The organism is Streptomyces sp. NPDC050164, assembly GCF_044459945.1.
Lineage (GTDB): Bacteria > Actinomycetota > Actinomycetes > Streptomycetales > Streptomycetaceae > Streptomyces > Streptomyces coeruleorubidus_A.
Window position 1 is genome coordinate 56673 of record NZ_JBITJK010000008.1, and the last position, 55314, is coordinate 111986.

Consider the following 55314-nt stretch of genomic DNA (forward strand, 5'->3'; position numbering starts at 1 on the left):
CATTCGCGCCCGCGGGAATTCACGCTAGCCGAATTCATCCCTGGAATTCACTGATTGAATTCCTTGCTCACGTCGCACTCGAACCAGACGGTCTTGCCGGGCCGGTCGGGCAGTGGATCCCACCCCCACCGGTCCGTGACGGCGTCGACGATCAGCACGCCGCGTCCGTCCTCGGCGAGTTCGTCCACAGCTGTGGACAGCGGCGGCCGCGGGCACGTGTCCGTGACCTCCACGCGCACCCCGCGCCCGTCCGGCCGCCGCGCCAACAGCACGGCGGCGCGCCGGTCGGGCGTGTGGCGTACGACGTTGGCGACCAGCTCGGTGAGGGCGAGACAGGCCGGCTCGCACAGTTCGGCCATCTCCCAGGCGGTGAGATAGACCCTCAGGATGCGGCGCAGATGCCGGGCGGAGTGCTCACCCAGGGTGAAGTCCGTGCCATGCCTGGTGCCAAGTCCGCCCCCATGGTGGGCAGTTACGTGATTCATGCCACCAGCGTGAAGTGGTGTGGTTACTCTCGGCTACAGACCGAAATGAACGCCGTGCGGCGTTCGGACCTGGGGGTGACCGCTTCATGCCCAACATCCGCCGACTCGACCCCACCGCCTCGCCGTTGGACTACTTCGGCTCGGAGCTCCGCCGCTACCGCGAGAGTGCGGGGCTGTCCCAGAAGGAACTGGGGGACTGCATCTTCTGCACGGGCTCGCTGGTAGGCCAGATCGAGACCGCGCACAAGGTCCCGACCAGGGAGTTCGCCGAACGGGCGGATGCGGCGCTGATGACGGACGGTTGTTTCTCGCGGTTGGTGGGGTTGGTTCTGCGGAGCCAACTCCCTACGTGGTTTCAGGCGTATGCGGAGATGGAGGGCAACGCCTCGTACATCTCTACGTACCAGTGCCAGTTGGTGTACGGGCTTCTCCAGACGGCGGACTATGCCCGGGCTGTACTGGGTGTCGAGCAGAAGGAGAAGCTCGACGAGATGGTGGCGGCCCGGATGGAACGGCAGCGAGTCCTGGAGCGCGAGCAGCCGCCGGTGCTGTGGACGGTGCTGGACGAGTCTGCGCTCTACCGGCAGATCGGCAGTCGCGACATCATGCGAAACCAACTCGCCCACCTGTTGAGCTACGTCGGGAAGCCGTGGACGCACCTCCAGATCCTGCCGTTCTCAGCCGGACAGCACTCGGCGATGATGGGCTCCTTCACCCTCCTGCGGTTCGATGACGACCCGGACATCCACTACAGCGAGAGCTACGACCAGGGCCACATGACGGCCAATCCTCAGGTCATCAGGGAACGTTCGGTCGGTTACGCTCGCCTCCAGGCCGATGCCCTCTCCGAGAGGGAGTCGGCGGCTCTGATCGCCCGGGTGATGGAGGAACGCTATGGAGAGCAGCCTGGACCTGGCGCGTGCTCAGTGGCGTAAGTCGTCGTACAGCGGGAGCAGCGGCGGTGAATGCATAGAGGTCGCCGACCTCGGTGCTCCCGGCGTCGCCATGCGCGATTCCAAGCACCCCGAGGCCGGGACCCTCACCGTCTCTCCGGAGGCCTACGCCGCCTTCGTGACGTACGTCAGCGCGTGAAGACGAAGTACTTCCACGCGCCATACGTCGTCGTGTTGACGTTGTCGCCCGACGTGGGGTCGATGTAGGACGAGCGGATCCGGAAGCGCGGACCGACGGGCGGCGTGCCGGTGAGCGACTCCGCGTCCTTGCCGTAGCGGTCGAGGGCGAAGTACTCCGTGGCCGTGGTGCGCCACGCGCCGTCGGTGTAACGCTGGACCTGGAGCTGGTACTTGCGGCCCGGGTACATGGACATCGTCGTGTTGTGGACGGGGTCCTTGGACTGGCGGAAGTAGAAGTACTTCTGGTTCCAGGCGGTCGCCGACTTGTAGTAGCCGCTCAGGGTCGTCGAGACCTTGACCCTGGTGTAGACCGAGTTGGTGACCGTCTTCGCGGCGTAGCGCGTGTCGCCCGTGAACTTCGCGCTGACCTTCGTGTCACGGGTCAGGTGGATCGTCGCCGCGAGGTCGCCGGCCGAGTCGACCGTGCCCTTCTTCACCAGTGTGCTCGGCTTGTCGGAGCCGTACGGGTCGGCCCAGATCTCGACCGTGCGGTTCTTGTACGTCGTGCCGAGGTGCGCGGTGAAGCCGATGTCACGGCCGTAGTCGTACACCTTGCCGTTGTTGGTCAGTGTCAGCGTGGTCGCCGTCTTCGCCACGGTCGTCGATGCCGAGGCGGTGGCGCCCGCGTGGTCCGCGTCGCCCGCGTACGTGACCGTGTACGTCACCTTGCCGCCGGCGGGCGGCGTGTCCGTGAAGGAGTACGAGCCGTCCGCGTCGACCGTCGTCGTGCCGAGCGGCTTGCCGGACGGGGACTCGTCGTCGGTGCGGGTGACGGAGACCTTGGTGCCCGTCGGGAACGCCGCCGACGAGGACAGCGTGCCGGTGATGGTGAGGGACTTGGCGCGGGTGGCCGTAGCCGGGGCGTTCGCCGTGAGGGTGGTGGACGTCTTCGTCGGGGCGTCGAAGACGCGCAGCGCGTAGACGTCGCTGCCGTTCCTCGACACCGCGAACAGCCGGCTCTCGTCGGGCGCCCAGGCGAGGCCCGCCGGGGCCAGGTGGTCGGAGTCGCCGCTGGTGCCGGTGTTGGGGAAGTCGTACTGCTTGAGCGGCGTCGACACGCCCTGCTTGAAGACGTGCACATCCGGGTCGTACGAGGAGTCGGTGCCCGCCGCGACGTCGCCGTTCGGGGCGATGTCCACCGCGTTCGGGTAGGTGTTGGTGACGTACTTGCCGTCCGCGGACAGGTCCGCGAGCTTGTAGACCGCCTGGTAGTACGGGGCGCCGCTGGCCGTGACGACGTCCTTGCCGTCCGGCGTGACCGCGAGATCCTGGAGGTTGCCGCCGCCCGTGCTGCCCGGGTCGAAGGCGTACGCGGTACGGCTCGCCGTGCCGGAGGAGACGTCGTACACGGCGAGTTCGACCGGGCTCTGGCCGGGCGCGCCCGCGGCGAGCGTGCCCGGGGCGCCTGGGGAGGCGTCCAGGATCGGCGCCTGGTAGAAGGTGCGGCTGGTGTCCTGGCCCAGGGAGATGCCCGGTTCGGAAGCGTTCGGGTCGAGCGAGCCGATGTTGCCGTCGCCCGAGGCGCCGTAGCTGAACCACAGCCTGCCGCCGGCCAGGGCGACGTACGCCGGGCCGGCGCCCTGGCCCGTGGACCAGCGGCGGGCCTCGGTCGCCGTCGCCGTGTCGATCGCGACGACCGCGTCCGCGTCGTGCACGGCCGCGTACAGGGTGCCCGAGTCGGGCGACAGCTCCAGGCCGTGGACGCCGGGCAGCGAGCCGACGGTGCCGACGACCGTGCCGGCGTAGTTCGTGACGACGACCTGGCCGGCGGTCGGGTCGCTGATGAAGACCCGCTGGTGGACCCCGTCGACGACGATGTCGCCGGTCGACTTCAGGGGCAGGGTCGTACTGGAGTCGGCAGCCGCCGACCCGGCGCCGGTCGCGACCAGCGCGACCGAGCTGAAGAGGACCGCGAGCGCTGTCGCGGTAGGCAGAGTGCGTCTGCGCACGGTGTTTCGAACCCCCCGGAACGAAAGACGTGAGGGCCGGACGCGGAGGACTGGGCGCGCGTGCGGCCGTGAGTGATCGAAGGTTAGGGGATCGCACTGACAGCCGGGTGAACCGGTGTGGAAGAGGTGGGTGAGAGCACGTCGGAAGGTGTCGGGGCCGCTATCCGTCGCAGCCGGCCCGGACGGTGACCGGTTCTCCTGCGTGGATGATCGAGCTGAGCATGGAGTGGGCGGCTTTGAGCTGTTCGATGGAGCGGCTCAGGCGCTCGCGTTCGTGCTTGAGGTCCTGGGCCATTTCCTCGCAGGTCGGCGCCAGGATGGCTGCCTCGTCGGCCATGCAGGGCAGCACCTCCCGGATCAGGTCGGTGTTCAGCCCGGCCGCGAGCAGCATCCGGACCCGGCGCACGGTGGCCACGTCGGACTCGCGGTAGCCGCTGGCTCGCCGCTGTGGTCGCAGCAGCCCTTGCTGCTCGTAGTACCGCGGGCTCCTGGTGCTGACGGACGCCCTCAGCTGATCACCAGACCCGTCGGACGCGGCTCAGGGCGACTCCCCGCCTCTCCCGACCTCGAACTGGACACCGCGGAGTTCGGGCGGCTCCGCCGCTCTCGCCGGCCCCGCGTTCGCCGCCAGCAGCAGGGTCGCGACGGCGACGACGGCGGCGGCGAAGCCTCTGGCGTACCGCTCGGGGGTGCGTGGGCGTTCGAGCACGGCGACCTCGCAACAGGGGCGGCGAATACGACAGCAGCGTGTTAAGCACGCTTAACTCTCGGTTTAACCTAGGGGCTGTCCGAGCCGCACGGCAAGAGGGACAGGGGAGTTGGCGTGGGGGAGCGTGACGATCCGGGGACCATCGGGCGCCGGGTGCAGCGGTTGCGGGCCGAACGCGGGCTGACGCAGCGGCAGTTGGCAGAGCCCCTGTACACCCCCGCCTACGTCTCCACCCTGGAGTCGGGCCGGGTGCGGCCCTCCGACGACGCCCTGAGGCATCTCGCCGGACGGCTCGGCGTCGCCTTCGAGGAACTCGCCACCGGGCGTTCGGCGCGGCTCGTGACCGAGCTGCGGCTGCGGCTGACCGAGGCCCAGCGCGTCTTAGCCGTCGGTGAGGCCGAGGCGGCGGCGGAGCAGTACGCCGGGTTACTCGTCGAGGCCGAGACGCAGGGGCTGGCCGGGGAACAGGCCGCCGCGCTGCTCGGGCTCGGCGAGTGCGCCCTGGAGACGGGCGAACTGGTGGCGGGCCGGCAGTACTTCGAGCGTGCCGAGGCCTGCCTGGCGGGCGCGCCGCTGCCCGCACGGGTCCCGGCGCTGCGCGGGCGGGCCGTCGCGCACTATCTCGCCGGTGAACTCCGGTACGCCGTCTACCTGCTGGAGACCACTCTCGATGAGCTGAATCGTGGGGGCTTGCACGACCCGGACGCCCTGCTGCTGCTCTACGCAAGCGCCATCGGGCCGTACATGGACATGGGCGCGCACGCCCGCGCCGCCCAGGCCGCCGAGTTCGCCCTGGCGCTCGCCCCGCAGTCCGGCGACCCGGCCCTGGTCGCGCGCATGCACCGGTCGGTCGCCCGCACCCTGGTCGCCGAGGGCCGCCTCGCCGAGGCCGACGCATCCCTGGCCAAGGCGGCCGAGCTGTACCGCGGCCTGCAGATCCGTACCGAACTCGCCAACTGCCACTGGATGCGCGGCTACGTCTACGCCCAGGACGGTCAACTGGAGCTGTCCGAGGGCGAGTTGAGAGAGGCCCTCGGTATGCTGTCGGCCAAGCGCGCCGCCCTCTACAGCAGCCAGGTCGCCGTCGAACTGGCCGACGTGCTCCACCGGCGCGGCAAGTCCGACGAGGCGGCGGCCCTGCTGCACGAGGTGCTCGACGAGCTGTCCCCCGAGCGCGGCGCCGTCCACTCCGCCGCCGCGCACCGCCTCCTCGGCATCATCGCCGAGGACGCCCGCCGCACCGAGGACGCCGAGGAGCACTACGTCCGCGCCCTGAGCCTGCTGGAGCGGGCGGGCGCGGCCGGTGACCTGGCCGACCTGTGCCGCCTGCTGGGGGACCTGCTGTGGCGCACGGGCCGGGTGGAGGCGGCCCTGGACGCCTACCGGACGGGGCTCGGCCACCGTACGGCTCCCGGTACGACGACCCTCGGGCCCGCGCCCGCACAGCCTCCTCTGTGAGGAAGCTGCGCCGCCGACGCCACCACCGCCAAGGCCGAGCTGCGCGGCGCCGGCGCCCCGCCCGTCGACACCTGGGGCACGGTCACCGGCACCTGGCACCCGCAGGGCGAGCTGGGCTCGGCCGCCGCCTGGCCGCCGGTCCTGGACGCCACCTCCGTACGGCGGGTGCGGCAGCCGGACAGCCCGTACGACAAGCGCTGAGGGGCATGCCGCGGTGCCGGCCCGGCGCACGGGTTTCGCCCCACCTGCGACGGGTAGTCGGGGCACGATTCCGGAGGGCTCGGAGACCGCCGAACACCGGCCGGCCCGGGCGGGTGGCGCTCACCGGCCCACCACGCGTCCAGCGGGGCCGGAAGAGCGTCGACAACGAAGGCCGGTGATCGAAGGAGGCGGTGGTCGTGCGGCCCAGGGACGATCCCCGAGACGGCCCCGGCGGCGACCCCGGTCCCCGCCGCACAGGGGGCGGTGACCTGGACCTGGACGGGATCCGGGCCGCCGATGTGATCGCCAGGGGCATGCGGGGCGCCGAGCCCGGAGAGGTCCCGGGCCGGCTGTGCGAGGTGGCGGTCGAGCTGCTGCCGGTGGTCGGCGCGAGCGTGTCGCTGCGCAGCGAGGGGATGCCCGTCCAGCTGAGCGCCAGCAGTGCGGACGCCGCGCACCTGGCGCAGATCCAGGCGACGCTGGGCGACGGCCCCTGCCAGAGCGCGGTGGAGAGCCGGGCGCCCGTGCTCGCCTGTGACCTGACGACCGGCCGGGACGCGGGCCGCTGGCCGGTCTTCGCCCAGCAGGCGACGGAGGCCGGGGTACGGGCGGTGTACGCGGTGCCGCTGGGCAGCGACGCGGTGTGCGTGGGCACCCTCGACCTGTACCGCGACAGGCCCGGCGGGCTCACCGACCGCCAGCTGCACGTGGCCCGGCTCGTGGCCGGTGTCATGACGGTGGCCCTGATGGCACTGCCACGCGGGGCCGAGGCCGAGCCGCGGGACGCGGAACCCTGGCTCAGCGGGCTGGCCGCGGACCACGACGAGGTCTACCAGGCCGTCGGCATGATCATGGCGCAGCTCGGCGTCGGCACCGACGACGCGCTCGCGCGACTGCGGGCAGACGCCTTCGCCCGCGGCTGCACGGCCCTCGACGCGGCACGCGAGGTGATCGCCCACCGCAGGCGTTTCGAACGGTACTAGGGACGAACCGCGATCCGCGCCTCCAGCCCGCGGTTCTCGAGCGGGAAGCGGAACTCAACCTCGCCCTCGTGGAGGCTCTGCGCCGGGTCGCCGAGGCGAAGGGACGCACCGTCGCCCAGCCGGCCATCGCCTGGGTGGCCGCACAGGGCGAGGACATCGTGCCGCTGGTCGGCGCTCGCACCCGCGAGCGGCTGGCCGAGGCGCTGCCCGCGATGGAGCTGAACCTCACCGCGGACGGCCTCGCCGAGATCGAGAAGGCGGTGCCGCCGGGCGCGGCGCGCGGCGACCGATACCCGTCCGCGTTCATGTCCGGCCTCGGCGTGGGGAACTGAGACCGGCTCTCCGGGAGTCGTCACCGTGCCGGATGGCCAGCCGATCGCCGGCGCTTTTGCGGCCCGGACGGTATCCGTCAGATCTGTGCCCGTCCCTGCTTCCTGATCTCGGACAGGCGCTGCGCTCCGAGTTCCGCGGTCTGCTGCGTGACCTCCTCGTACACCTCGTCGAGGCCGGCGTTGGTGAGCGTGATCGTCTCCTGCCCGACCCGCACGGCCGCGAGGTCCATCGTGAGGTACGTCAGCTCACCCTCCTCGGTCTCGCCGGCCAGGGTGACGCGCAGGGCCTGCCGGGCGTCCCCCACCGGCGGCAGCGGCATGTCGCTGACCTGGACGGCCTGGATGCCGCCGCGCGTGGTCGCGGCGGTGAACTCGCCGCACCTCTCCGGCAGCGACTTCAGCCAGGCCAGGGTGCGGTCGACGTCCGCCGGCGGATGGGCGGCGACCTGGTAGCGCAACTGGGCGTCGGTGTCGGCGTCGTCGAACGCGGCCGTCGCCTTCGGGCCGGCCGGGGTGCCGAAGAGTTCCTCCGTGTAGAGGGCGTCCAGCAGCCGCTGGCAGTCACCGTCCTCCGTGGTCGCCTTGAGCAGCCCGTCCCGCCAGGTCCTGGCACCCCGTGTCGGCCCCCACGGCTCCCCCAGATCGACCGTGGTGATCAGTGCCGCCTGGGCCTGGGCCTCGGTGAGACCGGCCCCGGAGCTCGCGGGCCGTTCGCCGGCGGGCGACGCGCCGGTGGGGGTGGCGGAGGCGGAGAACCACCGCGGCCGCGGCTCGTCCCGGACGGAACAGGCGGCCGTGGCCAGCAGGGCGGTCACGGACAGCGCACAGGCGAGGAGGGCGCGGGCGCCTGGGCCACGTCGGCCGGCCGGAGGGTGGGGCATCGGAGGGCCTCCTGCGGGGAGTTCATGGAGGTGCCTCCTGACGGGGCGGGCTCTCCAAGATCGGGTACGTGCTCTTACGGCACCACCGCGACGGGCGGCACACCAGTGCGACGGGCTGTTCGGGTGAGGGCGGCGTACGCCTCGCGGGGCGACCGCGAAAAGCCGTCGCCCCGCGGGCCGCCCTCCTGTTACGGTCACGCCCATGAAGCGCGCCCAGCCGTTCCCGTCTCTCACGACGACGCCGGAGAGTGTCCCGGCGCGCTGACAGCTGACGCAGATGTCCGAAGCCCCGGGGCGAGTGCCCCGGGGCTTCGTCGTGGTGGGCGTACCGCCCGGCTCGAGCGAAGCCGAGAGCCGGGGGAGCTCGCCTCAGACCCGAGGAGCCCACCATGCACGACCACCGACGGCTCGGCCGTGAACTGAACCTCTTCGACACCGACCCGCTGATGGGCGCGGGCCTGCCGTACTGGCTGCCCGACGGCGCGATCGTGCGGCACACCCTGGAGGAGTACATCCGCGAGGCGGAACAGCGGGCCGGATACCGGCACGTGTACTCGCCCGTCCTCGGAAAACGCGAGCTGTACGAGATCTCCGGGCACTGGGACCACTACAGCGAGGACATGTTCCCGCCGATGGACCTCGGCTCGGAACAGGTCCTGCTGCGCCCGAGCCTGTGCCCCCACCACGCCCTGATCTACCGCTCCCGCCCCCACAGCTACCGCGAACTGCCCCTCCGTATCGCCGAGTTGGGCGGCATGTACCGCTCGGAGCTGTCCGGCGTCCTCGGCGGCCTGACCCGGGTACGGGCCATCACCCTCAACGACGCGCACATCTTCTGCACCCTGGAGCAGGCCGTCGAGGAGGCGCGCGGCGCACTGGAGCTGATCGGCCGTGCCTACGCGGACCTGGGCATCCGCGCCGTCCGCCACCGTCTCTCCCTGCCCGGCGAGGGCGGCAAGTACGTGGCGGACCCGGACCTGTGGCGGCGGGCCACCGCCCTGCTCAGGGAGGTCCTGGACGGCTCCGGCATCCCCTATGAGGCCGCCGAGGGCGAGGCGGCCTTCTACGGTCCGAAGATCGACGTGCAGATCGCCGACCCCGCCGGGCGGGAGGCCACCCTCTCCACCGTCCAGATCGACTTCCACCAGCCCGAACGCTTCGACCTGCACTACATCGGCCTCGACGGGGCGAAGCACCGCCCGGTCATGGTGCACCGCAGCATCATCGGCAGCGTGGAACGCGCGGTCGCCCATCTCGTCGAGACCCACGGCGGAGCGTTCCCGCCGTGGCTGGCCCCGGTACAGCTGGTGATCCTGCCGGTGGGGGACGAGCAGAGCGAGGACGCCCACGCCCTGGCCCGCCGCGCCCACGACCTCGGCCTGCGCGCCGAGGTCGCCGGCCCCGAGCACGGCACCCTCGCCGCCCGTGTCCGCGAGGCCCGGCTGGTCCCGTACCAGGCGGTGATCGGCGGGCGGGAGGCCGCCGCCGGCCTCGTGGCACCCCGTTTGCGCGACGGCCACCGCCCGGACCCCCTCCCCGCCACCGAGCTGCTGCGCCGTATCGGGGACCGGGTAGCGGCCCGCGCCACCGGCCTGTGGGCACCGGCAGCTGTCTGAGCAGGCTCAGAACGCCCAACTCGTGTGGCTGAAGACGCCGTTGTCGCGGCCGAAGCCGTACGCCGTCGCCGGTGCCACCGCGAACACCACGTCGTCCCCGCTGCGGAACGCGTCCCCCATGCCGTGGAAGGTGCCCTCGGGGGAGGTGATGTGCGGCCCGTACTTCGTCTCGAACGCCGTGATCACCTCCTCCAGCAGCGCCGGGTCGGCGACCGGCTCCGCCGTGCCCTCGACCACCAGGTCGAGACCCCGGGCGAGCGAGTTCGCGCCGGTGGTCAGCGCGCAGTGCGCGTCGTGCGCGAGGTTCTTCGCCTTCTGCTCCCCCCTGCCGGTGGAGAAGTACAGCGCTCCCTCGTGCCAGGCGGCGATGCAGGGCGTGACGTGCAGTCTGCCGTCGGGCCGCACCGTGGACACCCAGAAGATCTCGGCGGCCTCCAGATGCCGCTGGGCCTCGGCCCAGTCGACGGCGGTGACGTCCGAGGCACCCGGGCGCGGATTGAGCGCGGAACTGTAACGGGCGTCGAGCTCGGTCGTGGGCTGCTTCGCGGGTCCTGGTGCGGGCATGGCGGATCTCCTTCGTCGGCTCTCTCCGATAACGACCGGCGGCCCGCTTCGGAATCATCGCCGCCCCAGGCCGTAGGGTCGCGGGTGCCGCCCCGCCCGGGAGCGGCCGGAGCGGAAGGAGGCTCACACGTGACGGACGGTCAGCGTATTCCGGTGATCATCGACTGCGACACCGGCGTGGACGACGCCCTCGCCCTGCTGTTCGCCGTACGGCACCCGGCGCTCGACGTGCGGGCGATCACCTGCGTGGCCGGGAACACGGACGTGGACGGCGTGGTCCGCAACACCCTGACCGTGCTGGAGGTGGCCGGTGCCGGCGACATTCCCGTCGCCCGGGGCGCCGAGCGTCCGCTGATCGAACCCGTGCGGACGGCGCGGCATGTGCACGGGCAGGACGGGATGGGCGATCTGGGACTGCCCGCGCCGACCCGTGTGCCGGTCGACGTGGACGCGGTGACGCTGCTGCGTCGCGAGATCCTCGCCTCGCCCAGGCCGGTCACGCTGATTCCCACCGCGCCCCTGACGAACATCGCGCTGCTGCTGCGGACGCACCCCGAGGTGACCCGCAACATCGAGCGGATCGTGTTCATGGGCGGCGCGGTGGCGACCGGGAACGCCACGCCGGTCGCGGAGTTCAACGTGTGGCACGACCCGGAGGCGGCCGCGGTCCTGCTCACCGCGGGGGTGCCGATCACGATGTACGGGCTGGACGTGTTCAAGAAGGTCCTGGTGTCCGCGGGGGAGGTGGAGCGGCTGCGGGCGAGCTCGGAGCCGAGCCTGCGGATGGCCGGTGAGCTGCTTGCCCACCGGGACCCGGCCACGTCCGGTGATCCGACGCCCATGGGTGGGCTCGGAGACGCGGGTGCGGTCTGTGCGGTCGTCGATCCGAAGGGGCTGACCACCGAGTGCCTGCCGGTCGAGGTCGTTCTGGCCCCGGGGCCCGCGCGCGGCCAGACGATCGTCGACCGGCGGCCACGGCTCGGAGAGTCCGAGATCCACGAGGGTGTGCGTGAACAGCCCTTGGTGGACGTGGCGCTGGGCGTGGACGTGGAGCGGTACGTGGAGCTGTGGCTGAAAACGGTGGAGTAGGCCGGGGAGAGGCCGGCGGCCGTTCTGCCCTGGACAGATGGGGCCCGGGGTTCGAAAGCCCCGGGCCCCTCCGGCATCAACGCGTCGCGCGCTTCCTGCGGGTTGCGACCACCATGGCAGCGCCGCCCGCCAGCAGCGCCGCCGCGCCGATGGCGATCGGGCCCGTGCTGCTGTCGGCGCCCGTTTCGGCGAGGTCGCCGCCGCCGCCGTTCGGCTTGGGGGCCGGGGGCGTCGTCGACTCGGAGGCGGACGGGGTGGGGGTGTCCGTGTCCGTGGCGGGGGGCGTCGAGGGCTCGGCGGGTTCCGACGGGGTGGTCGGCGGCGTGCTCTCCTCGGCCGGCTCCGACGGGGTGGCCGGGGGCGTCGAGCTCGCCGGAGGCTCCGCCGGCGGGGGTGTCGTCGTGCAGTCCTTCGTGCCGCCGTTCCAGGCCGCGATCAGCTTGTCCTTGATGACCGGACGGTCGGGACCCTTGGGCAGCTCGCCGTGCTCGAAGCCGTCCTTCGCGTCGAGGTCGCCGTCGAACTTCACCGCGCCCCGGTAGAGGTCGATCTGCCCGAAGCAGCCGTTGTCCGGGATGGCGATGTCGAGCGAGTCGGTGCCGCCCGGCTTGACCGTCACCGTGTCGAAGTCGACGAACACCTGCTCGCCGGAGGTCGCGAAGGTCGCGCCGTGCGCGAGGTAGGAGGCCAGGGAGGCCGTGCACGTCGTCGCGTCACCGGCCGTGCGGACCTTGATGTGGACCTTGCCGTCCTCGGTCGGCTTCAGGTTCTGGTCGTCGACCTTCACCGAGTCGAAGAAGTTCGTGCCGTCGAGCGAGAACTGGCAGCGGTCGGTCCCGGTCTCCGTGCCCGCGCCGGTCCCGGGCTTGTAGGTACCGCCGGACGACCAGCCCTCGCCACCGGGCGTACCGGTGGCGAACGCGGTGGTGGCGGAGGCGGCGCAGAGGGCGAGGGCCGCGGCGCCCGTCCCCAGCAGGCGTCGCGCGGTGACACGTCTCGCTATGGACATGCGGATCCCATTTCTTGGCGTGTGCCGGAACCCGGGTGACGGCAGGTGGGCAGCGCGCAGCGCGCGGCTGCGGGGGCCGCACCGGGGTGAGTGGTCTGAGAAACACTGGGCTCATTGGTCACATGCGCCTCAGTGAGTCCCCATCGTGGCCGTGCCGCAGCAGGCTGTCAACCTGCGGGTATGCAAGAGGAGTTGCTCCGTCATCACACTTTCATCACAGCGGGAATGGATCACTCCGATCAACGCGACGGTTCCTCTTTCCGGCATTCTGGACAGATTCAATGCTGTCGCCCGTATGCCCTGCGAAGGAGACCGCGTGACCGATCGCTCCACCCTCGACCTGTCGTCCCGGGATCCCGACTGGTGGCGCCAGGCCGTCGTCTACCAGGTCTATCCCCGCAGCTTCGCCGACGCCGACGGTGACGGCCTCGGCGACCTGCGCGGCATCACCCGTCGCCTCACCCACCTCGCCGCCCTGGGCGTGGACGCCCTGTGGCTGAGCCCCTTCTACCCGTCCGAGCTCGCCGACGGCGGCTACGACGTCGCCGACCCCAGGGGCGTCGACCCGCGCCTGGGCACCCTCGACGACTTCGACGCCCTGGTCGCCGAGGCCCACCGGCTCGGTCTGAAGGTCATCGTCGACATCGTGCCCAACCACTCCTCGGACCAGCACGTGTGGTTCCAGGAGGCCCTGCGCTCGGGGCCCGGCTCGGCGGCCCGCGACCGGTACGTCTTCCGCGACGGCCGCGGCGAGCACGGCGAACTCCCGCCCACCGACTGGCAGTCCGTCTTCGGCGGCAGCGCGTGGAAACGGGTGCCCGACGGCCAGTGGTACCTGCACCTGTTCGCCCCCGAGCAGCCCGACCTCAACTGGGAGAACCAGGAGGTGCGCGCCGACTACCGCACCACCCTGCGTTTCTGGTCCGACCGCGGGGTCGACGGCTTCCGGGTCGACGTCGCCCACGCCCTCGTCAAGGACCTGAGCGAACCGCTGCGCGACCTCGGCGCGCCCGAGCTGAGCCGGGAGGAGGCCCTCATCGGCATGCCGCCCGGCTCCCACCCGTTCTACGACCGTGACGACGTGCACGAGATCTACCGCGACTGGCGCAAGATCCTGGACGCCTACCGCCCGCCCCGGATGGCCGTCGCGGAGGCGTGGGTGCCGGGCGCCCGGCGTGCGCTGTACGCCCGTCCGGACGAGCTGGGCCAGGCCTTCAACTTCGAGTACCTGGAGGCCGGCTGGGACGCGGACGAACTGCGGCAGGTCATCACCGACTCGCTCGCCACCGCCCGGGCGGCCGGGGCATCGGCCACCTGGGTGCTGTCCAACCACGACGTCGTCCGCCACGCCTCCCGCCTGATGCTCCCGCCCGGCACCGACCTCAACGCCTGGCTGCTCTCCGGCGGTCACGCCCCCGCGGTCGACGAGGCGGCCGGGCTGCGCCGGGCCCGGGCGGCCACCCTGCTGATGCTGGCGCTGCCCGGCTCGGCCTACGTCTACCAGGGCGAGGAGCTCGGCCTGCCCGAGGTCGCCGACCTGCCCACCGAGGTGCTCCAGGACCCGATCTGGGAGCAGACGGGCCACGTCCGCAAGGGCCGTGACGGCTGCCGGGTGCCGCTGCCGTGGACGACGACCGGACCGTCGTACGGCTTCGGGCCGGGCGGTGCCTGGCTGCCGCAGCCGTCCGGCTTCGCCGCCTACGCCGTCGAGGCCCAGGACGGCGTCGAGGGCTCGACCCTGGAGCTGTACCGAACGGCCCTGAAGCTGCGCCGCAAGCTGCTCGACGGCGAGGAGCTGACCTGGGCGGCGGACGCCCCGGACGGCGTCCTGCAGTTCGACCGCTGCGAGGGCTGGCGGTGCGTGACGAACCTGTCCGCGAGGGCGGTCTCGCTGCCGGCCGGTGAGGTGCTGCTGAGCAGCGCCCCACTGGAGGACGGCCGGCTCGGGCCGGACACGACGGTGTGGCTCGGGCGTTAGGCCCGGCCCTGGCCCGCCCCGCCGGCGACGGACGCGGGCGGGGCGAGCCCGTGCACCTCACCCCACGCCGGGCGTCCGCCACCCGCACGGCCCAGCAGCACGCGCCGCCTGCGGGTACGTCCCGCGAGAATCGCTGGCACAGTGCCGTCGACGTCCGCACAGGGAGCCCCGCCCGCCATGAACAGGTCCAGGAAGACAGCAGCCGTGGCGGGGGCCGTCGTCGCGGGGGTGCTCGCGTTCCCCGGCCCGCCGGCGGCGGCCCGGGACGGTGAGCTGTGGGGTGCCGCGACCATCGCGCCCGGCCGGGAGGGCATCGTCCAAGTCGCGGGTTCTCAGGGGGCGGCGCCGGGCGCCACGCTGACGCTGACGGCGCCCCGGGGCACCCGCGTGACGGCCACGCCGCTCGACGCGCCGGGCTACCTCGGCCGGGTCGCCGCCGACGGCCGCAGCGCGACGTACACCGTCACCGGCGACGCGGCCGGGCAGTCGTGGCGGGACCGTACGTTCCCCTTCGTGCTGGCGGTCCCCGCCGACGCCGTGCCCGGCACGCGGCTGCGCGACTGCGTCCTGCGGATCACCGACGCGCACGGCGTACGGCAGGCGGCCGGCCGGTGTGCCGTGACCGTGGGCCTGGCCGGGCCGACGCTGATCCGCCCGCTGTCCGGCGTGCCGCTGGACGTCCGGCCGCAGATCGCCGGTACGGCGCACCCGGGCGCCCGGGTCACCGTCCGTGACAAGGACGACCGCGAGGCCTGCGCGACCATCGCCGCCCCCGACGGCACCTGGACCTGCACCCCGGGTCCGGCGCTCCCGGCGGGCACCAACCGGCTGCAGGCGGTCGCCACCCTGAACGGGGTGAGCGCCATGAGCGAGCAGATCGACATCTCGGTGGCGGACGCCGGCGCCGGTCAGTAGCGCACGGACCGGGCCACCTCGGCCCGGACCTCGCCGGACAGGTCGTGGGTGCTGCGGGCGGTGGCCGTGGCGGAGTCGCCCGCCTGCACGTGCTCCACGGTGACGATGACCGTGTCGGTCAGCCGGCCCCCGGCGTCGGTGAAATCGACCTGGACGGCGAAGGACCTGGCTGAGTCGTCGGTGTTGTCGACGGTGACCTCGGCCCGGGCCCGGCCGTCGGCGCCGACGGTGGGCGCGCCGACCTTCACATCGCCCTTGACGTCGACGCCGCCCCGGATGTCGTCGAGCCGGCGCTCGGCCTCCGCCGCGGCCGACTCCGCCGCCTCGGAGGCCTGCGAGGCGATCGATCCGACTGCGGACTCCGCCTTGCGGGCGGTGTCCGCGGGGCTGTCGCCGCCGCAGCCGGTGAGCACGGCGGCCAGGGCGAGCGTCAGCGCCGCCCCGCCCGTCGCCCAGCGCGTCCGGTGGCGGGCAGCCATGTCGCCTCCCTGCCTCCCTTGTCCTACGGCGGCCTCACGGCATCACGTGTGTCCGAGGCCGCCGCCGCCGAAGGATCCGCTGGATCCGGGCAGCCAGCGGCGGGGCTTTTGGTCCTTGCCCGTCCTGGTGCTCGCGTGGTGCAGCTCATGGGGCAGCAGCCGCTCGCCGCCGCGCGGCACGACCGGCATCTCGTCGGGCTCCCGCATCTCCCGCATCTCACGGACCGGTCCGCCCTCCGGGAGGTGCGGCTGCTCCTCGGGGGAGGGGTGGTGCGTGTCCTTGTCCATGACCCGCATCCCGACCCGCACGGCCCAGATCAGCGCGAGGGCGATGACCGCCCCGCCGATGAAGGCGATGGTCACGGCGACCGCGTGATCCGAGGACGCCGCCAGCAGTCCATACGTTGCCGTAGTCATGCTCCGATTATCGCCGACGTAATGTGATAAAGCGCCCGCAATGTCCACACCTGGGCATACGCCCCGGACGCGCGGGCAACCTCCGCGGCGCCCGCGACGACCTGACGGTGATACCCCGTCCCCACACGAGGGAGATCACCATGCGCAGACACCTCGCACGGCTGCTCACCGTGCTCGCCGTCCTGGCGGCGGCGCTCGCCACCCCCGGCATGGCGAGCGGCAAGGCGCAGGCCGCCGCGTCCGCTGGGAGTCCGACGCCCCGGTCAGCGCCGCCCTGCGCGACCGGATCCACGCGGCGCTCAAGAAGCAGTTCGGCAAGTGGATGGCGGCCATGACCGAGAACGGCAAGGGCCACAACGCCTGGCCGTACACCGATGTCCCCGTCAACATCGTCGGCTGGGCGGTGAAGAACCGCTCCACCCTCCAGTGGACCGACAACTCCGTCGACATCCACACCGGCATCCTCGACAGCGGCGGCGCCCCGCAGTGAGCCCCGGACTGCGGCCGCTTCTTCCACCAGGACGGCGACTACTCGAAGTGCCCGGGCGGCGCCGCCCGCCACTACGACCAGTCGCTGTGGCTGACCAAGGGGTTCGGCGGCGGCGCGGGCGGCGACTGGGGGTCAGCGCATGGGCCAGGAGTACTGACCGACGCCGGGCGGCGTGGGCGGGCCCGGCACCCGTTCCGCCCTTCCGGGTACGGTGGAAGAACCGGGGGTATGCCGCAACCGGTGGCCTACGGTCCCCTGGCCACGCCCCCCCGTTCGCAGCAGGAGTCCTGATGACGTCCGCCTCCTCGCCCTCGCCGCCCTTCCCGGCACCCTCCGAGGTCCGGCTGAGACTCGCGGTCCAGCCGCGCCTCGGCCGCACGGCCCGCCGTATCGACGGCGCGTGGTGGCCCCGGTCCTACGACCTGGCCGCGGAACTGCCCGGGCTGCTGGCCGTGCTGCCGCGCGCCTGGGGCCGGATCAGCAGCGTCCTGGTCCACGGGAGCACCTGGCTCGACTGCCCGGAGCACCTGGACGTCGCCGGCCAGGAGGTCCACGTGGGCCGCAGGGACGCGCCGGCCACCCCGGACACCGTGTGCCTGCTCGCGCCCGGCCGGGGCCGCTGGGACCTGCTGGTGGTGCCGCCCGCGACGCCGGAGGCGGAGGCGGTCCGGCTCATGGACCGGGCCGTCACACAGGACGAGTGACGCCCTGCCCTAGTGCGCGAGCAGTACCAGCGCCAAGGCGACCAGCGCCGGGACGGTCTGGACGAAGAGAATCTTCCGGCTGGCGGTGGCCGCGCCGTACACCCCCGCGACCGCGACGCACACCAGGAAGAACACCGAGACCTGGAAGCCCACCGGGTCGGACGCCACCGCGCCCCAGAGCAGGCCCGCGGCGAGGAAGCCGTTGTAGAGGCCCTGGTTGGCGGCCAGGGCCTTCGTCCCGGCCGCGAACTCGGCGCTGGTGCCGAAGGCGGCGCGGGCCCGCGGAGTGGTCCACAGGAACATCTCCAGCACCAGGATGTAGGCGTGGAGGGCGGCGAGAGCCAGCACCGCGACGGTGGCGAGGGTCGACATGGGCCGCATCATCGCAGGCTCCCCCCCCGTCGTCCTCGTTCGGCCCTGCCCGGGAGGCGGAGCGGGGCGGCGGGTGGCAGATTGCGGGCAGTGGAAGGCCGGGCCGGGCCGTCGCGTCCCCGCGTGTGCCGCTCGGGAGCCCGGCCCGGCCTTCCCGCCCGGGCGGCAGGTCAGTAGCCGATCCGGAACGTCGCGTCCGCCCGGTCCGTGGCCGTGGAGACCGGGTCGATGCGCAGGGCGTAGCCGGAGTGGCGGATGTAGCGCGTCGGGTGGTTGTGCGAGCGGAACGACGTCCAGGCGGAGTCCGCGAGCCCGGGGGCCTTGTGGAACGTGGCGTCCTGGGCGAACGCCGACGTGCGGTCGTTGACGTCCAGCCGCAGCGCGTAGCTGTAGTGCCGCAGGTACCGGTCCGGGTAGTTGACCGACTGGAAGGACACCCCGGACGCGTCGGCGAGGCCGGGGACGAGCTTCCACTGGGCGTCGGTGTACGGGTCGAAGGGGTAGGGGTCGATCCGGCCCGCGAAATCGGCGTGGCGTACGTAGCGGTCCGGGTGGTTGTACGACTTGAGCCGGTTCCAGGCCGGGGCTCCCCAGTGCGCGAGGAGGTTGTCGTACTGCGTGCCCGTGAGCGGTGCGATGCTGCCGTGCTTGGAGTTCACCGGCTGGGTGTAGCGGCGCTGGTCGACCGGCGTCCAGTTGCCGGAGGCCAGGTCGGTGGTCTGCCAGGCGTAGAAGACGCCGTTGGGCGTGTAGGTGTCGCCCCAGAGGTACCAAGTGCTGGACGACAGCGACTTGACCAGGATCGGTGCCTCGGTGCCGCCGTGGGCCACCGGTGTGCTGAAGACCTGCCAGCTGCCCGGGGCGAGGGTGGCGGACCGGGCGCCGACCAGGGTCTGCTTCGAGCTGTTCTTGAAGTACATGTAGTTCGTGCCGCCGACGCCGAGGGCGAAACTGCCGTCGATCACGTCGTAGCCGGGGTCGAAGAAGACCTGCGGTGCGGACACCGTGCGGAAGTCGGTCGTGTAGTTGACCATCAGCACGTTGTGGCCGCTGGCGTTCACCGACGAGTAGACGATCCCGTACTGGCCGCGTGCGGCGTCCCAGAAGGCCTCCGGGGCCCAGCTGTGGGTGGTCATGCCGTGCAGCTTGAGCCTGCGGTAGCCGGTGAGGGAGCGCAGGTCGGCCGAGTCCCAGACGTGGATGTACTGGCTGTTGTAGCTCCAGTCGGTGCCCTTCAGGTCGGTGGCCAGCACGGCGAACGTGCCGTCCTGCTTGCGCAGCACGAACGGGTCGCGCAGGCCGCCGGCGCCCTGGGTGGGGGTGACGACCGGCTTGTTCTGGTTGAGCGGCGTCCACTCCAGGCCGTCGAGGCTGACGGCCAGGTGCAGGCCGTAGTCGGTGCCGAGCCCGTTCGGGGACTCGGTGAAGTAGCCCATCACGAACGCCGGGCCCGTCGCCGCGCCGGCCGGACCGGCGCCCAGGGCCAGATCGGCGGTCAGAGCGAGCGGCACGGTCGCGGCCATGCCGAGGACATGGCGGCGTGAGGGTCTGCGGGGGGTTCTGCGGGGGGCGGTCATGGCGGCTCGGCCTTCCGTCGGGGTACGGAGCGAAGCATGGCGAGTGTGTTCGATATTGCGAACGCAGTTCGGTAATTCGGCCAGACCGTAGGGCTGGGAGACCTGTGGCGTCAATGAGTCGGACGCGACGAAGAACTCCCCGACGCGCAAGGCGCTGTGGCGCGATGGCCCCCTAGGGCGCGATTGCCTTGCGCAGGGTGTGCAGGCACAGGGTCATGGCGGAGTGCTTGGAGGCGCCGGCGGTGCGGGTGTGTTCCCAGGCCGTGTACAGCAGCGCCCACACCAGGTTGCGGACCCACTCCTCGTCCAGCTCGGGGTCGATGCTGCCCTCGGCGTGGCCGCGCCGGACCGTGCGCAGGAAGTGCTCGTCGGCGGCGGTCTCCTCCTCCCAGCCGGACCAGTTCGCCAGCTGCGGTGTCTCGAACATCAGCGTGAGGCCGTCGCCGAGCTCGAAGTACTCCTGGCAGAGCCGCTCCAGGGCCTTGGCGGCCGGGCCGTCGTCGAGCCGGGCGCGCTCGGTCGCCGCCGCGACCTTCTCCAGGACGTCCGTGCCGATGGCCGCCAGCAGATCGGACCGCTCGGGGAAGTAGCGGTGCACGGTCGTACGCCCCACGCCCGCCGCCGCCGCGACGTCGCCGAGCGACGCGGTCGGGTCGGCGGCCAGCAGGACGACGGCGGCGTCGACGATGGCGCGCCGGGTGCGGGCCCGTGTGCCGCTCTCCGTCGCCGTGGTCCGGTCCTCACCCATGCGCATACGGTAGCGCGCCTTCCGTGGTGAAAATCGCTTGACCGTTATGGAACAGTGGTGCTCCACTCGGCATCATGACTGTTCCGGAAGGCACGTCCCGCAAGGTGTCCGTTCCGCGGCTGCGGATCCTCTGGTCGTTCGCCCGCCCGCACCAGCGCGCCCTGGCCGTGGCCCTGGTCCTCGCCCTCGTGGGATCCGGGATGGGGCTGGCCACGCCGATGGTCACCAAGGGAGTGCTCGACGCGCTCGGCGGTTCCGGCTCGATGCGGGGGCCGATATCGGCCCTGCTGTCGCTGCTGGTGGTGGGCAGCGCCGTCATGTACTGGCAGTGGACGCTGCTCGGCGCGCTGGGGGAGCGCGTGGTGCTCCGGGCCCGCGAGTCGATGGTGCGGAGATTCCTGCGGGCCACGGTGCCCGCCGTCACCCGGCGCCCGCCCGGCGAACTCGTCACCCGCGTCACCTCCGACACGGTCCTGCTGCACCAGGCCGCCACCGGTGCCCCGGTAGGCCTGATCAACGCCGTGGTCATGCTCCTCGGGACGCTGGTCCTCATGGCCGTCCTCGACCTGGTGCTGCTGGGCACGGTCGTGGCGGCCGTGGTGGTGGTCGGAGTCCTGTTCGCCGTCCTGATGCCCCAGATCGCCACCGCACAGCAGCGCGCCCAGGACCACCTGGGGCGGCTCGGCGGCAACCTGGAGGGCGCCCTGCGCGCGATCCGGACGGTGAAGGCCGCCCGGGCCGAGGACCGCACGGCCGAGCGCATCGTCGTCGACGCGCGCACCTCCGCCGAGCACGGCATCCGCGCGGTCCGCCGCGAGGCCCTGGCCTGGACGATCGCGGTGGCCGGCATCCAGCTCGCGATCATCCTGGTCCTGGGCGTGGGCGCCTGGCGGGTCTCCGAGGGGGCACTGGAGGTGTCCAGCCTGATCGCGTTCCTGCTCTACTCGTTCGGGCTGATGGACCCGATCAGCGAGCTCAGCCAGAACGTCACCGCGCTCCAGTCCGGGATCGCCGCGGCGGAACGGATCCGGGAGACCGCCGATCTCCAGACGGAGGAGGTGGAGCGGTTCGCGCGGGACGTCCCGGTGAGCGAGGCCGCCCTGCCGGGCACGCCCGTGCTGGAACTGCGGGACGTCACCGCGGCCTACGGCCCCGACGCCGAACCGGCGGTGCGCGGCGTCGGCCTGGTCGTCCCCCGGCGCGGGCACACCGCGATCGTCGGACCCTCGGGCGCGGGCAAGACGACCCTGTTCTCCCTGGTGCTGCGTTTCCTGGAGCCGACCGGAGGCGAACTGCTCCTGGACGGCCGCCCGTACCGCGACCTCACCCACGACGAGATCCGCTCGCGCCTGGCCTACGTCGAGCAGGACACCCCGATCGTGCCCGGGACGATCCGCGACAACCTGCTGCTGGCCCGCCCCGACGCGACGGACGCGGAACTGCGCCGGGTCCTGCGCGAGGTGCGGCTGGCGGAGAAGGTCGACGCCCTGGACGAGGGACTCGACACGCCCCTGTCCGGCGCGGCCGTCTCGGGCGGCGAGCGCCAGCGCATCGCGCTGGCCCGGGCCCTGTTGCGCACCCCGGACGTGCTGCTCCTGGACGAGGCGACGGCCCAGCTCGACGGGCTGACCGAGGCCGCCGTCCAGGAGTGCGTCCGCGCCCGCGCGGCTTCCGGGGCCGTCGTGACGATCGCGCACCGGCTGTCCACGGTGATCGACGCGGACACCATCGTGGTGATGGAGGAGGGGCGGGTCCGCGCGCGGGGCGGCCACGGGGAGCTGCTCGCCACGGACGCGCTGTACCGGGAGCTGGTGGAGGCCCTGCGGATCGCGGCGGACGCGCGGGCGGTGTGACCAGGAGGGCGGGATGGCGAACTCCGGGGCCGGCTCCGCCGTTCGGCCGAGGCAGTGGCTTGCGCGGTCGCGAACGGTGGCCGTTCGGCCGAGGTGGCGCGGCCGGGTCTGGCAGGAGATTGAGGGTCGGTCCTCGACCTCGTGACAGAGGTGAGTGAGGGCCCGTCCCTCCGCACTGTCACAGGAGTACGGCCATGGCCCTTCAGTTCCAGTCCGCGTCGAGCGCGCCGGCGGCAACCGCCCCGCGCGCGCTCCGTCACCGGGACGGCCTGCGACGAACTCCGCGCGGAACGCGCTGGGACGGTCTCTACTGGGCCGGATCGGCGGTGTTCGCGCTCGCGCTGGCCGCTGTGACGACGCTGCCCGCCCACCGGGTGTGGGGCGGGTGCGCGGCCGCCGGCTACGCGGTGGCGGCCGTCCTGGCCGCCCGCAGCCCGTACGCCTGGGGCCGGGCGAGCGCGCTCGCGGCGGTCGCGGGCTCGGTGCTGCTGCCGCTGGCGGTGCTGATGGTGCTGGGCACGGCCCAGCCGGAGGTCGGCGTCGTCGAGCACTCCGGCGACCTGCTGCTCGCCACCGGCAGCCCCTACGCCCCGCACCCGTCGCTCGTCGACGACTTCAACCCGTACCTGCCCGGCATGGCCCTGCTCGGCCTCCCCCACGCCCTCCTGGGCGACTCCCCGCTCACGGACGCCCGGTTGTGGTTCGCGGCGGTGTTCCTGGGCGCACTGGCTGTGGCGGCCCGCCCCGGGGGCGGCCGGGTGCGCAGGGCTGCGGCGGGCTTGGCGAAGCCGGGGCCGCTGCCGGCCGCCCGGCGTGGTCGCGGGGGTGCCGTCGCCCGCAGCGTGCGGGAGGTGCCGGCCGGGTCGGCGCTCTTGGCGGCGGACGCACGCACCAGCCCGGCCACCCCGGTCAACCCCGCGCTGCTGCTGGCCAGTTGTCCGGCCGTCGCCCTGGCCCTGGCGGTGGGCGGGGTCGATCTGCCGGTGATCGGGCTGATGTGTCTGGGGCTGGCCCTGGCGGGGCGGCGTGGTGGGGCCGTGGGCGCGGGGGCGGCGACGGGGGCCGCGGCGGCGCTGAAGTGGACCGCCTGGCCGCTGCTGCCGGTCGCTCTGGTGCTGATCGCGGTGACGAAGGGGCGCCGGGCCGCCGCCAGGGCCGCGGTGACGGCCCTGGCGGTGGCGGCGGCCGGTGTCGTGCCGTTCGCCCTCGTCGATCCGCACGCGTTCGTCGAGCACGTGGTGCTGTTCCCGCTCGGCGCGGCCGGCGCCGGATCGCCTGCGACCAGCCCGCTGCCCGGTCACCTGCTCGCCACCCATGTGCCCGGGGGCCGCGCCATCGCCGTGGCGGCGCTGGCGGCGACCGCCGTCGGGATGGCGGCCTGGCTCCTGGCCCGCCCGCCGCGCACGGTCGTCGCCGCGGCGGACCGCGTGGCGCTCGGACTGGCCCTGGCCATGTGCCTGATGCCGGCCACGCGCTTCGGCTACCTCGCCTATCCGCTGGTACTGGCCGTGTGGTTCCGCCGCGACCGGTCGGCACCCACGGCGGGGCGCACACCCGCACGCACCGAAGGAGACATCGGACATGCGGCATGACACGGGAAGCTGGAGCCCGCGGGCGCAGGCGAACAAGCACCTCATCCGGGTCGCCGCCCTGGCCGTGACGGCGCTGGTGGGGGCCCAGCTCCTCGCCTCGTGCGACACGAACGCACTGACGGCCGACCGGCATGTGAACTCGGTTGAGATCAACGGTGGTTGTGGACATTTCTGCCGCTGGTCGGCCGATTACCGATCATTCCCTGGGTGGATGTAAGGCGCATCCGCTTCCCGTGAAGATGACCCCGACCTTTTCAAACACCGAGGAAGGGGAAGGCCGTTGCGTATCGCCCGGCTTCTCGGAACCGTCCTGGGCACCACGTTGCTGGCGACCACCGCCGTACTGACCGCACCCGCTCACGCCGGCCCGGCCGCGCCGCCCGCGGGGCCCGTGGACCGCACGTCGCTCGACAGAGCCGCCTTGCGCGACTCGCTGGACGCCATCCACGAGGCGGGCATGTACGGCGTGTTCTCGTCCGTCAGGGACGGCGGCGAGCGGTGGACCGGAGCGTCCGGCCTCGCCGACGTGGCGACCGGACGTCCGGTCGCCCCGGGCATGCGGCACCGGGTGGGCAGCATCAGCAAGACCTTCACCTCCGTCGCCCTGCTCCAGCAGGTGGAGCGCGGCCGCATCCGGCTCGACGCGCCCATCGGCGACTACCTCCCCGACCTCATACCCGGGGAGCGCGGCCGGCAGATCACCGTCCGTATGCTCCTGAATCACACCAGCCATATCGGCGACTACGTCGTGGGTGCCTTCCCCTCCCTCGCCGAGGGCTCGACCGCCAGCCTCGACGAGGAGCGCTTCCGCTCCATCCGCCCCGGGGAACTCGTCCGGCTGGGCCTCGCGGCCCCCGCCACGGGACGCCCGGGCGAGCTGCCCGGCTCGTACTCCAACACCAACTACGTCATCGCCGGGCTGCTCCTGGAGAAGGTCACCGGCCAGAACGCCGAGAAGCACATCACCCGCAACGTCATCGACCGGGCCGGGCTGCGCCACACGTCCTTCCCGCGCACCCCGTACATCAAGGGCCCGCACCCGCGGATGTACGAGTCGTTCTACGGCCTGATCGACCCGCCGCGCGACTACAGCGTCTACGACATGTCCTGGGCGTACACGGCGGGCGCGGTCGTCTCCACCACCGACGACCTGAACCGCTTCTACCGCGCCCTGCTCGGCGGGAAGCTGGTGGGCAAGGCCTCCCTGGACGAGATGACGCGCACGGTCCCGGTGAGCGGCCTCGACTACGGCCTCGGCATCTACTCGCTGGAACTGCCCGGCTGCGGCCGCTTCTGGGGCCACGACGGCGCGGTGTTCGGCGCCGGCATGACCGCGCTGTCCAGCCGGGACGGCAAGCGCCAGGTGGCTTTCGCGCAGAACCTGATGAAGTACCAGAGCCTCGACGACGACGGCTTCCCGCAGCCGCACGCGATCGACGACGCCCTCTATACGTACGTCGTCCGCGCCCTCTGCCCGGCCGACTCCGGGTCCGCTCCCGGGGCCGGTCTCGCGAGCCCGGACGCCCGTGACGGGCTGAACAAGCGGTTGCCCGGAATCGACCATTCCCAGTTGACCAAGGGTCTCAGGTTTGATCAGCTGTCCAACTAGTCTTGTTCGATTCTGATCGAGCGTTTCATGGCTCCCTGGGGGGGAGCTTGTGACAAGTTGGGGAGTTTCCTTGATGCATCACGATTCCGTCGTGCTGCGCCGCGCCAGACTCCGGCGCGGCGCGGCGGCGCTGACCTTCGTGGCGTTGACCGCCGGCACCGCCCTGACGGGCGTGCCGGCCGCCACGGCCGCCGGCAGCGCGGTCCTCGCCGGGAAGACCTGCACGCCGACGGCAGGCTTCTCCGGCTGCCGGCTGTTCGATCCGACGAGCGCCCGCGAGGAGTTCCAGGTCCCGGCCGGCGTCACGGCGCTGGACGTGCGGGCCTGGGGCCAGGGCGGCGAGGGCACCCCCTCGGCCAACGGCGGCGCGGGCGGCTACACCGCGGGCACGCTCCGCGTCACGCCCGGGGAGCGGCTGTCGCTCGCGGTCGGCGTCCAGCGCTTCGGTGACGCGCTCGGCGGCGCGGGCGGCGGCAAGGGCGCCGCGGTCGGCGGCAACAGCAGCGGCGTCCGCACCAGCGACGGCAAGCCGCTGCTCATCGCCGCCGGTGGCGGCGGTGGTGGGTACGGCAGCCCGGAGTCCGGCCACGGCGGCCCCGGCGGCGGCGAGCGCGGCCAGGACGACACCGAGTCGGAGCGCGGCGGCAAGGGCGCGGCCGGTGCAACCGGCGGCGCGGGCGGTGGCAACGGCTCCTCCGGCGCCGACGCCTCCGCGGACGGCAAGGGCGGTGCGGGCGGCTCCGGTTCGGGCGGCGCAGGCGGTGGCGGCGGCGCCGGCTACGCGGGCGGCGGCGGTGGCGGCGGCACGGACGACGCCCAGGGCGTGGTCGGCAGCGGCGCGGGCGGCAGCGGCTACGTCGACCCGGACCGGGTGACCGGCGCCCGGCTGCTCAGCGGCAAGCGCACCGAGGCCCCGGCCAAGACCGACCCCTTCTGGCAGGCCTCCGGCGAGCCGGTGCGCGGCGGCATCGCCGAGGGCGGCGTCAACACCGACCGCGCCGGCCACGGGCGCATCGTGTTCCAGTGGAAGACCCCCGCGATCGCGGAGCTGACCCAGGTCTCCGGGGCCGGCCAGACCGTCCAGCCGGGCGGCGGCGCGGACCCGGTGGCCGTGGCGGCCCGGGACAAGGCCGGCGACCCGGTCGAGAACGCCTCCGTCACCTTCACGATCGAGGACCCGGACAAGCTGGGCGCCTTCTTCTTCATCAAGGACGGTGCCGACACCACCGAGCTGGCCGTGCCGACCGACGCGCGGGGCCGCGCCCAGTCCGCGCCGCTCCAGGCGGGCATCGGCAAGGAGGGCGAGTTCACGGTCCGCGCCGAGGCCGACGGCGCCTCGACGGTCTTCACCGTGAAGGTGAAGAAGTCGTCCTACACCGTGACCGTCGCGGGCGGTGACGACCAGCAGGCCGAACAGGGCAAGGACTTCGAGGAGGCTCTCCAGGCCCGCGTGGTCAGGTCGGGCGCCGCGGCACCGGCCGGCACGGAGGTCGAGTTCCGGGTCGAGGACGACAGCGACGACGCCCCCCGCTTCGAGGACGGCGAGCAGGTCGTCCGCGTCAGGACCGACGACTGGGGCAGGGCCACGGCCCCGACCCTGACCGCCGGTGAGGGCACGGGCACGTACACGGTCGCCGCGTCGGTCGGCGACGCCATGACCCAGTTCGCGGTCGAGGTCGTCGCCGGTGACGGGCCCTCGGCGTCCCCGAGCCCCACGGCCGGCCCGAGCGCCTCGGCCGACCCGAGCCCGTCGCCCAGCGCGAGCACCTCGGGCACGACCGGCGGCACCGGCACGTCGACCACGGGCGGCACGTCGACGAACCTCGACAGCGGCAGCCTCGCCTCGACCGGCGCCGGCGGCATCGGCCTCCTCCTCGCGGCAGCCGCGGCCCTGGCCACGGCGGGCTTCGCGGCGTTCCGTCTCGCCCCGCGCCTGAGGCTCCGCTCGCGCGACGACGCGTGACGCGGCGGCACAGCGCCTGACACCACGTCACCGCGACTGCCCGCACCCGGTCACCGGGTGCGGGCAGTCGCCGTTTCGGCCGCCGGAGAAGCAGGTGGCGAGAGAGGGGCGCGTTTTGCGGAACCTTTGCCCGGGGGTCGGGCGTTGATCCGGTGAGCGCGCGGGAGCGGGTTCGCGAGATGACTTCCGACGAATACCGAGGTGACTCAATGGCAGTCTGGGACAAGCTCAAGGACCAGGCCAAGGCTCTCCAGCAGACTCAGGGCGGGCGTGGCGCCACCGGTGGGCACAGCGGGGGGACGCGGTCCGGCGGCGGCAGCAAGGCCCAGCTGATCGGTGTGCTGAAGACGCAGCTCGGCTCGCTGAAGACCGAGTTGAAGAGCGGTGCGTACCGGGACGCGAGCATGGCGGTGTGCGCGCTGGTCGCGGCGGCCGACGGGCAGGTGGATCCTGCCGAGCGGCAGCAGGTCGAGTCGATGATCCTCAGCAACGACGTGCTCCAGAACTTCCCGCCGGAGCAGCTGCGGCAGCGTTTCAACAAGCATGTGGACCAGCTGACGATGAACTTCCAGCACGGCAAGACCGAGGCCATGCAGGAGATCGCCAAGGCCGCCAAGAAGCCCACCGAGGCCCGGGCCGTGATCCAGACCGGCATGGTCATCGCCGGTGCCGACGGCCACTTCTCCCAGGCCGAGGCGGCCGTCCTGCGCGAGGCCTGCGCGGCGCTGGGGCTGTCTCCGGCCGAGTTCCAGCTCTGAGTCCCAGCTCTGATCAGCGACCCGGACCGGCCCCTCTCGGGGCCGCCCGGGGAGCGCGCAGGGCGTCCACGGCCAGGCGGGCCGCCGTGCCGATGACCGAGTCGGCGGCGGGCTGAAGGGCGGAGGTGCGGGCCGTGCGCGTGAAGACGGCTACGGCGTAGCGCCCCCCGTCGGGGTACTCGACGACCCCGACTTCGTTGCGCACGGTCGGCAGACTGCCCGTCTTGCCCGCCACATGGACGTCGTCGAAGGGGAACCCGGACGCCAGCCGGTGCGGCCACACCTGCAGTCCGAGGACCCGGCGGATGGCCGCGCCGTGCTCGGGCGTGCACGCCTCGTCGCGCCAGACGGCGGCGAGCAGACGCGTCATGTCGCGCGGGGTGCTGTGGTTGGTGCGGGCCGGGTCCAGCGCCCGCAGCCGGGCGACGACGTGCGGGTCGGCCAGCGACCGCGCGCCGCCGGGGCCGGCGTCCTCCTTGATGGTGGCGAGGAGTTCGCCGAAGGTGTGGACGGCGTACGTGCGGGTGAGGCCGAGGCGGGCCGTGGTGCGGTTGACGGCGTTCAGACCGACGCGGGCCAGCAGCAGGTCGGCGGCGGCGTTGTCGCTGATGGACATCATCAGATAGGCGAGGTCGCGCAGCGACAGCCGGGCGCCGTCGAGCATGGCGGCGAGTCCCGTCGGGCCGGTGGTGCGGCCCTCGGTCGGGCACTCGACCTGCTCGGTGAGGTCCAGGATCCCCGCCGCGGCCTGCTCGTGGAGCGTGACGAGCAGACAGAGCTTGTGGACGCTGGCGGTGCAGACCGGTTGGTCCGCCCCGGCGTCGAGCTGCGCGCCGCTGTCGATGTCGACGGCGTGCAGCCGGCCGGTGACCCCGGCGTCGGCGAAGGCCGCGTGGATGCGGGCGAGGGCGTCGGTCAAAGCCAGTACTCCGATGCCGGGCGCAGGTGCAGCGGGCGGGAGGGCAGGTCGGGGGTCGCGTCGGCGGTGGTGCGCAGCGCGTGTGTGGCGGCCTCGGCGAACGCGGACACGGCGGCGTCCCCGCGCCCTGTCGGCCAGGCGACGGAGTGCCGCAGGGCCAGCGGGGCGCCGGTGAGGGGGCGCCATACGACGCCCCTTTCGGTCCGTTCCGTGTCCACGCCCTCTGCGCCCTCTTGCGCGTGCCCGTGCGTGTCCCGCGGGCTGAAGGCCACCGCCTCCGTGGACAGCACCAGTCCGCGGACGAAGCTGGCGCCCAGGGCGTGGCGTACGGCGGGCGGGGTGTAGCCGTTGCGGGCGCAGGTGGTCAGCAGGTCGTCGTAGACGGCGGGGGCGCCGGCGCGGGGGAAGAGGATCAGGTCGTGGCCGGTGAGGGAGGCGAGCGGTACCTCGTCGAGCCCGGCCGCCGCGGCGCCGCGGGGCAGCAGCACGCCCAGTTCGCGCCGCAGCACCGGGCCCAGTTCGAGCCCGGAGACGTCACAGGGGTGGTGGATGAGCCCGACGTCCAGCTCGTGCGCGGCGAACCGCTCCAGTTGCTGGGCGGTGGACAGCTCGTGCAGCTCCAGCTCCAGGCCGCTCGTGCCCGCGCCGGTGAAGCCCGCCAGCAGTGCGGCGACGGTCTCCCCGGAGAGGTCCGGCGGCAGCGCGGCACGCAGCAGGCCGGTCTCGCCGTCCCGGATGCGGCGCGCGGTGGCCATGAACGCCTCGGAGCGGGCGAGCACCTCCCGGGCCTCCGCCAGCAGCAGCGCCCCGGGCTCGGTGAGGGCCACCTGCCGGCTGGTGCGTTCGAAGAGCCGGACACCCAGGTGCCGTTCCAGGCGCTGGATGCGCTGCGAGAGCGGCGGCTGGGCCATGCCCAGACGAGCTGCGGCACGGCCGAAGTGTGACTCTTCTGCAACAGCCACGAAGCACTCCAAGTGCCGCACCAGGTCCACGAGCAGGAAGCATATCCGGTTGGTATTGATCCGAGATCGATACAGGTCTTGGACAAGGTGCCCGGGCCGCTGCTGTTCTCGGCGCATGGATCACCACGACTACACCAGCGTCACCACCGGGGGCCGGGGGCCCCGCCGGACGGCCGTGCGGGCCGTCACCGCGGGCGCGGTGGTGCTGGCCGTTGCCGCGGGCGGGGCGTTCGCGGCCGGTCTCGGTCCCTTCGAACGGGACACCGGGCCCGACCCCGCGGCCGGCAAACAGGCCCGCGCGTTCCTCGCCGACTGGGCCGCCGGCCGGCTGCCGAGCGCGGCCGGCCGTACGACCAGTCCCGGCACGGCACAGCGGGTGCTGGACAGCTTCACCACCGGCCTCGACATCAGCGGACCGAAGCTCAGGGCCAAGCCGGCGGCCGAGGGCGAGGACGGCACGGTCACCGTCCCGTTCACCGCCCGGATGCCCGTCGAGGGCCTGGGCACCTGGACCTACGAGTCGAAGCTGCCACTGCGCGAGCAGAGCGACGGCAGCTGGAAGGTGGACTGGAAGCTGTCCCTCGTCCACCCGCGCCTGAGCGACACCGACAAGTTCCGCCTCGAACGCGAGGAGACGAAGCCACCGGAGGTCACCGACCGGGAGGGAACGGCCCTGTCGGGTGCGGAGTTCCCCTCCCTGGCGCCGGTCATGGCCCGGCTCGGCGGGGGCGGCGAGGGCACAGGCCCGCGCGGGGCGATCCACCTGGTCGACCGGGCCACCGGGCAGGTCGAGCGTACGGAGGCCAGGTTCGGCGCGCGGACGGTCAGGGACGAGGGCCCGGTCCGCACGACCCTCGACGCCGGCTGGCAGGCCGCCGCCGAGAAGGCCCTCGCCGCCCACGCCGACGGCAAGAACGCCGCCCTCGTCGCCCTGCGGATCGACGACGGCGAGATCCTGGCCGTGGCGAACTCCCCGTCGTCCGGCTTCAACCGCGCGCTGTCCGGCACCTACGCGCCCGGCTCCACCTGGAAGATCGTCACCAGCAGCGCCCTGCTGCTCAAAGACGCCGTCGCACCCGGCGACGTGGTGGACTGCCCCAAGTACCTCACGGTGGGCAAGCGGTTCCAGAACGTGGAGCTGTCCGAGCACCCGGGCGCCACCTTCCGCAAGGACTTCACCGAGTCGTGCAACACCGCGTTCATCAGCCTGCGCGACCGGCTCGACGACGGGGAGCTGGGCGACGTGGCCCGCAAGTACTTCGGCGTCGGTCAGGAATGGCACGTCGGGGCTCCCTCGTACGACGGCTCGGTGCCGGTGCCGAAGGACGAGACGGAGAAGGCCGCCTCGATGATCGGGCAGGGCCGGGTGCAGGCCAACCCGCTGATCATGGCGTCCGTCACCGCGACGGCCGTCTCCGGCACCTTCCACCAGCCCTCGCTCACCGAGGGGAACGAGGACACGACCAGCACGACCCCGCTGCCCCAGGACGTCGTCGCCCAGTTGCGCGAGATGCTGCGCGCCACCGTCACCGACGGCACCGCGAAGGTCCTCTCCGACCTGCCCGGCGAGATCGGCGCCAAGACCGGCACCGCCGAGGTCTCCGACGACCAGGACAACAACGGCTGGCTCGTCGCGCACCGCGGCAACGTCGCCGTCGCCTGCGTCGTCGAGGAGGGCGTCACCGGCGGCGGCTCCGCCGGACCCGTCGTCCGCGGTCTGCTGGCCGCCGTCCCCGGCGATTCCGAGTGAAAGGAACACCACGCATGCCCGTCGACGCGCCCGCCTCCTCCCGCCGTGCCTTCCTGGCCGCCGCGGCCTCAATGCCCCTCACCGGCTGCGGCACGGCCGGCCGGGACACCGACCGCGCCGGCCGGACCACCACGACCACCCGGCCGAGCCCGGAGCCGAGCCGTCGCACCCCCGCCCCACCCGTCCACCGCCCCCGCCTGGCGGACCTGGAGCGCGAGTACGGCGCACGCGTCGGCGTCTACGCCCTCGCGACCGGCACCGGCGCCACGGCGATCCACCGCGCCGACGAGCGCTTCGCGTTCTGCTCGGTCTTCAAGGCCCTGGCCGCGGCGGCGGTCCTGCACCACCGCTTTCTCGACGGCCTGGACCGGCGCGTCACCTACACGCGGGCCGACCTCGAGTCGACCACGCCGATCACCGGACGGCACGTCGCGACCGGCATGACCCTGCGCCAACTCTGCGACGCCGCCGTCCGCCACAGCGACGGCACGGCCGGCAACCTGCTCATGCGCGACCTCGGCGGCCCGGCGAAGCTCACCTCCTATCTGCGCGGACTCGGCGACACCGTCAGCCGCATGGACCACTACGAACCCGAACTGCACGACGTACCACCTGAGGACCCCAGCGACACGACCACCCCCCGCGCGATCGCCACCGACTTCCGCAAGCTGCTCCTGGGCACCGCCCTGCCCGCCGGTGAACGCGCCCTGCTGACGGACTGGCTCTCGCGCAACGCCACCACGGTCGGCGCCCGCCGCATCCGGGCCGGTCTCCCCAAAGGCTGGCAGGTGGCCGACAAGACCGGCACGGGCAACTACGGCAGGGCCAACGACATCGCGATCGTCCGCCCGCCCCGCACCGAACCGCTCGTCCTGGCCGTCATGACCGACCGGCCCGGCTACGACGCCGAACCCTCGGACGCCCTCATCGCCGAAGCCACCGCACGGACCGTCACCGCCCTGGGGCCCTAGAGGCCAATGCAGTTGCTTTTGAGCTGCGGAGGTCGTTGCCCCGCGTGTGACGGGGTGGGGCGCAGGCCAGCGTGTGCGGATCGGGATCTTGACGAAGGTGTTCACCGCCGAGCTGGTGGACGCGGCGATAGCCAAGCACGGCCGAGCCGAGCAGCGCCGTCGCCTTTTGCCGGCACGGCTGGTCGTGTACTTCGTCCTGGCCCTGTGTCTCTTCGCTCGGGAGTCGTACGAGGAGGTGCTGCGGCTGCTGACCAGCGGCATCCCGGGGAGCCGGGCCATCGCGCGGGTGAACCGGTCGTCGTTGTGCCGGGCGAGGGCCCGGCTCTGGGAAGACGTGCTGGAGACCGTGTTCCGACAGGTGGTCCGGCCGCTCGCCACGCCGGACACGCCCGGTGCGTGGTGGCGGGGGCTGCGGCTCCTTGCCCTGGACGGCACCCAGTTCGATCTTCCGGATTCGACGAGCAACGGCGACACCTTCGACGGCCCCTCCACCACCGGCGGCGTCCCTTTCGGATTCCCCCAGGTCAGGGCGGTAGTTCTGGCCGAGATCGGAACGCACGCAATTCTCGATGCCCGCCTGGGCGGCTACCGCGACGGTGAACGCAGTCTCGCCTACCCACTGGCCGGCTCCACCGGCCCCGGCGACCTGGTCATCGCCGACCGCGGCTTCTGGTCGGTCGAGTTCGCTCACGTGTTCACCGTGGCGGGTGCGGATTTTCTGGTCAGGCTCCAGTCCAACCACCTCGGCACCGCCCAGGAACAACTTCCGGACGGCTCGTACCTGTCGATGGCGCGACCGGGCAAGGAGGTCCGGCTCCGCGCCGCGCGAGAGGGCCGAACCCTGCCCAAGCACGTGATCTACCGGGTCATCACCTTCGCGAAGGACGACAAGGTCGCCTACCTGGGCACGACACTGCTCGATCCCGAGCACTACCCGGCCGCCGAGCTGGTCGCGCTCTACCGCGAACGCTGGGAGATCGAGCTCGCCTTCGACGAGATCAAGAACCACCTCGGCCCTGGCGGACCGATCAGGTCCCGCACGCCAGAAGGCGTCCGGCAGGAACTGTGGGCCTATCTCGCCGTCCACCACGCGATCCGCCAGTTCGCCCACACAACCGCGCTCGCCCGCCCACCTGTGGACGCGGACCGTATCTCCTACCTGAAGTGCGTCCGCATCATCCGCCGCAGCATCCCGGCCCAGCTCGGAGCGACCACCGCCAGGCTCACCCGTTCCTTCACCGAGGCCGGGCGGGAGGCACGCGCACGTCTTCTCCCGGCCCGGCGCAATCGGGACTGCCCGCGCGCGATTAAGAAGCCGAACCGATGGCCGGTGCTGAGGACCCGCGCCAAACGCGGCACTGTGCAGCCAGGCCGCTGGGCCCACAACCCGACCGCGAAACCGAAGAGCACCCGCCGGGCTGGAAGACCAGCACTCAGGACAGGCGACCTCCCTACGATGTCGCCATGATGATCTCTGGACAGGGACAGCCGCTGATACGTGTCCTGCACGACGAGTCCCGACGTGACCTGCGGGATCCGACTCGTCCGCGCCCTGTCCGTCTTTACCTGTGGGAGCCGAGCCGCCGCCCACAGGCTGCACCCGCTCCGCTTGTCGTCGTCTCTCACGGCACCGGAGGTTCGGGCAGCAACATGGAGTGGCTGGTACGACCGCTGCGCGAGGCGGGTTTCCGGGTTGTTGCCCTTGATCACCACGGCAACAACTACGTCGACGGCTACGAGCCGGAGGGCTTTCTCCACATATGGGAACGGCCCCGGGACGTCTCCTTCGCGCTCGAAGCACTCGCCCCGGAACAGCTGCTTGGTCCGGTCGGTGTAGCGGGTTTCTCCCTCGGCGGTTACACGGCGGCGGCCCTTGCCGGGGCCCGTGTCGATCCGCAGATCCTGTGGGCTGTGCTGACGGGAACGATCCCTCTGCCGGAGATCCCCGAGTTCCCCGGCGCGCTGGACGCGCTGCGGAAGAAGTATCCACTGGACGAGTCGTCACGACGTGCGCTGGATGCCGCCGCAGCAGACCTCTCGGATCCCCGAGTGCGGGCGGTCTTCCAGGTAGCCCCCGGAGTGGGCAGTCTCGTGACCCCGGAAAGCCTGGCAACCGTGCGGGTGCCTGTGGGCATCCGCTGGGGTGGAGCAGACACGGTCAACCCGTACGACGTCGACACCAAGCCGTACCTGGAGCACATTCCCACAGCGAGTGGTGGCTCGGCCGGCCCCAATGTCCGCCACGACGACTTCTTCGCCCCGGAACCTGCCGACCCGACTGTCCGCGTTCGGGTCGGCAGGGAGGCGGCCGCCTTCTTCCAACAGCACCTTGGCTGATACCTCGGAGGACACGCCGTCGGCGTAGAGCACGGGGCTACCAGCGTTGAGCAACGGCCACTGGCGCTAAGGCAACTGCATTGGCCCTAGAGGCCCCCGGGCCCCCGGTGGCCTATAACGGGGCCATGATCTACCACTCCATACCGCTCACCGACTGGAACGCCGCCCCCGACGGTCCGTACGCCCCCGCCTCCCTCGCCGAGGAGGGCTTCGTGCACTGCTCACCGGACGAGCCGACCACGCTCGCCGTCGTCAACGCCTTCTACCGGGACGCGCCCCGGCCCCTGCTGGTGCTCGCCCTCGACGAGGCCCGCCTCACCGCGCGGGTGGAGTGGGAGGCGGCGGCCCCCGCCCCGCCGCCCGGGGTCGCCGAGGACACCCTGTTCCCGCACGTGTACGGCCCCCTCGACCGGGACGCCGTCGACCACGTCCTCGAGGTGCGGTGGGACGAGCGGGGCCGGGCGGTGGGACTGGGGGACAGGACCGGGTGAGCGGTACGACAGGATGACCGGGTGAGCGATCAGGACACTCCCTTCACCGACAAGGCCCCCGCCTCGGCGCCGGGCCCCGCCCTGCGCCCGGTGCGTGGCGCGGCCCGCCGCGCCATCGCCCTGCTAGCCCTCGCCGCGCTGGCCTGGACGGCCCGGGCGGTCTGGCACGTCCGGCTCGCCGTGACCGGGCAGCCGGCCTCCGGCCCGCCGGACCAGGGAGGCGGCCAACACCGCCCGCTGACCGCCCTGGAGGACTCCTACCACCAGGTCAGCTCCATGGGCGGCGCCGTCACGCTGCTCTGCGCGCTCGCGTTCCTGCTCTGGCTGGACCGCGTCCGCGACAACGCCCGTGCCCTCTCGGGCGCGGAACCCCGGTACGGATACCTCTGGCTCTTCCTGGGCTGGATCATCCCTGTCGTGAACCTGTGGATACCCCGGGGCATCGTCGCGGACGCCCACCGGTCCGTCTTCCCCGACCGGCGGCTGCCGGCCGTCGTGAACTGGTGGTGGGCCCTGTGGCTGGCCGGCCTGGCCGGCGGTGTGGGCCTGATCTACACCGACTCCACGGACGAGGTCATCGCCCGCGCCTACACCGCCGTCCTGCCCCTGCTCGCCGCCGACATGGTGATCGTGGCGGCGGCCGGGACCGCCGCCCTCATGATCCGCACGCTCACCACCGCGCAGCAGCGGCGCATGGACGAGACCCCACCGACAGGGCGCCCCGGGATCGCTCCCTAACGCCCCCGCGGCCGGTACACCGACGCGACGAAGGAAGCCGTCACCCGCACCGGCACCGCCAACTCCGCTATACGGTGCCGCAGTTCCGCCTCACCGACGTGACGCGCGGCCGGGCTCATGGTGACCAGGCCGGTGATGTCCTCGGCGGTGAGGCTCATGGCGTACTCCAGCGACTCGGCGCGCTCGTGCCGGAAGCGGTACGCCAAAGTCCGGTGCAGGCGCTCCTCCTTCCTGGGATCGACCGCCAGCAGCCCCACGGACCGGCGCAGTTCGCGCAGGTGCCGGTCGCTGGGCGTGACGACGAGCAGGGCGCCGTCCGGCCGGAGGACACGGTGAAACTCCGGCCCGTTGCGGGGCGCGAAGACGTTGAGCACGAGGTGGGCGCAGCCGGAGCGGACGGGCCACGGCTGCCAGACGTCCCACCCGGCGGCCTCACCGCGGGCGTGGGCGCGGGCCGCGGCGCGCAGGGCGTGGGCCGAGCTGTCCAGCCCGAGCCCCAAGGCCCCGGGGAGCGCGTCCAGGACTGCCGCGAGGTAGTGACCGGTGCCCGCCCCGGCGTCCAGCACGACCGCGTCGGGCGGGGCGAGTTCCGCGGCGAGCCTCGCGAGGGTGCGGGCGAGCGGGTCGTAGTGCCCGGCCCCGAGGAACGCGCTGCGGCACCTGACCATGTCGGCGGAGTCGGCGCTCGCGGCACGCCGGTGGCCGGTCAGCAGACTGACGTATCCGTGGCGGGCGATGTCGAAGGTGTGCCGGCCCGCGCACCGCAGCGCACCGTCGGCGCGCTCCAGGCCCGACGGACACAGGGGGCAGGTCAGGACGGTCAGCAGCCGGTCGGAGGGCCGGCGTCGGCCGGTTCCCGGATGGATGGTCGGCATGAAAATGCTCCTCGACAGCTCGGCGGGCCAGAAGGGCTGGGCCGAGCCGGATGCAGGCGGTGAACGGCGGGTCATCGGCGCCCGCGCACGGCGGGTACGCCGAGGACGGCGACGTGACCTGGTCACGTCGCCGTCCTCACCGCGGTGTCAGAGGAAGCAGTGCGGAATGCCGTTGCATGCCATACGGCCAGGCTACCGGCTGCCCCCGAACGTCACGACGAGCCGCCCGTCCGAGGCGAACGACCAGCGCAGGGCTCCTGCGTAGGAGGAGCAGCGGGAGCCGTTCGAGCCGGACCAGAACTGGTTCGAGCCGTCGGAGTCGCCGATGATCCGGTCGTTCGACCCGCTGTCGCAGGAGGTGTTGTTCCGGAACACCGACGTGCTGCCCGAGTCGAAGTTGAAGTTGCGCTGCTCGTTGCCGACGCTCACGTTGTCCGAGATCCGCATCGCGCCGGTGTTGCGGTTGTAGGTGAACCCGTGCTTGCCGTTGTGGTAGGCGATGCTGCGCCGGACGATGTGGTTGACCCCGATGTCCTCGCCGCCGAGCTTGTAGCCGTTGCGGTCGCCGTTGCCGGCCTGGGAGCCGTCGCTGAGGGTGCCGTTGTCGTAGGCGAGCGAGTCCTCGATGGTCACCGCGCCGATGGGGCCGGTGTCCGTCTTGGTGTAGAGGTCGTAGCCGTCGTCGATGTTGTGGTGGGCCACGGTGTAGCGGAAGACGTTCCCGGGGCCGACGGTGAGCTTCGGGGCGAAGCCGTCGGCGTCCTCGCCGTCGGAGTCGACGTTGTCGTGCGATTCCGCGCTCAGGATGAGGTTGTGGGACGGCCACTGGTCCTTCGGCGTGGTGGAGAGCGCCCGCGAGAGCTGGAGCCCCGAGTCGCGGTTGAAGCGGGTCACCGTGCGCTCGATGACGTTGTTGCTGCCGCCGACGAAGATGCCGTTGTCACCGGCCCGTTCGACGACGACGCCCTTGACGTGCCAGTACGACGCGTTGACGGCGAGGCCGCGGCCTGCCGGGTCCTCGCTCTGGGCGGAGAAGTTCAGCACGGGGGTCTCGCCCGGGTAGGCGAACAGTTCCGTGCGGTCGCCGGACGTGCCGTCGCGGCCCGCCGGGATGGTGACGGTCTGGGAGTAGCGGTAGGTGCCGCCGCGCAGGTAGATCGTGCCGCCGGCGGAGATGCGGCTGATCGCCGAGGTGAGCGTCGTCGGGTTCGACTCCGTACCGGCCGCGCTGTCCGTGCCGCCCGGTGACACGTACAGCACCGGGCCGGTGGGCTGTGGGTCGCTGCCGCCCGTCTCGACGTCGACGTGGTCGATGTTGGGCAGGCCGCCGGAGGTGGTCGGGGAGAGCCGGACGGTGTTGCTGCCGGGCCGCAGCGGCACGGTGAGCGTCTTGGTCGCCCAGGTGTTCCAGGCGCCGGTGCCCTCGAAGGACGCCGTGCCGGCCGTCGTGCCGTTGACCACGATGTTCGCGGTGCGTGCGGAGGTCGTGCCGTTGGCGAAGCGGACCTTGAGGGTCGCCGTGCCGGCGGCGGGCGCGGTCACGGTGAACTGTGCGTAGCCGCCGGTTGCGTTGTCCCCATTGCAGAATCCGGTGCCGGAGTATCCGGCCCAGTTCGAGTCGATGGTGCCGGCGCAGACCGCCGGCGACGTCTCGGCCTCGTACCGGGTGGTCGCCGCCTGCGCCGTGGTCCCGGACAGCGCGACGAGGCTGCCGGCCAGGAGGCCGACGGACGCGATCACTGGTCTCAGGTGCATCGTTCGTCTCCAAGGGTGGTGACGGTGGCGGAACCCGGCCGGGGTAAGCGCTTTCCGGGGAACGTAGAAGCTTGCTGTGAACGCGTCAATAGACTGCTACATGATTCTTATTCATATTCATGAACCCGCGATCACCCCCTCTCTTAACTTCGGCGGCTACTCTCCGCCCGTGAGCGAACTGTCGGCCGGGTACCTGCCGGAGCTGACCGCCGGGCGGCTGCTGGGCTCCTGGCAGCTGGACATTCCCGCGCTGCTGCTCGTCGTCGCCCTGGGCGGGCTCTACGGCTGGGGTGTCGCGCGGGTGCGCGGCCGGGGCGTGCCCTGGCCGTTCGCGCGCCTCGCCGCGTTCGTCGTCCTCGGACTGGGCACGATCGTCGCGGCCACGATGTCCGGGCTGGCCGTCTACGACCATGAACTGTTCTGGCCCGCCGCCGTGCAGAACGTCGCCCTCGATCTGCTCGCGCCGCTGGGTCTCGCCCTGGGCGACCCGCTGCGGCTCGCGGTCGAGGCGCTGCCGGAGGGCGGTGCGGGCCGGGTGCGGCGGGTCATGACCGGCCGGCTGGTCAGGACACTGACGTTCCCCCTCGTCAGCACGGCCGTGGTGCTGGCCACGGAACTGACCGTCTACTTCACGCCGTACTTCGCCACCGCGCTGCGCGTGGGCTGGCTGCACGAGCTGATGTATCTCCATCTGCTGGCGGCGGGCTGCCTGTTCGTCCTGCCGGTGCTCACCCGCGAACAGGCCCTGCCCGCCTGGTGCACCCACCCCGTCCGAGCGGCCCTGGTCTTCCTGGACGGCATCGTCGACGCCCTGCCCGGTCTCGTCGTCATGACGCACGGCACCCTGATTGCGGGCGCCTGGTACCTGCACCACGCGCCGCCCTGGTCGCCGGACGTCCACCACGACCAGCAGATCGGCGGCGGCGCCATGCTCGGCATCGCCGAACTGGCCGCCCTGCCCTTCCTGCTGGCGATCCTCGCCCAGTGGGTCCGCGCCGAGCGCGACCGGGCGGCGGAACTGGACCGCCGACTCGACGCCGAACTCACCCCTGCCGCATCAGAATTCGAGCGGGGCCCGGCTCCCGAACTGGTGCGGCCCTGGTGGGAGACCGAAAAGAGCGAGGTGGCGGCGCGGATGCGACGGCAGGGACACGACGCCGGGCAGGCTGACCCGTATGGCGACCTATGACATCCTCGGCGCGACCTACGCCCGGACACGGCGGCCCGACCCGCGGATCGCCGCGCGGATCCACGCCGCGCTCGGCGACGACGTCACGGACGTCCTCAACGTCGGAGCGGGCACCGGCTCGTACGAACCACCGGAGACGGTCCTCGCGGCAGAACCCAGCCGGGTCATGCTGGACCAGCGACCGCCGGGAGCCGCACCCGGCGTGCAGGCCGTCGCGGAACGCCTGCCGCTGCGGGACGACGCCGTCGACGCCGTGATGGCGGTGCTGACCGTCCACCACTGGTCCGGCCTGGCGGCCGGGATCAGGGAACTGCGCCGGGTGGCCCGCCGCCGCGTCGTCGTCCTGACCTGGGATCAGGACGTCTTCCGTGAACGGTTCTGGCTGGTACGGGAGTACCTCCCCGAGGCGGCCGCCTTCGACGACACCCGCGCCGTCCCCGTCGGCCGACTGGCAGCCCTGCTCGGCGGGGCACGGCAGGAGACGGTCCCCGTCCCCCACGACTGCACGGACGGATTCGCCGCCGCGTACTGGCGCCGCCCCCACGCCTACCTCGACCCGCAGGTGCGCGCGGGAATCTCGCTGCTCGCCCAGACCGGCGAGGACGTCATCGCCCCCGGACTGGCCCGGCTCGCGGACGACCTGGCGAGCGGCCGCTGGCACACCCGGCACGCCGGGCTGCTCGCGCTCGACACCGCCGACGTGGGCTACCGGCTGCTGGTGGCCGACCTCTGATCCGTGTCCGGCCCGGTCGCCGACGGGACCGGCGTAGCCGGGGTCGGTGCGGCCGACGCGGTGCGGGGCAGGGCCGTCGGGCCGGTCGGGTCGCCCGGGCCGTCCGTGCGGGGGCGGGTCGCGGCGGGGGCGGGTGCCTCGGACGGAGAGGCCGGTGAAGGCGAAGGCGTCGATGAAGGCGAAGCCGTCGACGGATGGGGAGTCGGTGCCGGTGTGGGAGGCGTTGTGCTCGCGGGCGGCGGGGCCATCGGGACCGTCGGGGAGCGGGAGAGCTCCGGGGCCGTGAGGCGCAGGGGGAGGGCGATGAGGGCGGCCACCACGCAGCACAGGCCCGCTCCGGCCGCGGCGCGCAGCACGCGTCGGCGGGTCGCCCTGCGGCGGATCGCCTCGTACTGGCCGGGGGGTGCGCCCAGGTAGTCGGGGGAGGAGGGCCGCAGGATCACGGCGAGCGGGTCGTCGGGGCCGGACTCCCGGTCGTCCGGATCGTCGTCAAGGCGTGTGGTCAAGGCTTCTCCTCAAGTGGACGCGGAGCAGTTCCCGGGCCGCGTGCAGGTCGGCCTTGACCGTTCCTTCCTTGCGCCCGGTCAGCACGGACACCTCCCGGATCGGCATGTCAGCGTAGTAGTGGAGGAGGATCGGGACGCGGAGTCGTTCCGGGAGCGACTGCACGAGCAGGCGCACCGACGGGTCGGCCTGCTCGGGGTGGGGCCGCACGGCGGCTTCCGAGGTGACGCGGTGCATGGCCCTGCGCTCGCGCTCCAGTTTGCGCCAGTGGTCCCGGACGAGGTTGGCCGCGGTGACGTAGAGGAAGCCGCGGGGTTCCGCCACGGACGTCCAGCGGGCCCAGAGCCGGGTGAACGCCTCCGAGGCGATCTCGTGGGCCGTCTCGTCGTCGTCGACGAGCCGGCGGCACCAGCCGGCCAGGCGCGGGTAGAGGGCGGCGAACAGCTCGGACGCGGCCTTCTCACGGGACCGTTTCAACGCTCTCCAGAGGTCGGGGACTGGGCACCGCTCAGCGCGGCGAACACGATCACGTTGTCCGCGTATCCGTCGCCGGTACGCGCTCCGCCGCACGTGATCAGCCGCAACTCCGGGCGGTCCACGTTCCCGTAGACGTCGTCCACCGGGAAGTGGGTTCGGGGGACGGTCCGTACCGCCGTGACGGCGAACTCTGCCGCCGTGCCGTTCTCCAGGCGCGCCACGATCCGGTCGCCGCGGTGCAGCCGGGCGAGGTGACGGAAGACGCCGTCGCCGTACGGCCCGACCGTGACGTGCCCGAGGATCACCGACGGGCCTGTCTGGCCCGGCGTTGGCGAGTGCCGGTACCAGCCCGCCCGGTCGTCCGCCGTGACCGGCGGCACCCGCACCGTGCCGTCCGGGGCCAGCCCCAGCCGGATCACCGGGGTGTCGACACCGATGGCCGGGACCAGCAGCCGGACCGGGACCGAATGGGCCAGGGGACGCGCCCCCTTGGCCGGCCCCGGCCGAGCGGGAGACTGCGGCTGTGGTGCGGTGGCTCCGGAGCCCGGCGTCGTCCGGTCCGTCCCCTGGCCTGCGCATGCCGTGAGCAGCGACGCCAGCGCCGCCGTCGTGAACGCGCGTCTGGAGAACGGGGTCATGCCCTGGTCGCCCGGCGGCGCCGTACGACGAGGACCGTCCCGCCGCCCACGGCGAGCACCGCGGCGGCGCCCGCGCCGACCGCCGCCCCGCCGAGGCCGGAGTCGGAGGCCTGGGACGCCGTCGTCACGCCGGTGTCGGGCGCGCCGCTCGGTACGACGGAGACCTGGTCGTCGGCCGGTGCCCGGGTCGGTTCCCCGCTCGGGACCGGCGTGGCGTCGGCCGGCGCGCGGGTCGGCTCGGCACTGGCCGTCGGTTCGGCGCTCTCCGCCGGCCGGGGGGTGGATTCGGCGGCCGTCGGGGCCGGGCTCGGGGTGGTCGCCTCGCTCGCGAACGCGGGCCCCGTGCCCAGGAGTACGGCGGTGCCCGCGAGGGCCAGGGCGGTGAGGACGGTTCGGCGCATGGGAACGCTCTCCTTCGTCGGTCCCGCCCGGTGAACGGCGGGGTGGGTGACGGGTCGTGCGGAGAGACGAGGCGGCCGGGGGACGGGTTGTAAAGGGATGGCAAAGTCCGGTGGGGGCAAAGCTCGGTGAGGGCGGAGGGTGAAGGGCGGAGGCCGCCCCGGCCCTCTTGGCAACGCCCCTGCCACCGGGTTCAATGACGCCGCTTGTGATCGTGACGTGCCGTGGATGCAGGCACACCCGCACAACGCCTGAAGGGACGGCCCGTTGACCTCCTCACCCGTCTTCCCCACCGTTCCCCGCACCGCCGACGTCGTGATCATCGGCGGCGGCGTGATGGGCGCCAGCATCGCCTTCCACCTGGCCGAGGCCGGGGTGCGGAACATCGTCGTCGTGGAACGCGGTGAGCTGGGCTGCGGCAGCTCGGGCAAGCCGATCGGCGGCGTGCGGGCGCACTTCTCCGACCCGCTCAACATCGAACTGGGCAGCCGGAGTCTGCGCGCCTTCCGCGATTTCCCGGACCGGCCCGGCGCCGACATCCGGCTCGACACCGTCGGCTATCTCTTCCTGCTCACCACCGAGCAGCAGGCCGCGGACTTCGAGGCCGGTGTGCGCCTGCAGAACTCCCTCGGCGTCCCCAGCCGCATGACCACCCCCGAAGAGGCTCGCCGGCTGTGTCTCTACGTCAGCACCGACGGACTGGTGGCCGCCGCCCACTCGCCCGCCGACGGCCACGCCCGGCCCGGACTGGTCGTCCAGGGCTACGCGCGGGCGGCGGCCCGGGCCGGGGCCGTCCTCGCGACGCACACCACCGTCACCGGCCTCGACACCGCCGGCGACCGGATGACGGCCGTCCACACCGACCGCGGGCGGATCGACTGCGCCACGGTGATCTGCGCCGCCGGCGCCTGGTCGGCCCGGATCGGCGAGATGGCCGGCGTCCCGCTCCCCGTGCGGCCGGTGCGGCGCCAACTGGCCTTCACCGTCCCGCTCACGCCCCCCGCCCCGCGCATCCCCTTCACCATCGACTTCACGTCCTCCGCGTACTTCCACAACAGCGACGACGGTCTCCTGCTCGGCCTGGCCGACCCCGCCCAGCCGGACGGATTCGACACGACCTGGACCCCGCAGTGGCTGGAGCTGTTCCGCGAGGTCGCACGCCGTCGCGCGCCCGCCCTCGCGGACCTGGAGACGGCGGGCGGCTGGGCCGGGCTCTACGAGGTCACCCCCGACCACAACGCGCTCATCGGCCGCTCGGAGGAAGTCGTCAACTTCCTCTACGCCACCGGGTTCTCGGGTCACGGCTTCCTCCAGGCCCCGGCGGTGGGGGAGATCGTCCGCGACCTGTGCCTGGACCGCACGCCCTGCGTCGATGTCGGCCCGCTCGCCGCCGGTCGCTTCCGGGACGGGGCGGAGATCCGGCCCGAGTCGCATGTCGTATGAGCCTCGGCATTAATCGGCTGCGCAAGGGAGCGAGGGCCACTAGCATCCGTCGCGATGACGACTCACTGCGTTGACAGATTGGGGGTCCCGTCCGCTCCAGGTGAGTGCTGATGCTCACCCACACCGCGAACGGGAAACCCTCGCTTTCCTTCTGGCCGCGCGTGCGCGAGTTCGCCGTGCCGCCCGCCATGATCGAGACCGCGACCGCCCGGCGCCGAGCCGGGGACTGGGCGGGCGCGTGCGCCGCCGCGAACGTCGACGTCGACCTCCAGCCGCGTGCCGTGGCCCGAGTCCACGGCCGGGAGCTCGCCGCCCGGCTCCGGACCGACCTCCGTCACCTGGCCCCCGACCTGCTGCGCTGGCACCTGCCGAGGATCGCCCCCGACGGGCTGCTGCGGCCGGGGCTGACCGTCACCCTGGCCCGGTACGACGCGGCCGGGCGGGACGGTGTGAGCCCGCTGCACCTCGTGGTGCGGACCCCGCCGGCCTGGGCGGACGCCGGTCAGCGGATCAGCCTCGCGCTGTGGGACGCGTCCCACGCGGAGGCGGCCGACCGCCGCCATCCGCATCCGCGTCCCAGCCGGCGGTTCCGTCTCGACCTGCACCGCCACCTGTGGGACGTGCGCCGGGCCGGTGAGCTGGGGATGCGGTGCGGGGCTGACGGACCGCCCGTCGACGGCCGCTCGGCCCTGGCCGTGGATACGGAACCGACCGGCCTGCTGCCGCCGGGGCACCACTGTGCCGTCGACCGGTGGGTGGCCGAGGCGGAGATCCTGCTGCGTGCCGAGGGCCGGTCGGGCGGCAGGGTCTGTGTACGGCTCGGGGCGCGCAACCGGCTGGTTCTGGACGTGTCCGACGGGGCCGCGGTGGTGAACACGCACGCCCCTGACCCCGCACTGCCCGTCCTGCCCGACGCGGCCACCTGGGTGCTGCCCGACCTGGAACTGCTCAGGACCGGGGCGATCGGCGCCGGACGGCTGCATCCGCTGGTCGCCTCGGCGCTGGGGGTGGGTGCGCCGCCCCCCGCGTCCCGCGACCCGGGCCGGTCCGGTGATCCACGGCTGGTGGAGTGCCGGGGCGCCCGGCACCGCATCGGTCTGGTCGACGGTGCGCTCGCCGCGCTGGACCACGACCCGGCCGAGATCCGCCGCGAGGAACTGCTGGTCGCCCTCGGCGGAACCCCGCTGCCCTGCCTGCGGGCCATCGACGAGGCACACCGCCGCCCCGACTGCCTCACCGGCGTCCGCGAACGCCTCGACCACGGCGACGTCGCCGGTGCGCTGGCCGTCGTGGAGGGCCTGCTGGGCCCTGAGGCGGTGCTGCGCAACGGCCCGCTGCGGGACGCGCTGGAGACGGCCGCGCGGCGGCGCATCGCCTACGGGCTGTTCCGGGCGGGCCTGGCCGGACCCTCGCCCGGCAGTCTGCGCCCCTGGGACCGCCGCCGCTCCCGCGACCACGGCCCGCACCCACGCCACATGTGACGTCGCTCTGCCTCCCCCGGAACCCTCAGACCTCCTAGACCCACAGGTGATCACACATGCCCACACGCACCCCGTCCACCGAGCCCGACACCGCCACGCAACTCGAAACCGCCGGCGACCTGTTGTCCCTGCTGCGCGACACCACCACCGAACCCCGACCCGACACCCAACTGGAGGCCCTGACCCTGACCGTGGCCGCGGACCTGCCCGTGCTGCTGTGGGGCGAGCCGGGCATCGGCAAGACGGCGGCCCTGACCCAGCTCGCCACGGCCCTGGACCTGCCGCTGACCACGGTGATCGCCAGCGTGCACGAGCCGTCCGACTTCTCCGGGCTGCCGATCGTCGGCGACGACCCCGCCGAACAGGGCGTTCCGATGGCCCCGCCGGACTGGGCCGTACGACTGGTGCGGGCCGGCCGGGGACTGCTCTTCCTCGACGAACTCTCCACCGCGCCGCCCGCCGTTCAGGCCGCCCTGCTCCGGCTCGTGCTGGAGCGGCGGATCGGTGCACTGCGGCTGCCGCCGGGTGTGCGGATCGTGGCCGCCGCCAACCCGCGTTCCTCGGCCGCCGACGGCTGGGAACTGAGCCCGCCGCTCGCCAACCGCTTCGTCCATCTCCAGTGGGCCCACGACACCGAGGTCGTCGTACGCGGCCTCGGCGGGACCTGGCCCCGGGCGACCCTGCCCCGCCTCGACCCCCGGAAGCTGCCGGAGGCCGTGGCCTTCGCCCGGCGTGCCGTGTGCGGGCTGCTCACCGCACGCCCCGGGCTCGTGCACCGGCTGCCCAGCGGGGAAACCCGCCGGGGCGGGCCCTGGCCGTCTCCCCGGAGCTGGGAGATGACACTGCACCTGATCGCCTTCGCGACCGCCGCCGGCTCCTCCCGGGACGTCCTGTCCCTGCTGGTACGCGGCACGGTCGGGGACGGCCCGGGTCTCGAACTGCTGGCGAGCATGGACCGGATGGACCTCCCGGACCCCGAGACGCTCCTGGCCGACCCGGACGGTGCGGTCCTGCCCGAGCGGGGGGATCTGCGCCAGGCCGCGCTGGACGGTGTCGTGGCCGCGGTCCGCAGCCGTCCGGAGAAGTCCCGCTGGGACGCGGCGTGGGCGCTCCTGGTCAGGGCGGTGGAGAGCGGACCCCCGGACGTGGTGGTCGTCCCCGCGACCACCCTCGCCGCACTGCGCCGGGACGACTGGGACGTACCGGCGGCGATCGAGAGTCTCGCCGGGGTGGTGTCCCTGTCCCGCCGAGCGGACGACGCGGCGGCCCGGACGAAGCCGGCGGCCACGGCGAAGGCGGGCCGATGACGAGGGACGCGCCGAGGGCGCCGCTGACGAGGGACAGGCCGAGGGCACCGATGACCGGGCAGGCGTCCGGTACACCGCCACCGACGACGACAGACACGCGTCCGCCGACATGCACACCCGGAGCGGCCGAAGTCCCCGGGACGCCCGGCACGCCGCCGCCGACGGACACGCCGCCGACGCCGTACACCCCCGCTACGGCCGAAGCCCCGCAAACGCCCGGCACCCTCGACCGCGCCAAGCTCTTCGCCGCCCGTCTGCACGCCGCCCGGGTCCGCCCGTACCTCGCGACGGCCCTGTTCGCCCTGCACGTCGTCGAGTCGCGGCGGGTCCCGACGATGGGCGTCGACCGGTACTGGCGGTGCTACGTGTCGCCGGCGTTCGTGGACCGTACGCCCGTCGAGGAGCTGGCCGGCGTGTGGGTGCACGAGGTGTCGCACCTGCTGCGCGACCACCACCGGCGCGGTGACCGGGTCGCTCGGGAGCGCGGGCTGAGCGGCCCGGCGGAGCGGCTGCGGATGAACATCGCCGCGGACCTGGAGATCAACGACGACGTGTACGGCGAAGGGCTGGCCCGCCCGGAGGGCGCTGTCGACCCGGAGGGACTGGGCCTGCCGGAAGGCCAGTTGATGGAGGACTACCTGTGGCAGTTCCGCCTCGGCCCGCGGATGCGGGACCTGGCCTGGCTGGACTGCGGCAGCGGCGCCGACGGCCTGGACAGGGAGTGGGAGCTTGGCCCGGACGGTGCGCACGGCCTGAGCGAGCAGGAGCGGGACGCCGTCCGCTTCCGGGTGGCGCAGGGCATCACGGGCCGTCCCGGCAACGCCTCGCAGGGATGGCGGCGCTGGGCCGACGAGGCCTTCCACCCACCTCAGCCGTGGCGGGAGTTGCTGGGCGCGGCCGTCCGCTCGGCGGCGTCCGGACCCGGCGCGGGCGAGGACTACACCTACGGCCGCCCGGCCCGCCGCTCGGCGAGCGTGCCCGGCGCCGTGCTGCCGAGCATCAGACGGCGGCCGCCCCGGGTGTCCGTCATCATCGACACCTCCGGATCGGTCAGTGACGCCGAGCTGGGCAGCGCGCTCCTGGAGGTCACCGCGATCTCCCGGGCCGTGGGCGGCCGGCGCGACCTGGTCACGGTGGTGCCGTGCGACGCGTCGGCCCGGTTCGTGCACACGCTGTGCCGTGCCGAGGGCATCCCGCTGACGGGCGGCGGCGGCACGGACCTGCGCACCGGCTTCACCCGGGCGCTGCGCACCCGCCCGGCCCCGGACGTCATCGTGGCCCTGACCGACGGCCAGACCCCCTGGCCGAGCACCCGACCCCCGTGCCGGACGGTGATCGGCCTGTTCCCGCGCCGGTACCGGGGCCACGCCTACGACGAGACCAACCCCGAGTACGTCCCGGACTCGCCCCCGGCCTGGGCCCGCGTGGTGGACATCGGCTCGGCCGGCCCGTGAACAGATCACGGAGGCCTGTCTTCGTCGGCGTCGGAGCCGAGGCCGCAGCTGTCGCGGGGCTCGTGCTCGGGCTGCCGTCCGGGGGCGACAACGGCGTGGCGACCGCGTTCGCGGCCGGCCTGATGGGCGCGCTGGCGGGCGGACTCGGCGCCCACATTCCCACGACCGCGGCCGCGGTCAGTCCCGGTGACCTCTTCGTCAAGGACCGCCGTGCGTTCCTGGGCCTGTGGCTGGTGAGCGGCTCCATGGCCGCTGTCGCGATCGGGCTGGGGGCCGGTCCGGAACTGGGCCTGCCCGTCGGCCTGGCGTTCGGCACCTTCGTGGCCACCGGCGGATCACTCTGGTGGCGATTCGTCACCGTGCGGTTCCTCCTGGCCGGGCGGGGGCACATACCGTGGCGCCTGATGGGCTTCCTGGCGGACGCCCACGCGGCCCGGGGAGTGCTGCGCCGGGTGGGCACCGTCTACCAGTTCCGGCATCTTGGACTCCAGCACCCTCTCGCTCACCGCTACGCGGCGGCCCGGCGACGCTGAGTTCCGCCCGGCCCTCCGTCCCGGAGGAACCCGCCGCTGTCAAGCGCCCTCCGTGCCGGCAGGCCTGCGCAACAGTCCCCGTTCCATCGCCACCACCACCGCCCTGGTGCGGTCGTTGACGTCGAGCTTGGCGAACAGCCGGAGCAGATGCGTCTTCACCGTGGCCTCGGCGATGACGAGGCGGCGGCCGATCTCGGCGTTGGTCAGGCCGTCCGCGACCGCGTTCAGGACATCCGCCTCCCGGGCGGTGAGCGGGATCTGGGCGGGCTGGCGCATGCGGGCGACCAGCCGTTCGGCGACCCGGGGCGCCAGCACCGTCTCCCCGCGCGCCGCCGCGTGGATCGCGTCGGCCAGTTGCTCACGGGTGGTGTCCTTGAGGAGGTAGCCGATCGCCCCGGCCTCCACCGCGCGCTCGATCTCCGCGTCGGTGTCGTACGTCGTCAGAATCAGCACCCGGGTGCGGGGGAAGCGCCGCACGATCTCGGTCGTGGTCGCCACGCCGTCCAGTACCGGCATCCGCAGGTCGACCAGGGCGACATCGGGCTCGTGGCACTCGACGAGGTCCAGGGCCGCGCGGCCGTCGCCCGCCTCGCCGACGATCTCGATGCCGGTGTCGGAGGCGAGGAGGGCCACGACGCCGGCCCGCATGACGGTGTGGTCGTCCACGACGATGACGCGGAGCGGTCCGCCGGTCATGCCTGCACCCCCTGCGGTATCAGCGCCAGCACCCGCGTCCCGTCGCCCACCGAACTCGTCACCGTCAGTCTCCCGCCCAGCTCGGCCAGCCGTTTACGCATGCCGTCCAGGCCGAAGCCCGTCGACGACTCCACGACGAACCCTCTCCCGTCGTCGGTTATTTCGAGCTCCACGCCGTACGGCTGCCGGGCCAGGACCACGCCGACCGTGGAGGCGCGGGCGTGCTTGCGCACGTTGGCCAGGGACTCCTGGGTGCAGCGCAGCAGCGCGATCCGGGTCTGCTGGTCACAGTCCAGGTCCGCCAGGTCGGCGTCGACGGTCAGGCCGGTGTCCTCGGCGAAACGGTCCAGGGTCCGGCGCAGGGTCTGCGCCACCGAACCGGCGGCCGCCTGGCCGGGGCGCCGGGGCGAGCCGACCAGTTCCCGGGCCTCGGCGAGGTTCTCCCGGGCCGTCGACTCGATCGACCGCAACTGCTGGGCGCTGCGCTCCGGGTGGGCGTCGAGGCCCGCCCGGGCCGCCTCGGCGAGCACGATGATCGAGGCGAAGCCCTGCGCGAGGGTGTCGTGGATCTCCCGCGCCATCCGCTCCCGCTCGTCCGCCGCGCCCTGACGCGTGTGGGCCTCGGACAACTCGGCCTGGGCCTCTTCCAGTTCGGTGATCAGCCTCGCCCGCTCGGCGCTCTGCCCGACCACCGAATGGGCCCACAGCCCGATCAGCGCCCCCACGGCGACGACGAGCACCGTGGACACGAGCGTCTCGGTGAAGAACTCCACCGTCCAGCCGTCCTGCCGCAGCACGCTCGCGGCCAGGGTGGCGGCCGTGGCGAGCCCCAGGAACGCCATCGAGGCCCTCGGCGTCCGCCCGAACATCCAGTAGTGCGGAAGCGTCACCATGAACAGCGCCGCGTAGTTGCCCCGCAGATACGCCAGCCCGCCCAACGCGATCACCAGTACCGACAGATAGACGTGCCGTACGACGGGATGGGACGGAAAGCGGTTCAGGACCGCGTACGACAGCACCACCCCGCCCAGCAGGGCCAGCGCCACGTACTTGCTCCCGCCGGGCCGGTCCATGGCGACCAGCCCGAAGGCCATCACGGCGAACAGCAGCCAGCACACCGCGTTCCAGCGGCGCAGCGAGGTCGCCCAGAGGGCGTCGGGGGTGGACCCGGCGAGAGCGGTCATGCCGATCAACGTACGTCGACCGCCGGGAGGGAGGGCGACCTTTTCTCCGGGGCAGCCGTCGCCCGGCGCCCCGGGCGCGAGGGCCACCAGCTCGCCTCGCCCAGCAGCAGCATCGCCGCCGGCAGCACCATGACCCGGACCACGAACGCGTCGATCAGCACGGCCGCCGCCAGGACGAAGCCCATCTGCTTCATCTCGATGATGTGCAGGAAGACGAAGCTGGTGAACACGGTCGTCATCACCACCGCCGCGCTGGTCACCACGCTCGCCGAGGAACGGATCCCGTCGAGCACCGCCTGCCGTGTGGGCACGCCCGCGAGTACGGCCTCCCGGATGCGGCTCACCACGAACACCTGGTAGTCCATCGACAGCCCGAAGAGGATGACGAAGAGGAACAGCGGCACCCGCGACCCGATCGACCCGGTGGACTGGAAGTCCAGCAGGCCCTCGGCCCACGTCCCTTGGAAGACCAGGACGAGCAGCCCGAGCGCCGCCGCCGCGGACAGCAGGTTCAGGGCGACGCCGAGCAGCCCGAGCACCACCGAACGGAAGGCGTACACGGTCATCGCGAACGTCACCAGCAGCAACGCGCCGAGCACCAGGGGCAGTTTGCCGTTCTGGTGGGCGGGATAGTCGGCGTAGCGGGCGACGTCCCCGGACACGCCGTACTCGGCGCCGCTGATCCGGCCGACGGTCGCGGGCAGGAAGTCGTCCCGGAGCCGGTCCAGGGAGTCGTACGCCTCGTCGGAGTTGCCGAGGTGCGGCACCTTCAGTTCGAGGGTGCTGGTGCGCCCGTCGGCGGACGACCGTATGCGCGAGGCCTCGGTGAACAGCGGGTCGGCTGCGGCACGCTCGGCCACCTCACGCAGCGCGGCTCCCACCTCCCCCGACCGTGAGGCGTCGGCACGCACGACGACCTGGTGGGTCACCCGCTGCTCGGGGAACGCCTCGTTGAGCCGGTCGTAGACCTTCATCGCGGGAATGTCGCGGGAGTGCGTGTCCCGGCTCATCTCCGTGATCTTCAGTCCGGCCAGCGGGACGACGAGGGCGAGGAGCGCGACGACCGAGACGCACAGGGTCGCGAAGGGATGCCGGGCGGCGGGCCGCAGCAGAGCACTCCACATCCGGCCGCCGCCTGTCCCGCCGCGTACCCGCCGCGCCGGCTTTCCGCGCTCCGCCCGCCGCAGTGCCCGGCGTTCCCCCCGCCGCCCCAGCTTGACGAGCAGCGCGGGCAGGGCCGTCAGCGAACTGGCCACCGCGACCAGGACGACGATGATGGTGCCGGTCGCGAGGGAGGAGAAGATCACGTCGGAGGCCAGGTACAGCGTCGCCGTGGAGGCGACCACCGCGAGCCCGGAGACCACGACCGCCCGGCCCGAGGTCGCGGCGGCCAGTTCCACCAGCGCCTCGGAGGAGAGCCGTCCTCCGGAGCGGGCCCGTTCCTCCCGCTCGCGCTTGAGGTAGAAGAGCGTGTAGTCGACGCCGACCGCGAGGCCGATCATCAGGATGACGTTCGTGCCGACCCCGGCGTCGGGCGACACGTGCGAGACGACCATGGAGAGCCCGACCGCCGCCGCGATCGACGACAGCGCCAGCAGCAACGGCACCCCGGCCATGGTCACCGACCCGAACACCACCATCAGCGTGACCAGGGTGATGGGAAGGGTGATCGCTTCGGACAGCGCCAGGTCGTCACTGCGCTGCTTGTCGACCCCCTTGCTGACGGAGGGACTTCCGGTCTCCTCCAGCAGCAGCCCGGGGTGGCTCTTCTGCACCGCCGCGGTCCGCGCCACGAGCGCGTCGACCTTGTCCTTCGCGTCCCGCTCCTCGCCCTTCAGCGCCACCTCGACCATCAGGATCCGGCGGTCCTCGGACAGCAACGGGTCGGCCACGCCCGCCACTTCGGGCAGCTTACGCATCCGGTCGGTCAGGTCGTCCGCGGCGGCCCGGGCGGCGCCCTCGTCGAGGGCACCGCCCGACCGGGAGGAGATCAGCACCTGCTCGGCGGCCCTGCGCTCCAGATGCGCCTCGGCCGCCAGGGCCTCGGCGCGGCCGGCCTCACCGACCCGGTAGTCCGCCGTCTTCGCGCTGTTCGTGCCGACGGCGCTGCCGACCCCCAGACACAGCACCACGAACGCCAGCCAGCCGACGATCGCCCGCCAGGGATGTCGCGCGCTCCAGCGCGCCACGCGCACAGATAATGAGTTCATGCCCAGAATGCTTGCTGAGCAGGGCAGTTGCCGGACAGAGGTACTCGGTTGAACCTGCCGTCCACCGGTCGGTGGACCCGGGCCCTGGGGAAAACCCCACCCGCCCCGGGCTCAGCCCGGCGTCAGGACGACCGCCTGGCCGCCCGCCGGCGCCATGGCCACGTCGAGGGTGTCGGCGGCGGTGACGGTCCGGGTGCTGACCACGACCGGGGTCCGGAACGGGCTGGAGCCCGGGGTGGGAACGGGTGCCGGGCCTGGTGGTGGCCCGGCACCCGGGGTGCCGTGGTGCGGTCGGTCAGCGCAGGAAGCCGAGGCGGTCCAGGCGGTCGTTCACACCGTTGCGGAGCTCGCCGAGGGTCGTGCCGGGCGGGGCCACCTTCGGCGTGGAGGACGGCGGCTGGGTCTCGTCCGCGCAGGTCGTGCCGCGCGCCGGGACCTTCAGGTCCACCAGGTAACCGGTGACGGCGTCCGTCGCGCAGGCGCTGCGCCCGAAGGCGGTGTGCCCCTCGGCCTCGAAGGTGAGCAGCCGGCCGTTGTCGAGCTCCCGGGACAGGGCCACCGCGTCCCGGTAGGGGGTGTCCGGGTCACCGGTGGTGCCGAGCACGAGGATCGGCGCGGAGCCCTCCGCCCGGAAGGAACCGTCGTAGCGGCTGACCCGCTCGCCGGGCCACTGGGCGCAGGCGGTGGCGTGCTGGTGGTCGTAGAGCGGCGGACCGTACGCCAGGGCCGGACCGAGCAGCGGCGCCAGCCTGGCGTTGGTGGTGACCTGCCGCTTCAGCAGGGCCGGGTCGCTCGGGTAGGCCTTGTCGACGCACTCGACGACCACGTTCGGGTTGAGGAAGTCGTAGCTGGCCGCGGACGGCGGCCGGAGCAGGAAGGAGGTGTTGTCGCGCTGCTGGGCCTTGCGCAGGGCCTCGCCGAGGGAGGGCCAGATGACCTTGCCCTCGTTGATGTTGAACAGGAGGCGGTAGACGAGGGTGTAGCCGTTCGCCTGCCCGCCGTTGGCGGTGGGTACGGGGCTCGCGTCGAGGTCGGCCTTGAGCTTCTCGAACGCGGCCCGGGGGTCGCCGTCACCGAACCCGCACGTGTCCTGGTCCGCCTTGCACCAGCCGAGGAAGCGCCTCATCGCGCCGTCCAGGGCGAGGTATTGGGGACGGTCGTAGGCGTAGGGCTGGTTCGCGTAGTGCTCGGGGTCGTAGGCGCCGTCGAGTGCGAGCGCGCGCACCCGCTCGGGGAACATGGCGGCGTAGATGGTGCCGATGTAACTCCCGAAGGACCGGCCGTAGTACGTCAGTCGGTCCTCGCCGAGGGCCTGGCGCAGCAGGTCGATGTCACGGGCGACGTACTCGGTGCCCACGTACGGCACCAGATCGCCCGCGTTGTCCTGGCAGGCCTGGCCGAACGCGGCGGCCTGGCGCACGGCGGGCTCGTAGGCGTCCGGGCCGGGGACGCCCTTGGCGGCGGTGATGGCCTGGGTGTACGTCTGGTCGTCCCAGCACGTGACCGGTGAACTGCGCCCGACGCCGCGTACGTCGTAGCCGAAGACGTCGAAGGAGTCGCGCAGGGCGGCGGGCAGGTCGGCGTAGTTGCCGCGCACGAAGTCCACGCCGGAGTTGCCGGGCCCGCCGGGCTGCAGGAAGAGGGTGCCCTTCTTCTTGGCCTGGTCCGGGGCCTGCTTGCGGATGACCGCCAGGGTGATGGTCCTGCCCTGCGGATCGCGGTAGTCCAACGGCACGTCGGCGTTCGCGCACTCGAAGCCGCCCTGGGGCAGTCGGACCAGGACAACGACGGCACGGGCGGCTGCCCGTCGCTCCCGTCCGGCTGGGCGGCCATCACCTGGGCGGCGGTTCCGGCGAGAGCGAAGGAGACGGCGGCGGCGATGGCGATCCTCAGACGCGGGAGGCGTCTGCGTGCGCGGGCGGCGGACCGGCTCCGTCCTTGAACTTGCTTGGTCACTGTGTTGATTCCCCCTCGGGCGCGGCGCATGTGCCGTCGAGCACCCCTGTGGTGCGGCTGGGTCGTTGAAGTTTCTAGTTCACCTGGAGGGGGAGGGGAAGAAGATCGGCCTTGTGGACCTACGTCCACTCGATCTCTCCCATACCCGCGGTAGTTGCGGTGCCGTTCACTTTCGGAACGGTGGGGGGTGCGCGGCGGCGATGCGGGGTGCCTCGGCCGTTCGGCCGATCCGCGGGGGCCGGGGCGCTGCCTAGGATCCGCTGCGTAGTCTGAGGCCTAGTCTGGTCAAGCGCCGGGAACGGCCGACCAGTTCACCTGAGCGAATTCCTCCCCCCACCCGAAGGAACAGCCGACGTGTCGTCGAAGAACAGCCGTATCAGAGTCGCCCTCCTCGCAGCCGTCGTCGCCGTCACCGGCCTGGCCACGGCGGGACCCGCCCTCGCGGCCA

At 72.8% G+C, this 55314-nt stretch carries 53 protein-coding genes and 3 pseudogenes (1 of these 56 cut by a window edge); 32 read left to right on the forward strand and 24 right to left on the reverse strand.

Annotation, left to right across the window (positions count from 1 at the left end):
• Positions 1-47: 47 nt before the first annotated feature.
• Positions 48-485, reverse strand: coding sequence for an ATP-binding protein (locus ACIBNA_RS14505; protein ID WP_399165550.1), 438 nt, complete (start codon positions 483-485; stop codon positions 48-50).
• 86 nt (positions 486-571) lie between these two features.
• On the opposite strand from ACIBNA_RS14505, the gene ACIBNA_RS14510 reads away from it, so the two are divergent.
• Together ACIBNA_RS14510 and ACIBNA_RS14515 are read left to right on the forward strand one after the other, a co-directional pair.
• Positions 572-1420 carry a Scr1 family TA system antitoxin-like transcriptional regulator gene (locus tag ACIBNA_RS14510; RefSeq protein ID WP_399165551.1) on the forward strand — a complete coding sequence of 283 codons (849 nt, stop codon included), beginning with the start codon at positions 572-574 and terminating at the stop codon, positions 1418-1420.
• Positions 1380-1577, forward strand: a complete 198-nt coding sequence (locus ACIBNA_RS14515; protein WP_399165552.1) for a DUF397 domain-containing protein — start codon at positions 1380-1382, stop codon at positions 1575-1577. The genes ACIBNA_RS14510 and ACIBNA_RS14515 overlap by 41 nt, the downstream gene beginning before the upstream one ends.
• On the opposite strand, the gene ACIBNA_RS14520 is transcribed toward ACIBNA_RS14515, so the two are convergent.
• From ACIBNA_RS14520 to ACIBNA_RS14530, 3 genes are all read right to left on the reverse strand, one after another.
• Complete coding sequence (locus tag ACIBNA_RS14520) at positions 1567-3567, reverse strand: Ig-like domain repeat protein (protein WP_399165553.1); 2001 nt, start codon at positions 3565-3567, stop codon at positions 1567-1569. The genes ACIBNA_RS14515 and ACIBNA_RS14520 overlap by 11 nt on opposite strands.
• Before the next feature lie 160 nt (positions 3568-3727).
• A complete protein-coding gene (locus ACIBNA_RS14525; RefSeq protein WP_399165703.1) occupies positions 3728-4078 on the reverse strand; it encodes a MerR family transcriptional regulator in 351 nt (116 codons plus the stop codon).
• A 27-nt stretch (positions 4079-4105) separates the two neighbouring features.
• Positions 4106-4276, reverse strand: coding sequence for a hypothetical protein (locus ACIBNA_RS14530; RefSeq protein ID WP_399165554.1), 171 nt, complete (start codon positions 4274-4276; stop codon positions 4106-4108).
• Positions 4277-4390: 114 nt separating this feature from the next.
• Here ACIBNA_RS14530 and ACIBNA_RS14535 point away from each other — a divergent pair, with 114 nt between their 5' ends.
• From ACIBNA_RS14535 to ACIBNA_RS14545, 3 genes and pseudogenes are all read left to right on the forward strand, one after another.
• Positions 4391-5734: a tetratricopeptide repeat protein gene (locus ACIBNA_RS14535; RefSeq protein WP_399165555.1), complete on the forward strand. Its 1344-nt coding sequence runs from the start codon at positions 4391-4393 to the stop codon at positions 5732-5734.
• Between the two features lie 392 nt (positions 5735-6126).
• Positions 6127-6918, forward strand: coding sequence for a GAF and ANTAR domain-containing protein (locus tag ACIBNA_RS14540; RefSeq protein WP_399165556.1), 792 nt, complete (start codon positions 6127-6129; stop codon positions 6916-6918).
• A 15-nt stretch (positions 6919-6933) separates the two neighbouring features.
• Positions 6934-7250: pseudogene (locus ACIBNA_RS14545) on the forward strand (aldo/keto reductase); the annotation flags it as partial.
• Positions 7251-7327: 77 nt separating this feature from the next.
• Here ACIBNA_RS14545 and ACIBNA_RS14550 read toward each other — a convergent pair.
• Positions 7328-8131 (reverse strand): hypothetical protein, encoded by an 804-nt coding sequence (locus ACIBNA_RS14550; protein ID WP_399165557.1) that lies wholly within the window; start codon positions 8129-8131, stop codon positions 7328-7330.
• Positions 8132-8505: 374 nt separating this feature from the next.
• On the opposite strand from ACIBNA_RS14550, the pseudogene thrS reads away from it, so the two are divergent.
• Positions 8506-9747 (forward strand): annotated as a pseudogene (gene thrS / locus ACIBNA_RS14555) (threonine--tRNA ligase); the annotation flags it as partial.
• 6 nt (positions 9748-9753) lie between these two features.
• On the opposite strand, the gene ACIBNA_RS14560 reads toward thrS, so the two are convergent.
• Positions 9754-10311, reverse strand: coding sequence for a pyridoxamine 5'-phosphate oxidase family protein (locus tag ACIBNA_RS14560; RefSeq protein ID WP_399165558.1), 558 nt, complete (start codon positions 10309-10311; stop codon positions 9754-9756).
• Positions 10312-10440: 129 nt separating this feature from the next.
• Between ACIBNA_RS14560 and ACIBNA_RS14565 the strand changes: the two genes are divergently transcribed.
• Positions 10441-11400, forward strand: a complete 960-nt coding sequence (locus tag ACIBNA_RS14565) for a nucleoside hydrolase (RefSeq protein ID WP_399165559.1) — start codon at positions 10441-10443, stop codon at positions 11398-11400.
• A gap of 76 nt (positions 11401-11476) precedes the next feature.
• Here ACIBNA_RS14565 and ACIBNA_RS14570 read toward each other — a convergent pair whose 3' ends face one another.
• Positions 11477-12409, reverse strand: a complete 933-nt coding sequence (locus ACIBNA_RS14570) for an LAETG motif-containing sortase-dependent surface protein (protein ID WP_399165560.1) — start codon at positions 12407-12409, stop codon at positions 11477-11479.
• Positions 12410-12704: 295 nt separating this feature from the next.
• On the opposite strand from ACIBNA_RS14570, the gene ACIBNA_RS14575 reads away from it, so the two are divergent.
• Both ACIBNA_RS14575 and ACIBNA_RS14580 read left to right on the forward strand, forming a co-directional pair.
• On the forward strand, positions 12705-14387 hold the full coding sequence (locus ACIBNA_RS14575; RefSeq protein ID WP_399165561.1) for a glycoside hydrolase family 13 protein: 1683 nt from the start codon (positions 12705-12707) through the stop codon (positions 14385-14387).
• 177 nt (positions 14388-14564) lie between these two features.
• Positions 14565-15302 (forward strand): carboxypeptidase regulatory-like domain-containing protein, encoded by a 738-nt coding sequence (locus tag ACIBNA_RS14580; protein ID WP_399165562.1) that lies wholly within the window; start codon positions 14565-14567, stop codon positions 15300-15302.
• Here ACIBNA_RS14580 and ACIBNA_RS14585 read toward each other — a convergent pair.
• The gene (locus ACIBNA_RS14585) at positions 15296-15781 is read right to left on the reverse strand and encodes a hypothetical protein (protein WP_399165563.1); all 486 of its coding nucleotides are present in this window, start codon (positions 15779-15781) and stop codon (positions 15296-15298) included. The genes ACIBNA_RS14580 and ACIBNA_RS14585 overlap by 7 nt on opposite strands.
• A gap of 42 nt (positions 15782-15823) precedes the next feature.
• On the reverse strand, positions 15824-16198 hold the full coding sequence (locus tag ACIBNA_RS14590; protein WP_399165564.1) for a DUF6479 family protein: 375 nt from the start codon (positions 16196-16198) through the stop codon (positions 15824-15826).
• A gap of 140 nt (positions 16199-16338) precedes the next feature.
• Between ACIBNA_RS14590 and ACIBNA_RS14595 the strand changes: the two genes are divergently transcribed.
• The 3 genes from ACIBNA_RS14595 to ACIBNA_RS14605 all read left to right on the forward strand — a co-directional run bounded on the left by ACIBNA_RS14595 (position 16339) and on the right by ACIBNA_RS14605 (position 17392).
• Entirely contained in the window at positions 16339-16533 is a 195-nt protein-coding gene (locus ACIBNA_RS14595; RefSeq protein WP_399165565.1) for a hypothetical protein, read from the forward strand.
• Entirely contained in the window at positions 16530-16688 is a 159-nt protein-coding gene (locus ACIBNA_RS14600; protein WP_399165566.1) for a hypothetical protein, read from the forward strand. Before ACIBNA_RS14595 ends, ACIBNA_RS14600 begins: the two co-directional genes overlap by 4 nt.
• Before the next feature lie 290 nt (positions 16689-16978).
• On the forward strand, positions 16979-17392 hold the full coding sequence (locus ACIBNA_RS14605) for a DUF5994 family protein (RefSeq protein ID WP_399165567.1): 414 nt from the start codon (positions 16979-16981) through the stop codon (positions 17390-17392).
• A 9-nt stretch (positions 17393-17401) separates the two neighbouring features.
• Here the strand turns inward: ACIBNA_RS14605 and ACIBNA_RS14610 are convergent, their stop codons facing one another.
• The 3 genes from ACIBNA_RS14610 to ACIBNA_RS14620 all read right to left on the reverse strand — a co-directional run bounded on the left by ACIBNA_RS14610 (position 17402) and on the right by ACIBNA_RS14620 (position 20089).
• Positions 17402-17764, reverse strand: a complete 363-nt coding sequence (locus tag ACIBNA_RS14610) for a DUF1304 domain-containing protein (protein ID WP_399165568.1) — start codon at positions 17762-17764, stop codon at positions 17402-17404.
• Between the two features lie 170 nt (positions 17765-17934).
• Positions 17935-19287 (reverse strand): glycoside hydrolase family 43 protein, encoded by a 1353-nt coding sequence (locus tag ACIBNA_RS14615; RefSeq protein ID WP_399165569.1) that lies wholly within the window; start codon positions 19285-19287, stop codon positions 17935-17937.
• A 226-nt stretch (positions 19288-19513) separates the two neighbouring features.
• The gene (locus ACIBNA_RS14620) at positions 19514-20089 is read right to left on the reverse strand and encodes a TetR/AcrR family transcriptional regulator (RefSeq protein ID WP_399165570.1); all 576 of its coding nucleotides are present in this window, start codon (positions 20087-20089) and stop codon (positions 19514-19516) included.
• A gap of 74 nt (positions 20090-20163) precedes the next feature.
• On the opposite strand from ACIBNA_RS14620, the gene ACIBNA_RS14625 reads away from it, so the two are divergent.
• The 6 genes from ACIBNA_RS14625 to ACIBNA_RS14650 all read left to right on the forward strand — a co-directional run bounded on the left by ACIBNA_RS14625 (position 20164) and on the right by ACIBNA_RS14650 (position 27864).
• Entirely contained in the window at positions 20164-21942 is a 1779-nt protein-coding gene (locus ACIBNA_RS14625) for an ABC transporter ATP-binding protein (RefSeq protein ID WP_399165571.1), read from the forward strand.
• A 194-nt stretch (positions 21943-22136) separates the two neighbouring features.
• On the forward strand, positions 22137-23534 hold the full coding sequence (locus ACIBNA_RS14630; RefSeq protein WP_399165572.1) for a glycosyltransferase 87 family protein: 1398 nt from the start codon (positions 22137-22139) through the stop codon (positions 23532-23534).
• Positions 23524-23751, forward strand: coding sequence for a hypothetical protein (locus tag ACIBNA_RS14635; protein WP_399165573.1), 228 nt, complete (start codon positions 23524-23526; stop codon positions 23749-23751). The genes ACIBNA_RS14630 and ACIBNA_RS14635 overlap by 11 nt, the downstream gene beginning before the upstream one ends.
• Positions 23752-23814: 63 nt before the next feature.
• The gene (locus ACIBNA_RS14640; RefSeq protein ID WP_399165574.1) at positions 23815-25143 is read left to right on the forward strand and encodes a serine hydrolase domain-containing protein; all 1329 of its coding nucleotides are present in this window, start codon (positions 23815-23817) and stop codon (positions 25141-25143) included.
• 73 nt (positions 25144-25216) lie between these two features.
• The gene (locus ACIBNA_RS14645; RefSeq protein ID WP_399165575.1) at positions 25217-27106 is read left to right on the forward strand and encodes a glycine-rich protein; all 1890 of its coding nucleotides are present in this window, start codon (positions 25217-25219) and stop codon (positions 27104-27106) included.
• Between the two features lie 209 nt (positions 27107-27315).
• Positions 27316-27864 carry a tellurite resistance TerB family protein gene (locus ACIBNA_RS14650; protein ID WP_399165576.1) on the forward strand — a complete coding sequence of 183 codons (549 nt, stop codon included), beginning with the start codon at positions 27316-27318 and terminating at the stop codon, positions 27862-27864.
• Positions 27865-27877: 13 nt separating this feature from the next.
• Here the strand turns inward: ACIBNA_RS14650 and ACIBNA_RS14655 are convergent, their stop codons facing one another.
• Complete coding sequence (locus tag ACIBNA_RS14655) at positions 27878-28783, reverse strand: serine hydrolase (RefSeq protein WP_399165577.1); 906 nt, start codon at positions 28781-28783, stop codon at positions 27878-27880.
• Positions 28780-29775 (reverse strand): LysR substrate-binding domain-containing protein, encoded by a 996-nt coding sequence (locus tag ACIBNA_RS14660; protein WP_399165578.1) that lies wholly within the window; start codon positions 29773-29775, stop codon positions 28780-28782. The genes ACIBNA_RS14655 and ACIBNA_RS14660 overlap by 4 nt, the downstream gene beginning before the upstream one ends.
• Before the next feature lie 85 nt (positions 29776-29860).
• On the opposite strand from ACIBNA_RS14660, the gene ACIBNA_RS14665 reads away from it, so the two are divergent.
• The 6 genes from ACIBNA_RS14665 to ACIBNA_RS14690 all read left to right on the forward strand — a co-directional run bounded on the left by ACIBNA_RS14665 (position 29861) and on the right by ACIBNA_RS14690 (position 36032).
• Positions 29861-31495, forward strand: coding sequence for a penicillin-binding transpeptidase domain-containing protein (locus tag ACIBNA_RS14665; RefSeq protein ID WP_399165579.1), 1635 nt, complete (start codon positions 29861-29863; stop codon positions 31493-31495).
• Between the two features lie 14 nt (positions 31496-31509).
• Complete coding sequence (bla, locus tag ACIBNA_RS14670; protein ID WP_399165580.1) at positions 31510-32466, forward strand: class A beta-lactamase; 957 nt, start codon at positions 31510-31512, stop codon at positions 32464-32466.
• Between the two features lie 73 nt (positions 32467-32539).
• A complete protein-coding gene (locus ACIBNA_RS14675) occupies positions 32540-33934 on the forward strand; it encodes an IS4 family transposase (protein ID WP_399165581.1) in 1395 nt (464 codons plus the stop codon).
• Between the two features lie 98 nt (positions 33935-34032).
• Positions 34033-34803, forward strand: coding sequence for an alpha/beta hydrolase family protein (locus ACIBNA_RS14680; RefSeq protein ID WP_399165704.1), 771 nt, complete (start codon positions 34033-34035; stop codon positions 34801-34803).
• Positions 34804-34928: 125 nt separating this feature from the next.
• The gene (locus ACIBNA_RS14685) at positions 34929-35294 is read left to right on the forward strand and encodes a DUF952 domain-containing protein (RefSeq protein WP_399165582.1); all 366 of its coding nucleotides are present in this window, start codon (positions 34929-34931) and stop codon (positions 35292-35294) included.
• Positions 35295-35315: 21 nt separating this feature from the next.
• Positions 35316-36032 (forward strand): DUF4328 domain-containing protein, encoded by a 717-nt coding sequence (locus ACIBNA_RS14690; protein WP_399165583.1) that lies wholly within the window; start codon positions 35316-35318, stop codon positions 36030-36032.
• On the opposite strand, the gene ACIBNA_RS14695 is transcribed toward ACIBNA_RS14690, so the two are convergent.
• Together ACIBNA_RS14695 and ACIBNA_RS14700 are read right to left on the reverse strand one after the other, a co-directional pair.
• Complete coding sequence (locus ACIBNA_RS14695) at positions 36029-36907, reverse strand: putative RNA methyltransferase (RefSeq protein WP_399165584.1); 879 nt, start codon at positions 36905-36907, stop codon at positions 36029-36031. The two genes, ACIBNA_RS14690 and ACIBNA_RS14695, sit on opposite strands and share 4 nt — an antisense overlap.
• A 192-nt stretch (positions 36908-37099) precedes the next feature.
• Positions 37100-38662, reverse strand: coding sequence for a carbohydrate-binding protein (locus tag ACIBNA_RS14700; RefSeq protein WP_399165585.1), 1563 nt, complete (start codon positions 38660-38662; stop codon positions 37100-37102).
• Positions 38663-38831: 169 nt separating this feature from the next.
• Between ACIBNA_RS14700 and ACIBNA_RS14705 the strand changes: the two genes are divergently transcribed.
• Both ACIBNA_RS14705 and ACIBNA_RS14710 read left to right on the forward strand, forming a co-directional pair.
• The gene (locus tag ACIBNA_RS14705) at positions 38832-39851 is read left to right on the forward strand and encodes a cytochrome c oxidase assembly protein (RefSeq protein WP_399165586.1); all 1020 of its coding nucleotides are present in this window, start codon (positions 38832-38834) and stop codon (positions 39849-39851) included.
• Positions 39838-40584, forward strand: coding sequence for a class I SAM-dependent methyltransferase (locus ACIBNA_RS14710; RefSeq protein WP_399165587.1), 747 nt, complete (start codon positions 39838-39840; stop codon positions 40582-40584). The genes ACIBNA_RS14705 and ACIBNA_RS14710 overlap by 14 nt, the downstream gene beginning before the upstream one ends.
• Here the strand turns inward: ACIBNA_RS14710 and ACIBNA_RS14715 are convergent.
• Genes ACIBNA_RS14715 through ACIBNA_RS14730 form a run of 4 tightly spaced genes read right to left on the reverse strand, consistent with a single transcriptional unit; the run spans position 40557 to position 42604 of the window.
• Positions 40557-41090, reverse strand: coding sequence for a hypothetical protein (locus tag ACIBNA_RS14715; protein WP_399165588.1), 534 nt, complete (start codon positions 41088-41090; stop codon positions 40557-40559). The genes ACIBNA_RS14710 and ACIBNA_RS14715 overlap by 28 nt on opposite strands.
• Positions 41074-41565 carry an RNA polymerase sigma factor gene (locus tag ACIBNA_RS14720; RefSeq protein ID WP_351408770.1) on the reverse strand — a complete coding sequence of 164 codons (492 nt, stop codon included), beginning with the start codon at positions 41563-41565 and terminating at the stop codon, positions 41074-41076. The genes ACIBNA_RS14715 and ACIBNA_RS14720 overlap by 17 nt, the downstream gene beginning before the upstream one ends.
• Positions 41562-42203: a class F sortase gene (locus tag ACIBNA_RS14725; RefSeq protein WP_399165589.1), complete on the reverse strand. Its 642-nt coding sequence runs from the start codon at positions 42201-42203 to the stop codon at positions 41562-41564. The genes ACIBNA_RS14720 and ACIBNA_RS14725 overlap by 4 nt, the downstream gene beginning before the upstream one ends.
• On the reverse strand, positions 42200-42604 hold the full coding sequence (locus ACIBNA_RS14730) for a sortase-dependent protein (protein WP_399165590.1): 405 nt from the start codon (positions 42602-42604) through the stop codon (positions 42200-42202). The genes ACIBNA_RS14725 and ACIBNA_RS14730 overlap by 4 nt, the downstream gene beginning before the upstream one ends.
• Positions 42605-42869: 265 nt before the next feature.
• Here ACIBNA_RS14730 and ACIBNA_RS14735 point away from each other — a divergent pair, with 265 nt between their 5' ends.
• The 5 genes from ACIBNA_RS14735 (at position 42870) to ACIBNA_RS14755 (ending at position 48820) form a co-directional block, all read left to right on the forward strand.
• Positions 42870-44045 carry an NAD(P)/FAD-dependent oxidoreductase gene (locus tag ACIBNA_RS14735; RefSeq protein WP_399165591.1) on the forward strand — a complete coding sequence of 392 codons (1176 nt, stop codon included), beginning with the start codon at positions 42870-42872 and terminating at the stop codon, positions 44043-44045.
• 110 nt (positions 44046-44155) lie between these two features.
• A complete protein-coding gene (locus tag ACIBNA_RS14740) occupies positions 44156-45526 on the forward strand; it encodes a hypothetical protein (RefSeq protein ID WP_399165592.1) in 1371 nt (456 codons plus the stop codon).
• Positions 45527-45582: 56 nt separating this feature from the next.
• Positions 45583-46833, forward strand: coding sequence for an AAA family ATPase (locus ACIBNA_RS14745; RefSeq protein WP_399165593.1), 1251 nt, complete (start codon positions 45583-45585; stop codon positions 46831-46833).
• A gap of 50 nt (positions 46834-46883) precedes the next feature.
• Positions 46884-48287, forward strand: a complete 1404-nt coding sequence (locus ACIBNA_RS14750) for a VWA-like domain-containing protein (protein ID WP_399165594.1) — start codon at positions 46884-46886, stop codon at positions 48285-48287.
• Positions 48284-48820: a hypothetical protein gene (locus ACIBNA_RS14755; RefSeq protein WP_399165595.1), complete on the forward strand. Its 537-nt coding sequence runs from the start codon at positions 48284-48286 to the stop codon at positions 48818-48820. The genes ACIBNA_RS14750 and ACIBNA_RS14755 overlap by 4 nt, the downstream gene beginning before the upstream one ends.
• Positions 48821-48859: 39 nt before the next feature.
• Here ACIBNA_RS14755 and ACIBNA_RS14760 read toward each other — a convergent pair whose 3' ends face one another.
• The 4 genes and pseudogenes from ACIBNA_RS14760 to ACIBNA_RS14775 all read right to left on the reverse strand — a co-directional run bounded on the left by ACIBNA_RS14760 (position 48860) and on the right by ACIBNA_RS14775 (position 54896).
• Positions 48860-49516 (reverse strand): response regulator, encoded by a 657-nt coding sequence (locus ACIBNA_RS14760; protein ID WP_399165596.1) that lies wholly within the window; start codon positions 49514-49516, stop codon positions 48860-48862.
• Positions 49513-50700, reverse strand: coding sequence for a sensor histidine kinase (locus ACIBNA_RS14765; RefSeq protein ID WP_399165597.1), 1188 nt, complete (start codon positions 50698-50700; stop codon positions 49513-49515). The genes ACIBNA_RS14760 and ACIBNA_RS14765 overlap by 4 nt, the downstream gene beginning before the upstream one ends.
• Before the next feature lie 5 nt (positions 50701-50705).
• On the reverse strand, positions 50706-52910 hold the full coding sequence (locus ACIBNA_RS14770; RefSeq protein ID WP_399165598.1) for an MMPL family transporter: 2205 nt from the start codon (positions 52908-52910) through the stop codon (positions 50706-50708).
• A gap of 295 nt (positions 52911-53205) precedes the next feature.
• Positions 53206-54896: pseudogene (locus ACIBNA_RS14775) on the reverse strand (alpha/beta hydrolase).
• A 324-nt stretch (positions 54897-55220) separates the two neighbouring features.
• Here ACIBNA_RS14775 and ACIBNA_RS14780 point away from each other — a divergent pair.
• A protein-coding gene (locus ACIBNA_RS14780; RefSeq protein ID WP_399165599.1) for a signal peptide protein crosses the window boundary here: on the forward strand, positions 55221-55314 show its 5' portion. Its footprint extends 419 nt past the window's final position; only the first 94 of its 513 coding nucleotides appear in the window; it begins with the start codon at positions 55221-55223; its stop codon lies beyond the right edge, outside the window.

Bases quoted from the DNA above. Each gene is read 5' to 3' on its own strand.
- ACIBNA_RS14505 (WP_399165550.1), bottom strand. From the start codon at position 485: ATGAATCACGTAACTGCCCACCATGGGGGCGGACTTGGCACCAGGCAT.
- ACIBNA_RS14510 (WP_399165551.1), top strand. From the start codon at position 572: ATGCCCAACATCCGCCGACTCGACCCCACCGCCTCGCCGTTGGACTAC.
- ACIBNA_RS14515 (WP_399165552.1), top strand. From the start codon at position 1,380: ATGGAGAGCAGCCTGGACCTGGCGCGTGCTCAGTGGCGTAAGTCGTCG.
- ACIBNA_RS14550 (WP_399165557.1), bottom strand. From the start codon at position 8,131: ATGCCCCACCCTCCGGCCGGCCGACGTGGCCCAGGCGCCCGCGCCCTC.
- ACIBNA_RS14560 (WP_399165558.1), bottom strand. From the start codon at position 10,311: ATGCCCGCACCAGGACCCGCGAAGCAGCCCACGACCGAGCTCGACGCC.
- ACIBNA_RS14570 (WP_399165560.1), bottom strand. From the start codon at position 12,409: ATGTCCATAGCGAGACGTGTCACCGCGCGACGCCTGCTGGGGACGGGC.
- ACIBNA_RS14575 (WP_399165561.1), top strand. From the start codon at position 12,705: ATGCCCTGCGAAGGAGACCGCGTGACCGATCGCTCCACCCTCGACCTG.
- ACIBNA_RS14580 (WP_399165562.1), top strand. From the start codon at position 14,565: ATGAACAGGTCCAGGAAGACAGCAGCCGTGGCGGGGGCCGTCGTCGCG.
- ACIBNA_RS14585 (WP_399165563.1), bottom strand. From the start codon at position 15,781: ATGGCTGCCCGCCACCGGACGCGCTGGGCGACGGGCGGGGCGGCGCTG.
- ACIBNA_RS14590 (WP_399165564.1), bottom strand. From the start codon at position 16,198: ATGACTACGGCAACGTATGGACTGCTGGCGGCGTCCTCGGATCACGCG.
- ACIBNA_RS14595 (WP_399165565.1), top strand. From the start codon at position 16,339: ATGCGCAGACACCTCGCACGGCTGCTCACCGTGCTCGCCGTCCTGGCG.
- ACIBNA_RS14600 (WP_399165566.1), top strand. From the start codon at position 16,530: ATGACCGAGAACGGCAAGGGCCACAACGCCTGGCCGTACACCGATGTC.
- ACIBNA_RS14605 (WP_399165567.1), top strand. From the start codon at position 16,979: ATGACGTCCGCCTCCTCGCCCTCGCCGCCCTTCCCGGCACCCTCCGAG.
- ACIBNA_RS14610 (WP_399165568.1), bottom strand. From the start codon at position 17,764: ATGTCGACCCTCGCCACCGTCGCGGTGCTGGCTCTCGCCGCCCTCCAC.
- ACIBNA_RS14615 (WP_399165569.1), bottom strand. From the start codon at position 19,287: ATGGCCGCGACCGTGCCGCTCGCTCTGACCGCCGATCTGGCCCTGGGC.
- ACIBNA_RS14620 (WP_399165570.1), bottom strand. From the start codon at position 20,089: ATGGGTGAGGACCGGACCACGGCGACGGAGAGCGGCACACGGGCCCGC.
- ACIBNA_RS14625 (WP_399165571.1), top strand. From the start codon at position 20,164: ATGACTGTTCCGGAAGGCACGTCCCGCAAGGTGTCCGTTCCGCGGCTG.
- ACIBNA_RS14630 (WP_399165572.1), top strand. From the start codon at position 22,137: ATGGCCCTTCAGTTCCAGTCCGCGTCGAGCGCGCCGGCGGCAACCGCC.
- ACIBNA_RS14635 (WP_399165573.1), top strand. From the start codon at position 23,524: ATGCGGCATGACACGGGAAGCTGGAGCCCGCGGGCGCAGGCGAACAAG.
- ACIBNA_RS14645 (WP_399165575.1), top strand. From the start codon at position 25,217: ATGCATCACGATTCCGTCGTGCTGCGCCGCGCCAGACTCCGGCGCGGC.
- ACIBNA_RS14650 (WP_399165576.1), top strand. From the start codon at position 27,316: ATGGCAGTCTGGGACAAGCTCAAGGACCAGGCCAAGGCTCTCCAGCAG.
- ACIBNA_RS14665 (WP_399165579.1), top strand. From the start codon at position 29,861: ATGGATCACCACGACTACACCAGCGTCACCACCGGGGGCCGGGGGCCC.
- bla (WP_399165580.1), top strand. From the start codon at position 31,510: ATGCCCGTCGACGCGCCCGCCTCCTCCCGCCGTGCCTTCCTGGCCGCC.
- ACIBNA_RS14685 (WP_399165582.1), top strand. From the start codon at position 34,929: ATGATCTACCACTCCATACCGCTCACCGACTGGAACGCCGCCCCCGAC.
- ACIBNA_RS14695 (WP_399165584.1), bottom strand. From the start codon at position 36,907: ATGCCGACCATCCATCCGGGAACCGGCCGACGCCGGCCCTCCGACCGG.
- ACIBNA_RS14700 (WP_399165585.1), bottom strand. From the start codon at position 38,662: ATGCACCTGAGACCAGTGATCGCGTCCGTCGGCCTCCTGGCCGGCAGC.
- ACIBNA_RS14710 (WP_399165587.1), top strand. From the start codon at position 39,838: ATGGCGACCTATGACATCCTCGGCGCGACCTACGCCCGGACACGGCGG.
- ACIBNA_RS14725 (WP_399165589.1), bottom strand. From the start codon at position 42,203: ATGACCCCGTTCTCCAGACGCGCGTTCACGACGGCGGCGCTGGCGTCG.
- ACIBNA_RS14730 (WP_399165590.1), bottom strand. From the start codon at position 42,604: ATGCGCCGAACCGTCCTCACCGCCCTGGCCCTCGCGGGCACCGCCGTA.
- ACIBNA_RS14740 (WP_399165592.1), top strand. From the start codon at position 44,156: ATGCTCACCCACACCGCGAACGGGAAACCCTCGCTTTCCTTCTGGCCG.
- ACIBNA_RS14745 (WP_399165593.1), top strand. From the start codon at position 45,583: ATGCCCACACGCACCCCGTCCACCGAGCCCGACACCGCCACGCAACTC.
- ACIBNA_RS14750 (WP_399165594.1), top strand. From the start codon at position 46,884: ATGACCGGGCAGGCGTCCGGTACACCGCCACCGACGACGACAGACACG.
- ACIBNA_RS14760 (WP_399165596.1), bottom strand. From the start codon at position 49,516: ATGACCGGCGGACCGCTCCGCGTCATCGTCGTGGACGACCACACCGTC.
- ACIBNA_RS14765 (WP_399165597.1), bottom strand. From the start codon at position 50,700: ATGACCGCTCTCGCCGGGTCCACCCCCGACGCCCTCTGGGCGACCTCG.
- ACIBNA_RS14770 (WP_399165598.1), bottom strand. From the start codon at position 52,910: ATGAACTCATTATCTGTGCGCGTGGCGCGCTGGAGCGCGCGACATCCC.